Genomic DNA, 56,439 nt, shown 5'->3' with positions numbered 1-56,439 from the left:
GGGCATGACCAATTCGACCTTTGCCAACTCGAACGGTTGGCCACAGGCGGGTCACCTGATGTCGATGCGGGATCTGGCGCTGCTTTCAAATCACATCATCACCGATTTTCCGCAGTATTACCCACTGTTTGCAGAGAAAGAGTATCTCTTTGACCCCGAAGAGGCCTCGAACCGCTTCAACCGCAATCCGCTGCTGGGCCTGGGCATCGGCGCGGATGGGCTGAAAACCGGTCACACCCAGGAGGCAGGCTATGGTCTTGTGGGGTCCGCGGTGCAAGATGACCGTCGCATCATCTTTGTGCTCTCCGGCCTGCCCTCGGCCGAGGCCCGTGCCGAAGAGGCCGAAGCCGTTGTGAACTGGGCCTTCCGCCAGTTTGCCCAACGCCCTTTGGGCAAAGCCGGCCAGCGGATCGCGCAGGCCGACGTCTGGATGGGACAGGCCAAGACCGTCGGCCTGACACTGGGAGAAGATCTGAACGTGCTGCTACCGGTGCTGACCGGTGAAGACGTGACTGCCGAGGTTGTCTATACCGGCCCGATCAAGGCGCCCGTGGCCGCGGGTGACACACTGGCCGAATTGGTGATCCAGCCCGAAGGCCTGCCTGAAACACGCGTGCCGCTGGTGGCGGAAACCTCTGTCGCCCCCGCAGGCTTTGTGGCCAAGGTCAGCGCCGTTGCGCTGATCCTGCTGGACCGTCTGAACCGTGGCCCCGAAGAAGAAGCCGAGGCCGCCAGTTGAGCCAGCCGCAGGCCGGTCGCGGCACCTTTATCACGTTCGAAGGCATCGACGGGTCGGGCAAATCCACCCAGGCGCGTCTGCTGGCAGAGCACCTGCGCGCGCAAGGTCACGACGTGATCCTGACTCGCGAACCCGGCGGCTCTCCCGGTGCCGAGGAAATCCGTGCGCTGGTGCTGCAAGGCGATCCCGACCGTTGGTCCGCCGAAACCGAGATCCTGCTGTTCACCGCAGCGCGGCGCGACCATCTGGAACGCACGATCAACCCGGCCCTTGCCGTCGGCAAGATCGTGGTCTGCGACCGCTTTGCCGACAGCACCCGCATGTATCAGGGCCTGTCACGGGGCGACCTGCGTGCCACCGTCGACCAATTGCACAGTCTCATGATCGGACGTGAACCGGACCTGACCGTGCTGATCGACATGGACCCCGACACCGGCCACGCCCGCGCCAAGTCCCGGCAGACCGCGGAAGAACGCTTTGAGGATTTCGGTGCCAACCTGCAAGCGCAGATGCGCGCAGGATTTCTGTCGCTCGCGCAGGAATTCCCTGAACGGTTCCGGATCATCGACGGCGCACGCGCCATCGACTCGGTCGCCACGGATGTCGCCCAGACCGTCAGCACCCACCTGTCCTCTGTTGGCTAGACACCTCTTGGGGGCGATGTCTTGCGGCGACGTCGGCGCAGCGTTCCCCAAGGCCAGGACCCTAAATCAAGTGTCGTGACAAAGCCCCCATTCCAACCGCCGCAACTCGGTGCTAGACCTCGCGCATGGCCACACCCGCACCCGATACCCAAGCTGCCGATCAGGTCCCCGGCGCCCCGCATCCCAGCGCGGCACCCCGTCTGATCGGGCAAGACGCGGCACAACAGGCCTTTCTCGACGCCTTTGCCAGCGAACGGCTGCACCATGCCTGGATGATCACCGGCCCGCGCGGTGTCGGCAAGGCCACGCTGGCCTGGTCCATCGCCCGCTTTCTGCTGGCCACACCAGATCCCGGCGACGACGGCGGCATGTTCGGCGCACCGCCCCCGCCCATGTCACTGCACATTGACCCCGACCATCCCGTTGCGCACCGTATCGCCGCGCGGGCCGAACCGGGGCTGAAATCCATCACCCGCACCGTCAACGAGAAGACCGGACGGATGCGTGACCAGATTGTCGTGGACGACATCCGCCGTCTGGCCGGTTTTTTCCAGATGTCCGCGACAGACGGCGGCCGCCGCGTGGTCATTGTCGATGCCGCCGACGACATGAACACGCAGGCTGCGAATGCCCTGCTGAAGATGCTGGAAGAGCCGCCCGCCCGCGCCACGATCATGCTGATCTCGCACCAGCCCTCGCGGCTGTTGCCCACCATCCGTTCGCGCTGTCGCACGCTGCGGCTGGGGACGTTGGCCCCCGAACAGATGGCCGATGCCATGGCGCAGGCCGGCATCGACGCCGGTGACAATGCCGCAGCCCTGGCCGAACTTTCTGCGGGCTCAGTCGGTGAGGCGCTGCGCTTGTCGCTGTCGGGCGGCCTGCAAATCTATGCCGAGATCATCAGCCTGCTTGGCTCGTTGCCCAATCTCGACCGCGCGCGCGCCCTGAAACTGGCCGAAGCGGCAGCCCAGCGTGGGGTCGACGACAAGCTGGACCTGCTGTTCGTATTGCTGGACGTTGCCATGGGCCGCCTGGCGCGCACCGGTGCCACCGGCGCGCCCCCCGCCACCCAAGCCGCACCGCACGAATCCACCGTGCTGGCGCGCCTTGCCCCCAATGCCCACGCCGCGCGCGGCTGGGCCACCACCCAACAGCATGTCAGCGCACGCGCAGCCCACGGGCGGGCGGTCAACCTTGACCCCGCTGCGCTGGTGCTGGATACGTTTTTCAAGCTACAACAACAGGCGCTTGCCTGAAGGGCCCGATGCAGACACCGCAGATCACCGACAGCCATTGCCACCTGGATTTCCCCGACTTTGAAGGTCAGCGCGACCAGATCATCGCCGACGCGGTCGCGGCCGGCGTAACGCGCATGGTTACCATTTGCACCAAGCTGAAGAACGAGCCTCTGGTGCGCGCGATTGCCGAGCAATACGCGCCTGTCTTCTATGCCGCGGGGATTCACCCGATGAGCGCGGCCGACCAACCGCTGGTGTCGGTCGACGACCTGATCGCCCTGGCGCAGCATCCGAAATTCGTGGGCATCGGTGAAACTGGGCTTGATTACCATTACACCGCCGACAGCGCCGAGGTGCAGCAGCAAAGCCTGCGCATCCACATCGCCGCTGCGCGCCAGACCGGTTTGCCGCTGATCATCCATGCCCGCGCCGCCGATGACGACATGGCGCGCATTTTGACCGAAGAGCACGCAAACGGCGCATATTCCTGTGTCATGCACTGTTTTTCCTCCTCGGCCGAGCTTGCCCGTGCAGCGTTGGACCTGGGGTTCTACCTCAGCATGTCGGGCATCACCGCCTTTCCCAAAAGCCAGGAAATCCGCGACATCTTTGCCGCGGCACCCGTGGACCGTGTTCTGGTCGAAACCGACGCGCCCTATCTGGCGCCGCCGCCCCACCGCGGCAAACGCAACGAACCGGCCTATGTCGCGCACACCGCCCGCGTCGGAGCCGAGGTGTTCGGCATGGACTATGCCGATTTCGCAGCCCAGACCCAAGGCAACTTTGACCGCCTGTTCACCAAGGCCGCAGCTTACAAGGCTGCCGCCTGATGGCCGAGTTGCGTTTCACCATTCTCGGGTGCGGCTCCTCGGGCGGCGTGCCACGTCTGGGCGGCCACTGGGGCGCCTGCGACCCGACCAACCCCAAGAACAACCGCCGCCGCTGTTCCATGCTGGTCGAACGTACGACGGAGGCAGGCACCACAACCGTTCTGATCGACACCTCGCCCGACCTGCGCAGCCAACTGCTGGATGCCAATGTCGGCCGGCTGGACGCGGTGATCTACACCCACAGCCACGCCGACCATGTACACGGTATCGATGATTTGCGCATGATCGTGTTCAACATGCGCGCGCGCCTGCCCGTTTGGGCCGACCCCGAGACCCAGGCCGCGCTGCTCGAGCGGTTCGACTATGCCTTTGTCCAGCCCAAGGGATCGATGTACCCGCCCATTCTGGATATGAACACGATTGACGGCGACGTGACGGTGACGGGTGCGGGCGGCGACATCACCTTTACCCCCTTCTCGGTCAATCACGGCGCCATCGACGCATTGGGCTTTCGCGTCGCCGATGTGGCCTATCTGCCCGATGTGGCCAGCATCCACGACGCGTCGTGGGACCACCTGCGCGATCTGGACTGCTGGATCGTCGATGCACTGCGTCGCGAACCACACCCGACCCACAGCCATCTGGCCCAGACGCTGGAGTGGATCGAGCAGATGCAGCCCAAGCAGGCCGTGCTGACCAATATGCACATCGACCTCGACTATCAGACACTGGCAGACGAGACCCCCGACCACATCCAACCCGCCTATGACGGCCTGTCGCTGACCTTTCCCGACTGACCGCTTTCAAGGTTCCTTAACTCCTTCCCGAAGGGCCGCACGCTGACCCTCCCAAGGCTCTGAATATGCAAACCCTTCTCGACGTTATCCTGCCCGTTTTCCTGGTCATCGGCTTTGGCTATGTGGCGGTCTGGACCAAGACCTTTCCGATTTCCGGCATCGACGGTGTGATGAAGTTCACCCAGAACTTCGCGATCCCCTGCCTGTTGTTTCAGGCCATCGCGCGGATGGACCTGTCGGCCAATTTCGACCCCGGTATCCTGATCGCCTTTTACACCGGCGCCGCGGCCTGTTTCACCCTTGGTACGCTGGTGTCCTTCTACCTGCTGAAACGCGATCTCGAAGACAGTATCGTCATCGGCTTTTGCTGCCTGTTCTCGAACTCCCTGCTGCTGGGCCTTGCGATCACCGAACGCGCCTATGGCACGGCGGCTCTGACGGGCAACTTTGTCATTGTCGCGATCCACTCTCCGTTCTGCTATGGCCTTGGCATCACGGTGATGGAGATTGCACGCAACCGTGGCGCAAGCCCGCTTCAGACCGCACGTGCCGTAACCCGTGCCATGTTCCGCAACGCGCTGGTCATCGGGATCATGCTGGGCTTTGCCGTCAACCTGCTGCACATCCCGCTTCCGGGCGTGCTGAACGACGGGCTGGACCTGATCGTACGTGCAGCGCTGCCTGCGGCCCTGTTCGCCTTGGGCGGCGTGCTGATCCAGTACAAGCCCGAAGGCGACAAACTGGCCATCGCCATGGTCTGCCTGATGGCGCTGGTGGTGCATCCGGCAATTACGTGGAGCATTGGCAAAAGCCTGCAAATCTCGCCCGAGTTCTTCCGTTCGGCGGTGCTGACGGCGGCCATGGCGCCGGGCGTCAATGCCTATATCTTTGCCAACTTGTATGGCCGCGCACGACGGGTGGCCGCGTCATCGGTTCTGGTGGCAACAGGGGCGTCGGTTATCACGGCTTGGCTGTGGCTGGTCGCCCTGGGCACGCAGGTCTAGGCGCGCGGCGTCACACCGGGTCCTGCGCGCGGCGCCGCCAGCGTTCGCGTTCGAAATGCGCATTGATCGACCCGCCGAGCAGCACCAGAAAGGCGCTGATGAACAGCCACATCAACAGGGCGATCACCGCGCCGATCGAGCCGTAGATTTCGTTGTAATTGCCAAAATTCTGCAAATAGACCGAAAACCCGATCGAGGCTGCAGTCCAGCCCAGCGTCGCAAAGATCGCGCCGGGGGTGAACCATTTCATCCGTGCCTCGCGTTTGACCGGCCCCATGCGGTACAGCAATGAGATCCCCGCGTACAACACCACGATCATCACCACCCAGCGCGACAGCTCGATCAGGCCGCTGTTGGCGATGCCGAAGGGCACAAACCGGATCACAATCGGTGCCAGCACCACGCAGGCCAGCGCCACAAGCGCCACACCGACAAGCGTCAGTGTCAGCAGCATGGCCCGTATATAGTGTGACAGCCCGGCCCGGTTGGGCTGGCCGTAAATGGCGTTCAGCCCACGCATGACCGCCGCCACCCCTGCCCGCGAGGTCCACAGCGCCAGCGTCAGCGAGACCGCCGAGGCCCAGGTCAACGTGGTCCTGTCACCATTGACCAGCTGCGCGATCTGTTGGGAAATCAGGTCATAGACCTCTTGCGGCAAAACGGCCCGAAATTTGTCCACCTCGACCGCGACCACCTCGGGATCGGCGACGATGCCCCAGATGGCAATCACCGCCGCAATCGCGGGGAACACGGCCAGAATCGAATAGAACGCCACCCCGGCGGCGATCAGCATCATGTTCTTGTCGTCCAGATCGACCCAGACCCGGCGCAGGATGCGCCACCACTGACCCAGGTTGGACGGGGGGCCTGGCGGACGTGTGTCGGCGTTGGCTGTGGTGGTCTGGGACAACGGAATACCTACAACGATTGGACAAGAGCAACATGAACCCTTCCCGCCCCTCCCTCAACCCGTGGCGGGTGGCTTTCAAGGCAAGGGCGCGACTTTCATGACACAGGTATTGCGCGGCGCACCGATTGCCAGCGAAATATGTGGGATTGCGACCGATGCGGCCTGGCGTTTGGCAAGATGTGGTGCGGGCGGTGGGACTCGAACCCACACGGGGCTACGCCCCAACAGATTTTAAGTCTGGTATGTCTACCATTCCATCACGCCCGCAGCGCCCCTATCCCTAGGGTGTGCAGGCCGCCTGCTCAAGGGGTTTTCAAATGTCCTTGCCTGGATCTGCGGGTCGCTGTGGTCCCAGCGGCGCACCGGGCGCGATCAGGGCGCGTTCGGACAGCCATGGATTGTTGGCCAATGCTTCCAGCAATTGTGTGCGGGCATCCTCGCGCTGCCCCAGTTGCATCAGGGTCAGCGCCCGTCCCGATTGTGCGGGCACATGATCCGGCGTGCGTGCCAGTGCCTCGTCCAGATCGGCAAGTGCGCGTACGAAATCGCCCTGCAAGTAGTAGACAAAGGCCCGTTGGTTCCAGCCTTCGGCATAGTCGGGGCAATAGGCGATCAGCCGGTCAAAGTCCGTTTTGGCCCCCAGATAATCATAGCTGTCCCGCCGCGCCATGCCGCGATCCAGAACGGCCTGGGCCTCGGCGTCGGGTGCGCGCAAATAAACCTTCCAAAGCCCGTCAGTTGCTGCGCGTGCGGCCATTTCCGTCGGGGCAGCGCGCGCCTGTTCGAACAAGGCGGCCAGTTCGTCCGAGTGATCTGCGGGCGCGGGACAGTCGGCCGCCCAGACGGGCAGACCCAGACAGACAACAAAGACAGCACCGACCAAGCATTTCATGATCAAAAGCTTGCCGCAGATCGCCTTTTGGTCAAGTCACTTCTGCGAGAACCGCTTCCTTCACGGCCTCCATCGCGACATAGGTCGAGGTGGACGCCACATAGGGCAATTGCGAAATCGTCTCCCCCAGAAACTGCCGGTAGTCGGCCATATCGCGGGTCCGCACCTTGAGAAGGTAATCAAAGTTGCCAGCAATCATGTGGGCCTGCTCGATCTCGGGCACTTTGACCACGGCCTGATTAAAGGCAATCAGCGCGCCCTCGCGGGTGTCGGTCAGCCGCACCTCGACAAATGCGACATGATCCATGCCCAACCGGATGGGGTCCAGCATGGCGCGATAGCCCAGAATGACCCCGTCTTTTTCCAACTTGCGCAACCGCGCCTGCGTTGGTGATTTCGACAGGCCGATGCGCACGGCCAGGTCCGTCACGCTCATTCGCCCATCTCGTGCCAGTTCCGACAGAATCGCGCTGTCGAACCGGTCCAGCCCTACCCGATCATATTCCATGAGAAACCCTCGAATTTCGGTCTAAATTACCGACAAGTAAAATCATTATAGTCAAATCGCCTTCTGATCCAGCGATACAATGGTACATCTGCCAAAAGGATAAATCATGGCCCGCGACACTGAACAATCCCTGCGCCTTCACATCGATGCTGCGACCTATACCAACCAGAACAAGGTGCTGGCGGAACTTGTTTCCTTTGCCAGCCTGGACCAATCCGACCGCGCGGCCATCACCGCACGTGCCGCCGGATGGGTCCGCCAGATCCGCGCTGCCGCCGATCCCGGCCTGATGGAGAGTTTTCTGGCCGAATATGGTCTCAGCACCGACGAGGGCATTGCCCTGATGTGTCTGGCCGAGGCATTGCTGCGTGTGCCCGACGCGGACACCATCGACGCGCTGATCGAAGACAAGATCGCACCATCGGACTGGGGCACGCACCTTGGCAAATCGACATCCAGCCTTGTGAACGCCTCGACCTGGGCGCTGATGCTGACCGGTCGCGTGCTGGACACGCGCCGTCCGGGCCCCGTGAGCCACCTGCGCAGTGCCATCAAACGCCTGGGCGAGCCGGTGATCCGCACCGCCGTGGGCCGTGCCATGAAGGAAATGGGCCGCCAGTTCGTGCTGGGCGAAAACATCACTTCGGCGATGAAACGCGCGGCCGGTATGGAAAAAAAGGGCTATACCTATTCCTACGACATGCTTGGCGAGGCCGCCCGCACCGAGGCCGATGCCAAACGCTATCACCTGGCCTATTCCCGCGCGATTTCCGCCATTGCCACCGCGTGCAACCAGGGCGACATCCGCAAGAACCCCGGCATCTCGGTCAAGCTCAGCGCACTGCACCCCCGTTATGAGGTCGCGCAGGAAGAGGCGGTGATGAATGATCTGTTGCCGCGCCTGCGCAGCCTTGCATTGCTGGCGAAATCGGCGGGCATGGGTCTGAACATCGACGCCGAGGAAGCGGACCGGCTGTCGCTGTCGCTGGAACTGATCGACCGCGTGCTGGCCGAACCTGCGCTCAAAGGCTGGGACGGTCTGGGCGTTGTGGTGCAGGCCTATGGCCCCCGTGCGGGCCGTGTGATCGACACGCTTTACGACATGGCACAGACCCACGACCGCCGGATCATGGTGCGTCTGGTCAAGGGTGCCTATTGGGACACCGAGATCAAGAAAGCGCAGGTCGAAGGGCTGGACGGCTTTCCTGTCTACAGCCAGAAGGCCGCAACGGACGTGTCCTATATCGCCAACGCACGTCGCCTGCTGGGCATGACCGACCGCATTTATCCGCAATTCGCCACGCACAACGCGCATACGGTTGCCGCCGTGCTGCACATGGGCGCCGATCCCGAAACATTCGAGTTCCAGCGTCTGCATGGCATGGGCGAGGCGTTGCACAATATCGTCATGGCCGATGCGGGCACCAACTGCCGCATTTACGCGCCTGTGGGCGCGCACCGCGACCTGCTGGCTTATCTGGTGCGGCGCTTGCTGGAGAACGGGGCGAACTCGTCTTTCGTAAACCAAATTGTCGACGAAGACGTGTCGCCCGAACAGGTGGCAAGCGATCCGTTTGACGCCCTGCCCTTCCCCGGCCCGAAAATCCTGCGCGGCACCGAGCTGTTCCAGCCCGAGCGGCCGAACTCGCAAGGCTATGACCTGGCCCACGCCCCGACGCTGGCCGCCATCGACGCCGCGCGCAACCCGCTGCGGAACAAGACGTGGCAGGCGGGTCCGCTGCTGGCGACAGAGGTCGCCAAGGGGGCGACACAGGACGTGAGCAATCCCGCCGATCCGTCGGACGTGGTCGGCACGGTCCAGCACGCCACCCCTGCTGACGTGACCGCAGCCTTTGATGCAGCAAAACTGTGGGATGCTCCCACCGCCGAGCGCGCATCGATCCTGAACAAGGCCGCCGATGCGCTTGAGGCCAATTATGCACCGCTCTTTGCCCTTCTGGCACGCGAGGCGGGCAAGACCCTGCCCGACTGTGTGGCAGAGCTGCGCGAAGCGGTGGATTTCCTGCGCTATTACGCAGCCCAGGCACGCGCCGAGACCCGTCCCGCAGGCACCTATGTCTGCATCAGCCCGTGGAACTTTCCGCTGGCGATCTTCACCGGCCAGATTGCCGCCGCCCTGGCCGCAGGCAACGCGGTGCTGGCGAAACCTGCCGAGCAGACTCCGCTGATCGCCCATCTGGCCGTAACACTGATGCACGAGGCCGGTGTGCCCGAGGATGCCCTGCAACTGCTGCCGGGCGGGGGTGACATCGGTGCGGCGCTGACCTCGGACGGGCGCATCGGCGGCGTGGCCTTCACCGGTTCGACCGCGACGGCGCTGAAAATCCGTGCGAGCCTTGCGGAACATGCCGCCCCCGGCACACCGTTGATCGCCGAAACCGGTGGGCTGAACGCGATGATCGTGGACAGCACGGCATTGCCCGAGCAGGCGGTGACCGCCATCATCGAAAGCGCCTTCCAATCGGCCGGCCAACGCTGTTCGGCGCTGCGGTGCCTTTATGTACAGGAAGACATCGCCCCCGCATTCACCGCAATGCTGCGGGGCGCGATGGACGCGCTGGTGATGGGGGCACCGTGGGACCTCAGCACCGATGTCGGCCCCGTGATCGACGAGGCGGCCCGCCAAGGCATCGCCGATCACATCGACACCGCCCGCGCCGAGGGTCGGGTGCTGCACGCGCTGCCCACGCCGCAGACGGGAACATATATCGCCCCCACCCTGATCAGCGTGAATGGCATCGAAGACCTGACCCGCGAGATTTTCGGGCCGGTCCTGCACATCGCCACGTTCAGATCGGGCCAGATGCACCGGGTCATTCAGGACATCAACGCCACCGGCTACGGGCTGACCTTTGGCCTGCACACCCGCATCGACGACCGGGTGCAATTCGTGTCGGACCGCATCCTGGCGGGCAACGTCTATGTGAACCGCAACCAGATCGGCGCAATTGTCGGCAGCCAGCCCTTTGGCGGCACGGGTCTGAGCGGAACCGGCCCCAAGGCAGGCGGTCCCGACTACCTGCTGCGCTTCTCGGCGCCGGTTGCTGCGCAGGCACTGGACGACTGGAACGGTGACGCGCCACAGCCGCTGCCCGCGCTGCGTGAACAAGCGTCCGAAAAGGTCTCGGAACACACGATGCCCGGCCCCACCGGCGAGACCAACCGCCTGAGCACGTGGGCTGGCGCGCCGGTCCTCTGCGCCGGTCCCGGCCCAGAAACCGTGCAAGCACAGGTCAAGGCGGTGGAGGCGCTTGGCGGTCGCGCGCTGGCGGCCACCGGCCCTGTCGCGCCGCAGTCGCTGACCGTGGGCCCTGCCTATTGCGGTGTGCTGTGGTGGGGCGATGCGGATACCGCCGCCGCACTGAACCGCGCGCTTGCGGGCCGTGACGGCGCAATCATGCCGCTGATCACCGGCCAGCCCGACGCGGGCCATGTGCTGTGGGAACGCCATCTGTGCGTGGACACCACCGCTGCAGGCGGCAACGCGGCGCTCTTGGGGGAAGTCGCCAAGAACCCCGCGCCCTGACCGCTACGCGCGCGCAACCACCCGCACCGCGCCGTCGTGCAAAAAGACGGCGCGGTTGAACAAATCCAGATCCACCGGATTGGGCAGACGCACGTCGCCCCAATCCGGTGGCCCAGCCTCTGCGGCAAAGTCCCGGTCAATCTGCGCAATCAGCACAAGGATTACACCGCTGTGCTGCGCAAAGGCCGCCAAGGCGGCCACCTGCGTGGCCAAAGGCGGCAGGCGGCGGTCCTGATCCAGTATCTGCAAATAATCCACCACAGCCACGCTGCCGCGCGGCGCATCGCCCAGAGCGGCGATGATATGATCGGCGCAGATCGCATCCGACGTGTCCACCCGCAAGCCCTGCGCCTGTGCCACGTCCACGCCAACTTCGGCAAAGCGGTGTGTGACCTCGGCCTGCGTCCACTCCAGCGAGAGAAACACGGACCGACGGTCCGCCGACAGGGCCGCCCCGCACAGTTCCAGCCCCAGCATGGTCTTGCCCTGCCCCGGACGCGCGCCCAGCAAAACCAGATCGCCCGCCTGCATCTGCTGCAACACCCGCGCCGAGGGCCGCTGACGCGCATGTTCCGCCGCCAGCAGGCTCCAGTGGGCAAAGCTTGCTTGCCGTGCCACAAGGTCCAGCGTCGCGTGCAACGGCACACCCTTGTCCCGCGCCAACCGCCGCGCATCCCGTTTCAGTCGAAAAATAGGTATCGTCACGTTCATCACATTCTCCATATGTCCCGAGCTTGTGACACCATGCCCTCCTCATGTGCACGCTCGACCATAGGTGCGATGCAAATCTTAACCCTGCATGTTCATCTGCTTTCCCGGCGGAGGGGGGCGGCACGGGTCGTGCCATGCCCGATAATTGCCCCGCCACGCGCAAAACTCAATCCCCCGCTCTTCATCTTGCCAGATAAACTCCGGGGGAGGCGCACAGCGCCGGGGGGCAGCGCCCCCAAACCCGTCCGCGCCATATTGACCCCGCCCGCGTTTCAGACCAGCTTGCGCCCATGTTTCCCATTCGTGACCATAACCCATCCGGCCGCACGCCTTATGTCACCTACGGGTTGATGGCCGCGAACATCCTGATTTTCCTCAGCTATGCCGGGATGATGTCGGATGCGCGCGCGATCAATGCCTTCTACATCGAATGGGCGTTCATCCCCGCACGGATCAGCGCGGGCGAAGGCTATTACACGCTGGTGTCGTCAATGTTCCTGCACGGCGGGTGGATGCATCTGGCGGGCAACATGCTGTTTCTCTACATCTTTGGCGACAACATCGAGGACGAGATGGGGCATGGGCCCTACCTGGGCTTCTACCTGTTGACAGGCGTCGCAGCCGCACTTGCCCAATATGTGGTTGCCCCGTTTTCAGGCGTGCCGACCGTCGGCGCATCCGGTGCGATTGCGGGGGTGATGGGTGGATATCTGTTGATGTTCCCCAAGGCCAAAGTCGACATCCTGATCATCTTTATCGTGTTCTTCCGCATCTTTCCGATCCCCGCTTGGGTCATGCTGATGCTATGGTTCGGAATGCAGTTCATCGGCGGGTTGGGTGCCAACCCCGACGCGGGCGGCGTGGCCTACTGGGCACACGCGGGGGGCTTTGTCGCAGGGCTGGTGTTTGTGATTCCGCTGTGGCTGCGGCGCGGCGGGACCGTGTTCTGGTCGCGCACCCATGGCCACCCACCCCACCCAGAGGCGCAATACGTGCGCTCGCGCATTCCAAAGGTGCGGCGATGACTGCGCTGCGGGTCGATGCCCGCTGTCACTGTGGTGCGGTGCATATCCGCGCGACCCTGCCCGATGGGCTGCAGGACGTGGCGCGCTGCGATTGTTCGTTCTGCCGCAGACGTGGTGCAGCTGCGGTCACGGCGCTCGCCGCTGATCTTGAGGTGGTGAAGGGCGCGGATAACCTGACGCTCTACAGCTTTGGCACCCACACGGCGCAACATCACTTTTGCAAGACCTGCGGCATCTATACCCATCACCGGCGGCGGTCCGACCCGACGCAATGCGGGGTCAATCTGGGCTGTATCGACGGGGTCAACCCGCGCGATCACGAGCCGATCCGCTGGACGGACGGGGTGAATCACGTCTCGGATCAATAGAGACCTTGCCGCTGGCGGGTTTGGGGGCGCTGCCCCCGGCGCTGCGCGCCTCCCCCGGAGTTTATCTGGCAAGATAAAGAGGCTGGGCTGTCAAGGCGCCAGCCCGTAGTCTCAGGCGCGGATAATCTTGGCAAAGTGCGAGTACAGGGCTTCGTTGGCGCAGATCACGTTGCCGCTGTCCAGAAGATCGGCGCTGGGGTCCATCGGCTCAAGCAGCGCACCGGCTTCGCGGGCGATGATCACACCGGCGGCCATGTCCCACGGTTTCAGGCGGCGTTCCCAGAACCCGTCGTAGCGCCCTGCGGCCACATAGGCCAGATCAAGCGCGGCAGAGCCCCAGCGGCGCACACCGGCGCAGACGGGCAGCAAACGACCCAGGTCTTTCAGTGTATCGGGAAGATCGCCGCGCCCTGCAAATGGCAGACCGGTGGCAAAGATCGCCTCGATCATATGGCTGCGGCCCGACACGCGCATCCGGCTGTCGTTCATCCACGAGCCTGCGCCCTTTTCGGCAAAGAACATTTCGTCCTTGGCGGGGTCGAACACCACACCCGCCACAACCTGGCCCTTGTGTTCCAGCGCGATCGACACGGCCCAGTGCGGCAGGCCGTGCAAAAAGTTGGTGGTGCCGTCCAGCGGGTCGACGATCCAGCGGCGGGTGGGGTCAGTGCCCTCTTCCTCGGCGCTTTCTTCGGCGCACCAGCCATAGGTCGGACGCGCGCCCATCAGCTCGTCCTTGAGGATTTTCTCGGCGGCAATGTCGGCGCGGCTGACGAAATCGCCGGCGCCTTTCATCGACACTTGCAGCTGCTCGACCTCGCGGAAGTCCTTGACCAGCGAACGGCCCGCCTTGCGCGCGGCTTTGATCATGATGTTGAGGTTTGCACTGCCAACCATTGGGGACTCTCCTAGAGGGATCAGGCCGCGCGTATACGCGCACTGGTCCAAGATGCCAAGGGCCTGTGCGTATTGTGCCGCGCCGTGGCGTCACGGCTTGCCCCCGCGCGCGCGCAGGTCCACGCTGCGCGCAATCAATGGGAGAGAAATCAATGACCGACCAGATGCACCGCATTAACCTTGCCAGCCGCCCTGACGGCGCACCGACAATGGAAAATTTCAAGATGGAAACCGGCCCCGTGCCCACACCCGGCGAGGGCGAGGTTCTGGTGCGCGTCCACTACATGTCGCTGGACCCCTATATGCGCGGCCGCATGGACGATGCAAAATCCTATGCCGCACCCGTGCCCATCGGCGGCACCATGGAAGGCGGCGCCGTGGGCGAGGTGATTGCGTCGAACTCTGACGCGTTCAAACCCGGCGATTATGCCTTTGGCATGTTCGGATGGGCGACGCACGGCGTGCAACCCGCAAAAATGCTGCGCAAGGTCGATCCGGCGCACGGGCCGATCACCGCAAGCCTTGGCGTGTTGGGCATGCCGGGGTTCACCGGCTATCACGGTCTGACCGAGATTGGTCGCCCCAAGGCAGGCGAAACGCTGGTCGTCGCCGCCGCCACCGGGCCCGTCGGGTCGATGGTGGGTCAGGTCGCCAAAAGCATGGGCCTGCGCACCGTGGGCATCGCGGGGGGGGCGGACAAATGCAAGATGGCGGTCGAAACCTTTGGCTTTGACGCCTGTCTGGACCACCGCGCCTATGACGACGCCAAGGCCCTGCGCGAAGCCTTGAAAGCGGAATGCCCCAAGGGCATCGACATTTATTTCGAAAACGTCGGCGGCAAGGTGCTGGAGGCGGTCATGCCGCTGATGAACCCGCACGGGCGCATCCCGATCTGTGGCATGATCGCGTGGTACAACGCGGGTGGCTTGGGCGATGGGGCCAACGCGCCGCTGACGGCGCCGAAGCTGTGGCGGACGATCCTGGTGAATTTCCTGTCGGTTCAGGGCTTTATCATATCGAACCATTGGAACCAATTCCCCGCCTTCCTGTCCGAGATCGGCCCGAAGGTCGCCAGCGGCGAGATCAAGGTGGTCGAGGATGTGGCCGAAGGGTTGGAGAATGCACCGCAGGCGTTCATCGGCCTGCTGCAAGGCAAGAACATGGGCAAGCAGATCGTCAAGGTGATCTGACGCCCGTGCGGGGCGGTGCACGCCGCCCCAGATGTCGAATGCCGTGCAACTCTGACTCATGGCGGCGAATTTTCTGAAAAATGTCAGTGGGCCGTGCCAAGCTATTGCGACCTAAGTGCCAAGCATTTCTGACACAAACCAGACTTTGGGCATGGTATGGGTCAAGGTCTGGTGTGCGGGACAAAGCGCCCTTTCGCTGCGGGTGCAACAACGACGGCTTCAAAGCTTCAACGTTGTGGATGGTCCGAGGCGACATTACGCCTCAAAAAGCCTGCAAGTGCCTCAGGCGGCCTAATGATTTCACGTGTTTCATGGACTTTATGAACCTTGGAAAACACGACCTCAACCGTCACATCATTGAACGAAATCGTCCAAAAACGTGGCTCAAGAGCTTTCCACTCAATTGTGCGGTCGCTACCGAGAACTTCCGTGAAGTCCCAAGGCTTAGTCGGAAATAATGCATCTCTTAAGCCTTCGACATTAATAGGATTCTGTTCGAAGTGGATAACGTCAGAGAATCTAAGAATAGCGATGCCATCGCCTGCGGCCGGCGCAATCTCGTAGCTAAGAAAAAGGTCGCGTCCGTCGCTGAATAGGGCTGGGTTTTCGACTGTTCCGATCAGCGGAAAAGTCTCGGTTGGTTGAATGCCCTCCATGGTTTCCTCGCAAATGTAATAGTTGAGCGTTAGTTCAAGTTATTGAAGCTTCCCAAGCGTAACACGTTCGGATTACCGACATCCATGCACGATGCGGCTATCCGTCACTTTGGGCTCGTTCCCGCCCTTCGCTGCAAGTTTCACGAATGACTGCTTGGCCCCTGCCCCGCCCTGTGGGCCTAGCGCCGCGTTCTGGGTCAGCCATGTGACACAGAAGCCGGTTTTGCATGGCATTTGACACCTGCCCGTTTCTTGGCAATCCATCAGGCCTGCTGCAATTTGCGCGCCTCGATGCGTGCCAGCGAAATCAGCCGCTCCATATAGGGTTTGCCGCGCTCATCGCTGCGCACGGCCGCATACAGACGGCGCTTCAACCCCTTGGCGGTCAGCGGACGGGTTACATAATCGGACGAATATTTGACCTCGCGCACCACCCAGTCAGGCAACACCGACACACCCCGATTAGAGGCCACCAACAGCAGAATCACAGCCGTCAGTTCCGCCTGACGCACCGCGGCAGGTTCAACCTTGGCCGGGTTCAACAACTGGCTGAACACATCCAGACGGCTGCGTTCCACCGGATAGGTGATCAACGTCTGGTCGCGGAAATCCTCGGCTTCGATATAGGGTTTTGCGGCCAGTGGATTGTCCTTTGAGGCCACGAAAACCGGCGCGTAGTCGAAAAGCTCGATGAATTCGACGCCTGCGAGCTCTTCTGGGTCGGAGGAGACAACCAGATCGACCTCTTCTTTCAGCAGCGCAGGCAGCGCCTCGAAAGCCAGACCGGGGCGGATGTCCACGTCAACGTCGGGCCAATCCTTGCGGAATCGCTCCAGCACCGGAAACAGCCATTCAAAGCAGGCGTGACATTCGATGGCGATGTGCATCCGCCCCGAACGCCCGTCGCGCAGGCCGCTGAATTCATCCTGCATCGCCTGCACTTGCGGCAAAATCTGTTCGGCCAGTCGCAAAAGCCGCAATCCCGCCGCTGACAGCTTCATCGGCTTCGACCGGCGCACGAACAGCTCGACACCCGCCTGATCCTCCAACCCCTTGATCTGATGGGACAATGCCGATTGCGTGATGTGCAGCTGTTCGGCGGCCTTCGCCAAGCCTCCGGCCTCGTGGATGGCCTTGATCGTGCGCAGATGGCGGAATTCAATATGCATATGGAACTCATGTTCATGATGAGAGTTATGAATTTGTCTCACATCACAAAGCATGCGACAAGGCCTCAACACCGCACGCCTGTAAGGAATTTCAATATGACCGCCCTTTCGTTCGAAGTCTTCCCGCCCAAGTCCATCGACGCAGGGTTTCGCCTGTGGGACACGGTACAGGCGCTGACGCCGCTTGAGCCGCGTTTCTTCTCGGTTACTTACGGTGCCGGTGGCAGCACACAGGACCTGACCCACGAGGCAGCACAGACCCTGCGCCGGTCCTCGGGCCTGCCGGTGGCGGCGCATCTGACCTGTGTGGGTGCGACGCGCGAAAAGGTTCTGAAAACCGCTGCGAAGTTTGCCGATGCCGGAATCACCGACATCGTGGCCCTGCGCGGCGATCCGGTGGATGGCACCGATTTCCAACAGGTCGAGGGTGGCTTTGCCAACAGCATCGAACTGGTCGAAGCGCTGGCCGACACGGGCCGCTTTACCATTCGCGTGGGCGCCTATCCTGAAAGCCACGCCGACGCCGCAGACAGTGCGCAGAACATCGCATGGCTGAAGGCCAAGATCGACGCAGGTGCGTCCGAAGCGATCACGCAGTTCTTCTTTGAAGCCGAAACCTTCCTGCGTTTCCGCGACGCCTGTGTCAAAGCGGGCATCACCGCCCCCATCGTGCCCGGCATCCTGCCTGTGGGCAACTGGGCCAGCATCCAGAAATTCGCCAGCCAATGCGGCGCCGATGTGCCGGTGACCCTGGCGCAAGGGTTTGAAAATGCCGCCCGCGACGGCAACAGCGACCTGTTCGCCCTGGCCCACTGCACCGAGATGTGTGACGAGCTGCGCAGCGAGGGTGTGGATGCGCTGCATTTCTACACGCTGAACCGTCCCGACCTGACCCGCGAAGCCTGCCGTGCACTGGGACTGATCCCCGCGGCAGCGATGCGCAACGTCGCGTAAGGCTTGGCAAGGCGGGCGGGCGTTTCTAGCGTCGGGCAACCAACCGGAGAAACGCCCATGCCCCGCATCGCCAAACATCCCGAAGACCTTTTGAGCCTCGATGAGTTGAAAAAACTCTCGGGGCTCGAATTCATTCAGGGGATGATGGACGGCACCCTGCCCGGCCCGCCCATCGGCGAGACCCTGAATTATAGCCTGCACGCGGTCGAAAAAGGCCGGGTCGTGTTTCGCGGGTCACCCCAGTTCGGGGCCACCAATCCCTTGGGCACGGTGCACGGCGGCTGGTATGGCACATTGCTGGACAGCGCGATGGCCTGCGCGGTACAGACCTGCATTCCGCGTGGCTCGATCTATACGACATTGGAATACAAGATTAACATCACCCGCGCGATCCCGCTGGGCATGGTGATCGACTGTATCGGTACGGTGGATCACGTGGGACGCTCCACCGGTGTGTCCAAGGCGGAGATTCGCGGTGTCGAGGATGGCAAGCTCTATGCCACCGGATCAACGACCTGCATCATCATGAGTGCGGGGTAAACCAGAGGCCACCACAGAGGGCCGCGCGCCCCGGGCCTGATGGCTGGACCGGACGCCACGCCGCATCTTTTCCCTGCTTGCCCGCCCTTCGGGTATTTGCAAAAGAGTCCGCATGGATCACCTCCGCACCCTTGCAGACCAGACGCCCAGCCGCGCCGAACTGGAAAACATCCTTTCGCCAGGCGACCGCGCGTCCCTTGAAAACTGCGACCTCAGCGGGCTGGACCTGTCCGATCTTGACCTATCGGGATGGCAGTTCACGGGCTGCAAGCTGGCGCGCACCGCTTTCAATGGCGCGCGGCTTGACGAAGTGCGTTTCGCCAATTGCCGCGCGGCAGGGGCCAGTTTTGTCGGGGCCAATCGGCAAGAGGCCACGATTGAGGGCGGGGATTTCAGCAACACCAGCTTTCGCGCAGCGACGCTGAATGCGACCAGAATCCTGAACTGCAAGATGACCGGTTCGGATTTCACCGATGCGAAAACGCTGGGCTTTTCCATCCAAGGTGTTTTGCTGGTGCTTGCGGTCCTGCCACGCATGTCCTTTCGCAAGATGATCCTGAAAGAGGTGGATTTCACAGACGCCGACCTGCGGTCCTGCGACTTTCGGGAGGCGGAGTTCGAAAGCTGTTCGCTGCGGGACGCGCATCTGCCCGAGTGCCGGTTCGAGGGGGCGGATCTGCGGGGCGCGGATCTCGGCGGTATCAAGCTGACCGATGCGCGGCTGTTCAGGGGCGCGATCATTTCCAGGCATCAGGCGGCTGATCTGCTGGGGCAATTGGGGCTTAAGGTTCTTTGAGCCGATGCTAAGGCAGCTTCGCGCCTGTGGGAACAAAGACAACGTCACCGTCGTCCAGCGGCTGTGTCACGTCGGACAGCGTGACCGTCACGCCGTTTGACAGGGTGATCGTCAGGCCCTGATCGGTCACGGCTTGCGCCAACACAGACAGTTTTCCAGGGCTGTCCGTCGCGATCACGATGCAATCGGCATCCACGTCAAAACCGCCCAGCGTCACCGCGCCGGTGATGTGGCCCCCGGGCGCTTCGTTCGGGAACAGGGCCGCGTGCGTCCCTGTGGCGGCTTCGTTCGCATCCGTTTCGACAAATGTCACCGCGTCCTCGGGGATCATCGCGTCGAGCCCTTCCAGCAGCACCGCCTCGCCAGTTGAGAACGTGAGCCACAGGCCCGCGGGCGTGACCCGCTGGCCGGTGATGGTCGCATCGACGCCCGGCGGAACCTCGATCAGCAGCACGTCCTCGGCGGCGTCAAAACCAGTGATCGTGTTCGGTGCATTGGCCACGGCTGCACCAATCGACGGAATCCGCGCGTCAGTGTCTGTGCTATGATCTCTCATGTCGGCGATGCCTCTGGACGGGTCCGCGCCTGTGCGGTCGGACACAGCCTAGCGCGAAACGCGGGAAATTTCACCAGCGCAGCCACAGAAACAGCGTGTTTCCGCAAACAGACCTCAGGTGGCCAGCCTGCCTGCGTCCATCCGCACCACGCGGTCCATACGCGCCGCCAGCTCCATGTTGTGCGTGGCGATCAGCGCAGACAGGCCGGTGCCGCGCACCAGCTCCATCAGCGCACCAAAGACCTGATCGGATGTTTCGGGGTCGAGGTTTCCGGTGGGCTCATCCGCCAGCAACAGGCGCGGCGCATTGGCCAGCGCGCGGCAGAAGGCCACCCGCTGCTGTTCACCCCCCGACAGGGCCGCGGGGCGGTGATCGGCGCGCGGCGCTATGCCGACACGGTCCAGCAGGTCGCGCGCGCGCGCCTCGGCCGCGTTGCGCGCGGTGCCTGCAGCCAGTTGCGGCAGCACGATGTTTTCCAGCGCCGAGAACTCGGGCAGCAGGTGGTGAAACTGGTAGATGAAACCGATGTCGGACCGCCGCGCGGCGGTGCGTTTGCGGTCGGAAAGGCCAGTCATGTCCTGCCCTGCAAGGCTGACCGTGCCGTCGTCGGGCACATCCAGCAGGCCCGCGATGTGCAACATGGTGGATTTGCCCGCCCCCGAGGGTGCAACCAGCGCCACGACCTCGCCCGCGTTTACGGTCAGATCGACACCACGCAGCACCTGCACCTCGCCGGGCAGGCCAGTGTTATAGGTCTTGTGCAGTCCGTGCAGGTGCAAAACAGGATCACTCATAACGCAGCGCCTCAACAGGGTTCATCCGCGCGGCACGACGGGCGGGGAATATGGTAACGATGAACGACAGGCCCAGCGACAGCCCCACGGCCTTGAGCACGTCCGACAGGTTCAACTGCGCGGGCAGCGCGTAAATGCCGCGAATGGACGGGTCCCAGACGCCGCCGCCCATCACCACGTTCACAAAGGAAAAGATCGGGTCGATGTAGATGGCAAAGAGGCAGCCCAGGATCACGCCCATCGCGGTGCCGATCAGGCCGGTGAAGGCGCCGCAGATGAAAAACACCCGCAGAACCGACCCTTCGGACAGGCCGATGGTGCGCAGGATGCCGATGTCGCGGCCCTTGTTTTTCACCAGCATGATCAGCCCCGACACGATGTTCATCGCGGCGATCAGCACGAGGATCGACAGGATGATGAACATCACGTTGTCCTCGACCTCGAGCGCGCGCAGGAAACCGCCCGAGGCGTCGCGCCATGTCCATGTCTGGGCACGGTCCCCTGCGGCCTGTTGCAGGGCTTGTACCATCTGGTCGACCTGTTCGGGGTTTTTGACCATTACCTCGATCTCGGTGGCGACGCCCTCGCGGTTGAAGAAGCTTTGCGCCTCGGCCAGTGGCAGGTAGACGCGGGTGCGGTCGATGTCATAGCGGCCAGCGGAAAACACATAGACCACTTCGTAGGCGTTGACGCGCGGGCTGGTGCCGAAGGCGGTTTTCACGCCGTTGGGCGAGATCAGCTTGATCTTGTCGCCCACGGTCGCGCCCAGTTCACGTGCCACGCCCGAGCCGATGGCGATGCCCTGGTCAAAGTTGTCGATGTCGCCCAGGCTGGTGGTGGGGTCAGCGATGCGCGGCAAGCCCTTGAGGTCGGCCAGTTCAATCCCGAACACTTCGACGCCCGCGTTGGCCTGACGCATGTTGGCCATGACCTGCCCGCGCACCAGTGGGGCCGCGCGGATCACGTCGGGCACGCGGGTCAGACGCTGCGTCATTTCGGTGTAGTCGGGGATGGTGCTGTCAAGCTGGCCGGTGGCGGTGGTTTCGCCCAGGTTGTAGACGGTCACATGAGCGTTGGCGCCCAGGATCGTGTCGACGAATTCGGCGCGAAAGCCCGACCGGACGGCGAGCGTGGCGATCAGGGCGAACACAGCAAGGGTGATGCCGATCAGGCTGATCCATGTCATGACGCTGACGCCGCCTTCGGCGCGGCGGGCGCGCAGATAGCGCCAGGCGATCATCCATTCAAAGGGGGCAAAGGGGGTGGTGGAATTGGCCATTTCGGCTCCTGCTCGGGGTCGCGCGCACGTTGGTTTGTTTGCGCGTCAGGGTCAAGCCGCGCGGCGGCTGTTGGCCGCAACGGTCACATAGTTCCGCCTGCGGGGACGGGCAATGTGGTTTGTGAATGGTGCGCGGAATTGCGGTGTTGGGTTTGGTGTTTTGGGGGAGCGGTGTGTGTGGAGTTCCCGGATGTGGCCGTTTGGGTGGGGCGGAGCGAATGCTCATTTTGAGGTCAGAGTGACCTTGCCATAGAGGGCCGCGCGACCGCGGGTGGGCATTGGAACGTCAGTGGATGCCAGTTTATTTATCCGCTATGGCGTGGGGGCTTAGAGGCTCAAGACGGTGAGGAAGCGCCCGCCCATGGGGCGGTCGGGCGCTGCCCGGCGGCACTGCGTGCCTTGTTCCGGGCTTTGGTGGATTGAAACTTTGTCTCGCATAGCTGCTCTTTTCGCCGAAATTAGCAACTGCCAGGTTCGCGCCCTATCCGCTTTCCCCAAGCGCGCGGGACCAAGACCGCAGACCTATACCATGCTTCTACGGCCACTGGGCAACAATAGCCGCAATATGCCGATCAGCAGCAACATGGCGACAAAGCCGGTGGCGGCAAAAATGCCGCCCGCAAAGGTCAGCGGCACGGCGGGTTTGAAGGCGGCCCATGCAGCGCGGGCCACCTCTGGGTCGGTCATGCGGGTGGCGTGATAGGCGCGCATGAATGGGCCTGCACTGTCGAGGGCCACCAGATCAGCGCGCAGTTTGTCATAGCGGGCAAAGGTGCGGGTCATGTCGGCGCGGCGGCGGTCGATGAATGGCGTGCCCTGCATCTGTTCCAGAGCCTGCGTGCGGGTCAGCCCCTCGGCCTGGGCAGAAGCGTCGAAATCCGCCACGACCTCGGCCAGTGCATCGACGGCACCGCCCAGACGTTGCGCATATTGCTGAGAGAATTCAGGGAATTGCGAGGTAGCGGCCCCTGCGCTCAGGGCCGCCACCAATGTGAGAGTGCGCACAATCATGATCCGGTGCCGATGCTGTGGAGTTTGGTCGTGCGCATTGGTGGTGCCCCTTAAACGCCTGCGTAGATCTCCGCGATGCGGGCCACAGCGGCCTCGGCGGTCATCTCTTCGCTCTCGCCGGTGCGGCGCGAGGTCAGCTCGACCACACCGTTTTTCAGCCCGCGCGGGCCGACGGTGATGCGCCATGGCAGGCCGATCAGGTCCATCGCGGCAAACTTGCCGCCTGCCCGCTCATCGCGGTCGTCATAAAGCGGCTCGAACCCTTTGGCAGTCAACTCTTTGTACAGCGCCTCGCAGGCACCGTCAGTCGCCTCGTCACCTTGACGCAGATTGACGATACCGACGTGGAAGGGGGTCACGCCCTCGGGCCAGATGATGCCGTTTTCGTCGTGGTTCGCCTCGATGATCGCACCCAGCAGGCGGCTGACGCCGATGCCGTGGCTGCCCATGTGCACCGGCACCTGTTTGCCATCGGGTCCCTGGACCACTGCGCCCAGCGGTTCGGAATACTTGGTGCCGAAATAGAAGATCTGACCGACCTCGATGCCGCGCGCGATGCGGCGGCGGTCTTCGGGGACCTGTTCGAACAGGGCCGGGTCGTGGGTCTCGTCCGTGCGGGCGTATTTGGTGGTGAACTCTTCCATCACCGCGGCGCAATCTTCGACGCTGTCATAATCGATGTCGCGGTCACCGAATTTCAGGTCTGTCACGGCGCTGTCATAGAAGACCTCGCTCTCGCCGGTTTCGGCCAGCACCAGGAATTCATGGGTGTCGTCACCGCCGATGGGGCCACTGTCGGCGCGCATCGGGATCGCTTGCAGGCCCATGCGCTCATAGGTGCGCAGGTAGGTGACCAGGTGACGGTTGTAGGCGTGCAGCGCGTCCTCTTTGGTCAGGTCGAAGTTATAGCCGTCCTTCATCAGGAATTCACGGCCCCGCATCACGCCAAAGCGCGGGCGGATCTCATCGCGGAATTTCCACTGGATCTGGTACATGGTCAGCGGCAGATCCTTGTAGCTGCTGACGTTCGCGCGGAAGATGTCGGTGATCAGTTCTTCTGCGGTGGGCGTGAACAGCATGTCGCGGTCGTGCCGGTCCTTGAACCGCAGCATTTCCGCACCGTAAGCGTCATAGCGCCCACTTTCGCGCCACAGGTCGGCGGACTGGATCGTGGGCATCAGCATCGGCATGTGACCGGCGCGGGCCTGTTCCTCGTGCACGATGTTTTCGATCTTGCGCAGGACCTTGAAGCCCAGCGGCAGCCACGAATAGATCCCTGCGCTGGCTTGTTTGATCATGCCCGCCCGCAGCATCAGGCGGTGGCTGACGATCTGTGCCTCGCTGGGGGTTTCCTTGAGAACGGGCAGAAAATAACGGCTCAGACGCATCATGGCCTCCTTGGAACGGTGTTTGGGTCTGATTAGGGCATTGCTGGCGCTGTCGCAATTGGGAAAGCGGGGGGATGGGGGACAGCGGCGGGTTTGGGCAGCGCTTTGGGATATACGACGGCCTGCGGCCCCGTTTCTGCGCAGCGAACCGAGCGGAAAGAGCGCAATCTGGACTTTCACCCTGATATCCCCGCCTGACCGCCACCTGCATCGATGCCTACGGAGCAAGCGTCAGCAACCGCTTGCGAATGAACATGATTTTCATTCGCAAATACAAGTGCTTGCGAATTCAGCCTCACCTCTCTATCTGACGGGTCACACTGCACGGGACAGCCATCATGACCACGATCAAGCTTGCGATTGGCAGTATTTTCGTGGGGTTTGCGGTGCTCGGCCTGAAAACTCTGGCCTATTGGCTGACGGGATCGGTGGCCCTGCTTTCGGATGCGCTGGAAAGCACGGTGAACGTGGCGACGGCCTTTGCCGCGCTGATTGCCATTCGCGTGGCGGCGAAACCGGCGGATGCGGATCACCCCTGGGGCCATCACAAGGCCGAATTCTTCAGCGCGGTGCTGGAAGGCGTGATGATCATCGTCGCCGCCCTTTTGATCCTGCACGAGGCATATGACGGGTTCATGACCCCTGCCCCGCTGGACGCGCCGCTTGAGGGGCTGTTGATCAACATGGGTGCGACCGTGATCAACGGCATCTGGGCCTGGGTGCTGGTGTCGCGGGGACGTGAGCAGAAGTCGCCCGCGTTGGTGGCGGACGGCAAGCATCTGGTGACGGATGTGCTGACCTCGGTCGGGGTGGCCGCAGGCGTTTTGCTGGCGGTCGGCACCGGCTGGTGGATACTCGATCCGCTGCTGGCCGCGCTGGTGGCGGTCAATATCCTGTGGTCGGGCTGGAAGATCGTGCGGGATTCGCTCAGCGGGCTGATGGACGAGGCTGTGTCCGAGGCGACGCTTGCCCGCATCCGCGAGATCATCGCCACACAGGCCGACGGCGCGACCGAGGCTCACGACCTGCGCACGCGCCATGCAGGGTCTGCGATCTTCATCGACTTCCACCTGGTTGTTCCCGGCGACACCACGGTGTTCGAGGCGCATGAAATCTGCGACCGGATCGAGAACGCGCTGAAGGAAAAGCTGGAGGTGACGCATATCACCATCCACGTCGAACCCGAGCATAAATCCAAACAGACCGGCATCATCGTCCTGGACTGAACCGCCGCCGCACCGGCCGGCAATTCGGCGTTGCAGGCGGTGCCCCCCTTGCCAAGCCGGGCAATTCGGGGAAACATCTTTGCCAATCAAGCCGGTGCTGGTAAGGGCTGGGTAGCGAAAACATTTGAACCATCAAGGATCGCGGCATGGCAGGCGAGTTGCCCGACTATTACTTCAGGGTACGCGAAAACGGAGCGGCGGTGTTTCGCATCGACACCGAAAACCGGCAACGGCGGATCGAGATGGACCAGATTGCGGTCATCAACATCCGCAACGGCGAGGTAAAGCCGCACGGCGACCGTACGCTGAGCGACGAGGATATGGCCGAGATCAAATCGTGGATGGCTTCGCGCCAGGCGCTGCTGGCCGCGCGTGACATCGACGATATTCACCGGGCCGTGGACTATCTGAACTTGACGACACATTGGGCACAGTCCAAGGCCACCGACGAGCAACTGGATGATGTCACCGATGCGCTGTTGCTGGCCATGCATGATCTGCGCAGCGTGCTGGTGCGCAAGAAGGCCGACCGGCTGATGCAGGGCTAGTGCCGAATTTTCTGGCGCGCGCCAGGGTGAAAGGCCAAGCCATTTCGATCCAAATGCCAAGTCCTGCTGGCTTAAACCTGCCCTTGGACGTGGCATGGAGCAAGGTCCGCTTCGCGGACTTTGCTGCCGTTTGAATTGGAGTGCTAAGCCGCGCATCGTCGGGCCGAGGTGCGGCGATCGGACCTTGGTGTCTGGCACTTTATGGCAGCCAAACACATCCGAGCTATCGGTCAGGCGCAACAGAAACCAAATCGCCGCGCCGTGGGGCGGCCCGGCGATGCGCGGCGGCCTGCGGCCTTGATCCCGCGCAGGGGATTGCGGAAAGGGCTCAGACCAGACCTTCGCTGCATTTTTCACGAATGACCGCTTAACCCCTGCCCTGTCGTTCGGATGTGCCGCCGCGCTCTAGCTAAATGTCGCCTTTGCCTGGCATCTGACAGTCAGGCGCGCCCCACCTTGGGGAAGCTGACCCGCCAGAAACGCCAGGCCAGTGTCAGCGCCGCGGTGCCCAGGCCCACCACAAGGCCGAACCACACGCCCACCCCACCCATATCCAGCACAAAGCCGAACAGATAGGCCGTGGGCAGCCCCACCAGCCAATAGCTGATACCAGCCAGCACCATCGGCATCGATGTGTCCTGCAGCCCGCGCAGCAGGCCAAGTGCAATCACCTGCACCCCGTCGACCAGCTGGAACAGCGCCGCCACCGCCAGCAGGCCCACACCGATCAGCATGATCTGGTCGCGCGCAGGTTCGTCCCGCTGGACAAAGACCGAGATCAGCGTCTCGGGCCACAGCAGGAATACCGCCGTGGTGATCAGCGCCATGCACAGCGACAACACAAAGGCCGTGCGGGCGCCCCGTGCCATATGCAGCGCATCGCGGCGGCCCAGTGCATTGCCTGCGCGGATGGTGGCGACGTTGGACAGGCCAAGGTGCACCATGAAGGTCAGTCCCGCCATCTGGACGGCGATCCCGTGGGCGGCCAATGGTACGGTGCCAAGCCAGCCCATCATCACGGCAGATGCGGCGAACAGCCCTGCCTCGGACAGGCTGGTGATGCCGATGGGCAGGCCCAGCCGGAACACCCGCGCCATCATATGCCAGTCGGGCCGCCACAGGCGCACAAAAATCTGGTGCTGCGGCAGCGTGCGCAGGGCGTAGATGATCACGCCCACAAGGCTGACCGCCTGTGTTGTGATCGACGCAATGGCCGCCCCGCGCACGCCCAGTTCGGGCGCGCCCCAGTTGCCGAAGATCAACGCATAGTTGGCCAGCCCGTTGACCACCGCCGCCGCGATGGTGATCCACAGCACGATCTGCGTACGCCCCAGCGCAGCAAGATAGGATTTCATCACCATGACCAGCAGTGCCGGCACCATGCCCCAGCCCGCAATTCCAAGGTAAAGCGCCCCGTCGCGGGCGACCTGGTCGGTCTGGCCCAGCATCAGCAGCACCGGCTTGGCCCAGATGAACAGGGGGGCGACCACAGCGCCAAAGCCCACCGAAAGCCAAAGGCCCATGCGGGTGGCACGGCGCAGCGACACCTCGTCACCCTCGGCATCATAGGAGGCGACCATGGGCATCACGCCCCAGGCAAAGCCGCTGCCCAGCAGGAAGATCACGAAGAAATAGGTCGACGCCAGCGTCACGGCGGCCAGCGCCTCGACCCCGTACCAACCCAGCATCACGGTATCCGTCACACCGATGGCCATCTGGCCGATGTGCCCGCCGATCAACGGCAAGCCCAGCACCAGCATGGCGCGGACGTGGCCGGGATAGGTCATCCGCGGCATTTGGGGTTGGGTCATGTCTGTCATGCCCATCCCCTTAGCCGCGGATCGCTGCCTTTAAAAGAGGCGTTATGAAAACACGTCCAGGTGGGTGTCTTTAAAGCCGCTGGTGTGTTTCAGCCCATAGCCCATCGCCCTGTCCATGCCGATATGCGCGACCAGGATGGCGGTCAGCGGCAGGGCTGCAGGACTGTCCAGCGCGTAAAGGATCGCGCCGATCGCGAGAACGGGGGTGTAGCTGTGGATCAGGTTGTAGCAGATCGCGCCGATGCGGGGGCCTGCAAGGTATCCCAGCATGGCCAGATCAGGGGCGAGGATCAGGGCGGCGAACAGCCACCAGGAAGCGCCGGACAAATGGAAAGCCCATAGGGCTGCAACAAAGATCGCGGCGCCTTCGGCGCGCAGGGTGCGGGACATTGAGGGGGTCATGGTGTGTGTCATGTTTTGGCTCCTATGCAACAGATGTGGCGCAGGGATTAGATGAACACCATTGTTCAAATACGCATATTCACCTAGAAAGAAGTTATGAGCATACCGCTGACATCGCTGGACCTGATCCCCGCCTTTTGCGCCGTCATGGAGCGTGGATCGCTGTCTGCGGCCGCGCGTCTGTTGGGGCTGTCGCAGCCCACCGTGCGGCGGCAGATCGAGACGCTGGAGGCCGAGTTGGGCGCGCGGTTGTTCACGCGGGCGCAGAACGGGCTGACCGCGACACCTTTGGCCGAACGGTTGCATGGCCCCGCGCAAGCGGTGCTGAACGGGGCCTATGGTCTGCGGCGGCTGGTGGATCAGGGACACGAGGTTGCAGGCGTCGTGCGCCTGACCTGTCCACGCGTGATGGCCGTGCATGTGGTGCCGCCGCTGCTGGCAGCGTTGCGTGCCCGATATCCGCGCCTCTTGATCGAACTGGCGGCCACCGACAGCACCGAAGACCTACTGCACCGTGCCGCCGACGTGGCCATACGCACCGCGCCGCTGACACAAAAGGCGCTGGTCGCACGCAACCTGCCTGCGGTGGACTTGGGCCTATTTGCCGCGCCGGAACTGGATGTAGGGCGGGATGTGCCCTTGGAGACCTGCCCGTTCATCAGCGACGACCGTGCGGGTCGGATCGCGGCGGGACTGGCAGCACGCGGACTGCCCGAGCCGCATAACGTGGTGCTGCGCAGCGACGATGCGCTGGTGCAGATCGCGGCGATAGCGGCGGGTATGGGCGTCGGCCTGTGCCAGTCGGGGATCGCCAGACGGTTGGGCTTTGTGCGGGTTCTGCCCGACCTGTCTGTGCCGATGCCCTGCGCGGTGACGATGCACGAGGACCAGCGGGACAGCCCGGCGGTGCGGGCGGTGTTTGACGGGTTGGTTGCAGGGTTGCCTGCGGTTCTGGCCGGCTAAGGTGCACGGCGGATGTGATGCAGGCGCCCCTTGCGCCCACCAGACACGCCAACGGCCCCCAACCGGGGGCCGCTTGCCTGTTTGCCAGACCTGTCTGCTCAGGTCGCCTTCGCGTCGGCCAACCCGCCCAGTTCGTGGTCGTCGAGGTTCATCACATCCTCGTCCGATTTTTCCCAATCGCGGCGGTCCTGTTCCGTGGCCTTGGGCGAAAACAGCCCTGTGACCGCATAAAGGATGCCGATCACCGGTGCGGTCCAACAGGCAAAGGCCAACGGGATGTAGAGCAGGTTTTGCAGATTGCCGCTCATCACGCCAAGGCCCAGCGCGCTGATGACGAAAGCACCACCGGCGTTCCACGGGATCAGCGGGCTCATCAATGTGCCGCCCTCTTCCACGGCGCGGCTGAGGTTCAGTGTGGAATAGCCCATGCCGCGGTACAGCGGCGCATACATCCGCCCCGGCAATGCAATCGAGATATAGGGATCGCCTGCAACGAGGTTGGTCGCAAATGCGGTTCCGATGGCCGAGCTTTGCACGGCACCAAAGCTTTTGACCCGCGCGATGATGGCGTGAATGATTGCTTCGAGACATCCCGTCCGTTCAAGCGCGCCGCCAAAGCCCAGGGCGATCAGCATCAGTGAAATGGTCCACATCATCGACTGGATGCCACCGGCATTCAACAAGGTGTCAATATCCGCAACGCCGGTTTCAATGGCATAGCCCGATTGCGCGTAGGCAAAGACCGAATGCAGCCCCTCGCCCTGCCAGAACACGGCCACCAGCCCACCTGCGACCACACCGGCAAACAGCGACGGAAGCGGCGGTTGGCGCAGCAGCGCCAGACAGATCACCAGCAGCGCGGGCAGCAGCGGCACAAGGCCAAGGGCAAAGGTCTCGTCAAGTTGCGTGGTGATCTGGGAAATGCCGCTGACGTCACCTGTGGCCCCCTCTTCGATCATCACAAAGCCCACGACAACATAGATCGTCAGCGCGATCAGCATCGCAGGCACGGTGGTGGGCATCATGTTGCGAATGTGGTCAAAGACATTTGTGCCCGTCACCGCAGGTGCGAGGTTCGTGGTGTCGGACAGGGGCGAAATCTTGTCCCCGAAGAAGGCGCCAGAAACGATCGCGCCCGCAGTCCAATAGGCCGGTATCCCAAACCCCGCGCCGATCCCCATCAGGGCCAGCCCGACGGTGCCCACGGTGCCCCAACTGGTCCCGAGGGACAAAGACACCACGGCACACAGGATCATCGCCGCAGCCAGGAAGACCGAAGGGGTGAGAAGTGTCAGCCCGTAATAAATCAGTGTCGGCACGGTGCCGGCCGCAATCCATGTACCGATGATCATCCCGACCACGATCAGAACGGCAAGCGATGGCATCGAGACGTGAATGACGTGGAAAATACCTTCGCGGATATCAAGCCATGTCTGGCCTCGCAGAACACCAAGCAGCGAGGTGATGGCAAGGCCGATGGCAAGCGGAATATGCGGTGTGAAATCACCGTAGTAAAACAATTGCAGGGCCAATAGCCCCAGCGTGAGCAATACAGGCAGAAGAGCAAGCGATAGGCTGGGCAATTCCTTTTTCATGAATGGCGTCCCTCGTTTTTACGTTTTTTGACGTTATCGTCCCTTGGCCCAACACATCGCGAATGCGTTGAGTTCCGAAATCCGTGCCGATGCCCGCTGAGGCGCGGTGCGGACCGCAGGACAATAATCAAGGTCGCGGATTGCCCGCGCCTGCGGTTACGTGGGGATCGGTGCCTTGAAGACAAAGAACGCACCGGCGCAGATCAGTGCGAAACCAACCATATGGTTGATCGTAAAGCGTTCGCCCAGATAGAGCACCGAAAAGCCTGCAAAGACGCACAGGGTGATGACCTCTTGCATGACCTTGAGCTCGGCGGTGGCATAGACCGCATGGCCGATCCGGTTGGCCGGAACCGCGAGGCAATATTCAAACAGCGCGATGGCCCAGCTGAGCAGAATGACCATCAAAAGCGGCCGGTCGGGGTATTTCAGATGCCCGTACCAGGCGAAAGTCATGAAGACGTTTGACCCGATCAGCAACAGGATCGGCGCAACGGAGGGAGAGATGAATGACACGGTGTCCTCGGAGGGTGTTTGATCTGGTTACTGGCTTGGGTCGGGCGGAGTGCCGCGGTTCGGCATGATCGTATGCATGGCAGTATGAGGATGACCCGCCCCCATGCACTGGGCAATGCGTGAAGGGCCGCGCCCGACGCACTGCCATCCCGAACGCGTACGAATTGTAATCGGCGCACTTTGGGTAAGACGTGCGGGCGCAGCCTTGAGTGGTCAACCGGCGGGCGCGTCCAGTTCCGCCACGCTGCTTGCGAGGTTTAGCGCCACCAGCGTCGCCTTGGCCATGTCCTGCACCGACACCCATTCCAGCGGGCCGTGCACGTTCTGCATGCCGCAAAAGATATTGGGACAGGGGGTCCCGAACTCGGTCAGGCGTGACCCGTCTGTGCCGCCGCGGATTGCGCCCGACACCGGTTCCATCCCCGCTTTGCGCACGGCGGCAAGCGCCATATCCACGGGCGTCATGTCCTTTTCCAGCCAATAGCGCATGTTGCGGTACTGGTGGGTGATATCACAGGTGATCCGCGCGCGCGGCTCGGTCGCCGCAACGGTTTCGCAGACCTGACGCAAGAGCGCGCCCTTGGCCTCCAGCCCTTCCATTTCAAAGTCGCGCAGGATGAAGTGCATCTCGACCTCGGCCGCGCTGCCGGTCATCGACACCGCGTGGATGAACCCCTCGCGGCCCTCAGTCGTTTCGGGGGTCATGGTGACATGCGGCAATGTCATCAGCACCTTGGCCCCCAGATGCAGGGCGTTGACCAACTCGTCCTTGGCCCAGCCGGGGTGGATCGACACGCCGGTGATTTTGACAACGCCCGCGTCCGCCGAAAAGCTCTCGTATTCCACGTCACCGGGCGTCGAGCCGTCGAATGTATAGGCAAAATCGGCCCCCAGATCGGCGGGCAGGTTCGGCGTGACGCCGCGCCCGATTTCCTCGTCGGGGACAAAGGCCAGACGGATCTTGCCATGCGCGATGTCAGGATTGTCCAGCAAGTGCCGCGCGGCGGTCATCACGACGGCCACGCCGGCCTTGTCGTCGGCACCCAACAGGGTGGTGCCGCTGGCGGTGATGATATCCTCGCCCACCTTCTCGGACAGGAACGGGTATTCCTCGGGCGACAGCCGCAGGTCGGGCGCGTCGGCAAAGCTGATGTCGCCGCCGTTATAGCCGCGATGCACCACGGGTTTCACGCCGGTGGCATTGAACTGGGGCGCCGTGTCGACATGGGCGAGCCATCCCATCACGGGGGCATCAACGCTCTGGGTTGCGGGGATGGTGGCCAGAACGACGCTGTCCTGGCTAAGGGTCACATCCTGCGCGCCCATCGCTTTCAGTTCGTCCATCAGCAGGCGCGACATATCCAGCTGGATTTTCGTGCTGGGGACCGATGCGCTGTGGCCGTCGCTTTGGCTGTCGATTTTGGCGTAGCGGACGAGGCGGTCTTCCAGTTCGGTGTCGAAATCGGTGCGCATGGCGGTTCTCCTGGATCCGGGGGTTGGGCGCATGTGGAAGCGGGCGCGCGTGCGTGTCAAGGGATTGACGCCGTGGGACACGGGCGCAATGTAACAGCTCTGTAACAGGAGCCTGCCCCATGAACACGATCCTTGAACCCGCCCGCGAAACGCCCGTGATCCATGACACCGAGGTGCTGGTCGTGGGCTCGGGCCCCGGTGGTCTGGCGGCGGCGATTGCAGCGGCGCGGGCGGGGGCGAAGGTGGCCTTGCTGGACCGGTTCGGCTGTTTTGGCGGCAACATCACGGCGGTGGGTGTCGAAGGTTTCGCGTGGTATCGCCACGAAGCCACCATCGAGGCCGGTGGACTAGGCACCGAATTCGAGGAGCGCGCCAAGGCGATGGGTGCCGCCACGCCCGAAAGCCAGTCGCTGAGCTATGAGTTGGACAGCGAGGGGTTCAAGCTGGTCGCGGATCGGATGGTCGAAGAGGCGGGCATTACGCCCATGCTTCACCGCCAGTTCGTCGCGCCGATCATGGAGGGCGACCGGATCACCGGCGTGATCGTGGAATCGAAAGCGGGCCGCGAGGCGATCACCGCGCGGGTGGTCATTGACGCCACGGGCGACGCCGACGTGGCGCACCGGGCGGGGGCTGCCACGGTGAAAACGCCCGTGGAAGAGATGCAGGCGGCCAGCGTGATGTTTCACATCGCGGGCGTGGACAAGGAGGCGTTTCTGGCGGGGGTCAAGGCCGATCCGCAGACCTACAAGGACTGGTCGACCGGCGAATGGGTGGTCGAGACCGACGGAAAGGAGGACGATATGTATTCGCCGTTCCTTGGCAAGCCGTTCGAGCGGGCGATCAAGGAGGGGCTGATCCCGGCGCATCTGAACACGATTGGCGGCACATGGGGCGCGGTGCATGACAGTGGCGAGATGACCTATATGAACCTGGTGCATCTGGCGGGCTGTGATGGCACAGACCCCGACAGCATGACCCGGTTCGAGATGGAGGGCCGCACGCAGGCGATGGTGGCGATTGATGTGCTGCGCGCCTACACCCCCGGCTGTGCTGCGGCACGGTTGCGCAATTTCGGGATGACCATCGGCATCCGCGATACCCGCAAGATCGACGCGGTCTACAACATGACCGAGGACGACGTGCGCCACGAGGCGCGCTTCGACGACAGCATCGGGATTTACCCCGAGTTCATCGATGGCTACGGCGTGCTGATCCTGCCGACCACTGGACGGTACATGCATATCCCCTATCGCTGCATGTTGCCCAAGGGGGTTTCGGGCCTGTTGGTGACGGGCCGCGCCATTGGCGGCGACAAGATCGCCCATGCGGCCACGCGCAACATGGCGTGCTGTGCGGTGGCCGGCCAAGGCGCCGGCGTGGCGGCCGCGCAGGCAGTGGCGCGGGGCGTGGCGCTGGATGCGGTGGACATTGCGGCGGTGCAGGAGGTGCTGCGGGATCAGGGCGTCCGAGTGCAGTGACGCGATTTTGGTGTGAGATGGCTGTGACGGTCGCATGAGAGACCTGATCTGGACGAAAAGGCGGGTCTTCCGACACGGGGCGGCGCGGGTCTGATTTGAACCCTTTCTGCTTGTTGAAGCGATATCGCCAGAGTTAGATTTATGCGGTTCATTTGAGGTGTAAACTAGATGGATTTGGTTTGGAAATGCATAGACTGGGAATGGTCTGATAATCAGACACCAGATGATACCGCGATATTACATGCGACCGAACTACTGAAGGCCACGAAGGCCGCCAACCTTTTCCCAGAGTCGGCTGTATCGGGTTACTCCCCTACCGTACGCTTTTTTTGGAGAGGCGGTACTGTCGAAGTTGAAGTCTTTCAGAATAGCTTTGAACTCTATTTTCTGCCGAGTCATGAAGACAAGCGAAGTTTTTCGATCACTGAGTTCGATGCAACATCACCTGATGCGCTTCCAAGACTTATCATGCATTTAACCACTACACTGTCACAACTCTGAGGCTGAATCCAACGGCAACTTAGTCCCGCGTTAAGGACATTGATCGGCCCGCCCGGCGAAACGGCTTCGCGGTTCACGGCGAAGGTCGCAAAATCACTCCCGCGCCCAGAAAGATAGGCGACCTGCCATTCCCCCTGCCCCCTTGAAACCAAACGCCCTATGGGCGATGTGTAAAACTGACTTTTGCAGGAGCGTCACATGGGTTTGCCCGTCCGCGATCAAATGAGATACTGGGGCGTTGCCGCGGTGATCTTTTTCGTCCTGCTCTGGGCGCTTGGCAACGTGCTTGTGCCTTTCCTGCTGGGCGGGGCGATTGCCTATTTCCTGGACCCGGTTGCGGACAAGCTGGAACGGCTGGGGGCCAGCCGGGTACTGGCGACCGCGATCATCACGCTGGTGGCGCTGCTGCTGTTCGTGCTGATGGCACTGCTGGTGATCCCGACGCTGGTCAACCAGTCGGTGCAACTGTTCAACACCGCGCCTGATCTGGCCAAGAATTTCGGCACCTTCCTGACCGAGCGGTTCCCGTCGCTGCTGGATGCCGACAGCACCCTGCGCCAGTCGCTGGACAGCCTGGCCGCCACCGTACAGGAACGCGGCGGTGAACTGGTCACCACCGCACTGAGCAGTGCCGCGTCGCTGATCAACATCGCGGTTCTGTTCGTGATCGTGCCGGTGGTGTCGGTCTACCTGCTGCTGGACTGGGACAACATGGTGGCGCGCATTGACGAGCTGCTGCCCCGTGACCATGCACCCACGATCCGCAAGTTGGCAGGCCAGATCGACAAGACGCTGGCGTCCTTCATTCGCGGCATGGGCACGGTTTGTCTGATCCTGGGCGCCTATTACGCGATTGCGCTGATGCTGGTGGGGCTGCAATTCGGGCTGGTCGTGGGGTTCGTCGCCGGGCTGATCACGTTCATCCCCTATCTGGGCGCACTGATCGGCGGGGCGCTGGCGATCGGGCTGGGGCTGTTCCAGTTCTGGGGCGACTGGGTGTCGCTGGGGCTGGTCGCGGGTATCTTTATCGTCGGTCAGGTGATCGAGGGCAATTTCCTGACGCCCAAGCTGGTTGGCAACTCGGTGGGATTGCACCCCGTCTGGCTGATCCTTGCCCTGTCCGTCTTTGGCACGCTCTTTGGCTTTGTGGGCATGCTGGTGGCCGTGCCGGTGGCGGCGGCTCTGGGCGTGGTGACACGTTTCGCCGTCCAGCAATACCAGCAAAGCCTGCTCTACCGCGGCCTGTCGGATCACCACCTTACGGACGAGGGCCATGTCGTTCCCGACCGGACCGACGCGGACTGAACCATGTCACAACAACTCAGTTTTGACCTGCCGGTGCGCACCGCACTGGGACGCGACGATTTCATGGTTTCCCCCGGCAATGCGGTGGCGGTCAGCCTGATCGAGGCATGGGACAACTGGCCCGGGGGCAAGCTGGTGCTGACCGGCCCGCCCGGTGCGGGCAAGACCCACCTGACCCACGTCTGGGCGGGTATGGCGGGCGCACGGATCGTGGCAGCCCGCGACCTGGCCGAAGCCGACATTCCCGACCTGGCAGGCGGGCCGATCGCGGTCGAGGATGTGCCACAGATCGCAGCGGATGCCGATGCGATGACCGCGTTGTTTCACCTGCACAATCTGGCGCTGGCCAATGGTCATCCGCTGCTGATGACCGGACGCGGTGCGCCGGTGCATTGGGGGCTGGGCCTGCCCGACCTGCAAAGCCGCGTGGGCGGCACCCCGGCGGCGATCCTCGAGTTGCCCGACGACAGTCTGCTCACGGCGGTGCTGGCCAAGCTGTTCGCGGACCGCCAACTGAAACCCCGTATCGATGTGATCCCCTATCTGGCGATGCATATGGAACGGTCGTTCGACGCCGCGCGGCGTATGGTGGCGGTGCTGGATGCAGAATCGCTGAGTGCGCAAAAGCCGCTGACCCGCGCCATGGCAGCCAAGGTTCTGGGCCGCGAAGCCGAGTGATCCGGCAGATAAGCGCCGGACCGCCATCTTAAAATGGTTTCAAGGGCTTAAAGCTGGACATTTAAGGTACAAACGCGCCAAGCTTGTTATCAATCCGTTACAATCCCGGTTTATCAGCGCGCCATGTCACAGGCAGATTTCCTCACCCACCCGTTCCCCGAGCCGCAGGCCCTCGATGATCTCGATTTGTCGGGCCCCGGTCGCTTTGTAAACCGCGAGCTGAGTTGGCTGGCCTTCAACTGGCGGGTGCTGGAAGAGGCAGAGAACCGGCGTGTGCCGCTGTTGGAGCGCCTGCGGTTTCTATCGATCAGCGCGGGCAACCTGGACGAGTTTTACACCGTGCGTGTCGCGGGCCTGCGTGAGCTTGCCATCGCGGGCAACACCATGCCCGCTGCCGACGGGCTGACCCCCGCCGAGCAACTGGTTCTGATCAATGACAACGCCCGCGCGCTGATGCTGTCGCAGCAACGGGTGTTGTCGGACCTGTTGGCCGAAATGGAAGCCGAGGGCATCGACGTGCTGAAGCGCGAGGAACTGACGCCCAGCGACAAGGCATTTCTGAGTGATTATTTCCTGAACCATGTCTTTGCGGTTCTGTCGCCGCTGGCGATTGATCCGGCACACCCGTTCCCGTTTATCCCGAACACCGGCTACGCGCTGGCCTTGCAGCTGGAACGCAAGTCGGACAAGCGCCCGTTGCAGGCGCTGCTGCCGATCCCCGCACAGATCGACCGCTTTGTTGCCCTGCCCGGTCAGGACACGCGGTTCCTGCCGCTTGAAGAGTTGCTGGTCGAACAGATCGGCACCCTGTTCCCCGGTTACAAGCTGACCGCGCACTTCGAATTTCAGGTGCTGCGTGACAGCGATCTCGAGGTCGAGGACGAAGCCGAGGACCTGGTGCGCGAATTCGAAGTGGCACTCAAACGCCGCCGCCGTGGCGAAGTGGTGCGGATGCTGCATTCGGCCGGCGCGCCCGAGCGGTTGAAATCGGTGATCATGCGCGAACTGAACGTCATGCACTCCGAAGTGATCGAGATTGACGGAATGATCGGACTTGCCGATCTGGGCAAGCTGGTGCTGGACAGCCGTCCCGACCTGTTGTGGCCCACCTTCACCCCGCGCGTGCCCGAACGGGTCACCGACTTTGACGGGGACATGTTCGCGGCGATCCGTCAAAAGGACATGCTGCTGCACCACCCCTATGAAACCTTCGAGATGGTGATCCGCTTTCTGCAACAGGCAGCGCGCGATCCCAATGTGGTGGCGATCAAACAGACGCTGTACCGGACTTCGAAACGCTCGCCGATTGTCGAAGCCCTGTGCGAGGCGGCCGAGGACGGCAAGTCGGTCACTGCGCTGGTCGAGTTGAAAGCCCGCTTTGACGAAGCGGCAAACATTCACCAGTCGCGGCGTCTGGAGCGCGCGGGCGCGCATGTGGTCTATGGGTTTCTGGACCTGAAAACCCACGCCAAGATCAGCACGGTGGTGCGCCGCGAGGGTGACGAACTGGTGACTTACACCCATTACGGCACCGGCAACTATCACCCGATCACCGCCCGGATTTATACCGACCTGTCGCTGTTCACCTGTGACCCCAAGCTGGGCCGGGATGCCACCAAGGTCTTTAACTTCCTGTCCGGCTATGCCGAGCCGGAAGAGTTGGACAACCTGGCGATCTCGCCCACCACGCTGAAGCCGCGCCTGCTGGAAATGATCGCCAACGAGGCCGAACATGCGGCCGCCGGACGGCCTGCGGAAATCTGGGCCAAGATGAACGCGCTGATCGACGCCGAGGTGATTGATGCGCTTTATGCAGCCTCGCAGGCCGGCGTGAAAATCAGCCTTGTGATCCGCGGCATCTGTGGCCTACGCCCCGGTGTAAAGGGGCTGAGCGAGAACATCCGCGTCAAATCCATCATCGGACGGTTCCTGGAACATTCGCGGATCGTCTGCTTTGGCAACGGCAAAGGGCTGCCCCACAAGAAAGCGCGGGTGTTTATTTCCTCTGCCGACTGGATGGGCCGCAACCTGAATCGCAGGGTGGAAACGCTGGTCGAGATCGAGAACCCGACGGTGAAATCGCAAATCACCAGCCAGGTCATGGCGGCAAACCTTGCGGATGTGGCGCAAAGCTGGGTGATGGCACCGGATGGAAAATTCGTGCGTCCCGAGGTGCCCGAAGGCGATTTCGCGTTCAACTGCCACAGGTTCTTCATGGAAAACCCGTCCTTGTCGGGCCGCGGTTCAGCCGGCGCATCCGATGTGCCACAATTGACTCACGCCGAGGACTGATTGACCCCGCGCCCCCCGTGGGCCATGTTCGGAAACGACACTGCGGCGGCCACAGGGAACCGAATGACCGATCAGACCGAACAGGCCAGCACTCCGGCAACCGACCCTGTTGCACCGCATGACTGGGGCCCGTTCGGGCGGCCCCTGTTCGAAGATCCCGGCGCGCGGGCGTTGGCCCGTGTGGGGGTGGTCGACATCGGATCGAACTCGGTCCGCTTGGTTGTTTTCGACGGAGCAGCGCGCAGTCCGGCCTATTTCTACAACGAAAAGATCATGTGCGCGCTGGGTGCGGGGCTGAGCGAGAGCGGCACCTTGAACCCCTCGGGGCGCAAGCGGGCGCTGGCGGCGCTGATCCGTTTCAAACATCTGGCCGACGGGATGAACCTGCCCGAACTGACGCTGGTGGCGACAGCGGCTGTGCGCGACGCCTCGGACGGGGCGGATTTCTGCGCCGATGTGCTGCGCGAGACAGGCCTGCGCATCTGGGTGATCGACGGGCGCGAAGAGGCGCGGCTGTCGGCGCAGGGTGTTTTGCTGGGCTGGCCCGGTGCCTACGGGCTGGTTTGTGACATTGGCGGCTCGTCGATGGAACTGGCCGAGATTTCCGGCGGCCGTGTCGGACGGCGCGAGACATCGCAACTTGGCCCGCTCAAGCTGGTGGACGTCAAGGGCGGCAAGAAGGGCCGCCGCGAGCATATCGCCGCCGTGATGGACCAGTTGCAAGAAGCCATGGGCATACAGCGCGACCGGCTGTTTCTGGTGGGTGGCTCGTGGCGGGCGATTGCACGCATCGACATGTACCGCCGCAATTACCCGCTGCACGTGCTGCACGAATACCGCATGACGCCCAAGGGCGTGGCCAAAACCGTGGCCTTTATCGCCAAGAGCGACCCCGAGGAGCTGCGCAATGCCTGTGGCATCTCTGCGCAACGGATGGGGCTGGTGCCGCTGGCCGCCGAAGTGCTGTCGCGGCTGGTGCGCACGTTCAAGCCCAAGGACATTGCGGTGTCGTCCTATGGCATCCGCGAGGGGTTGCTGTACGAACAGATGCCCCAGCGCCTGCGCGACCGCGATCCGCTGATCGAATCCTGCCGCTTTGCCGAAGCCAAGGATGCCCGCCTGCCCGGTTTTGGCCGCACGCTTTATGAATTCATCATGCCCCTGTTCAAATCCGCACCAGTGCAGCGCAAGCGGCTGATCAAGGCGGCCTGCCTGCTGCACGACGTCAGCTGGCGCGCCCACCCAGATTACCGCGCCGAGGTCTGTTTCGACAACGCAACGCGGGCGAACCTGGGCGGGCTGAAACATTCGGAGCGGATTTTCCTGGGGCTGGCGCTGTTGCACCGCTATTCCAACAAAAGCGAAGGCACGCCCTTCGAAAACCTGTACGAAATGCTGGATGAAAAGACCCGTTTGCAGGCCGAGATACTGGGCAAAGCAATGCGGTTCGGGGCGATGTTCTGGATGCAGAAGGATGCGGATCGGGGCGAATTCCGGTGGTACCCGCAAAAGAAACAGCTCGAGCTGCATCTGTCCCCTGCCGTGGTGCCGCTTTACGGCGAAGTGGCCGAGGCGCGGCTGGCATCGCTGGCGGGCAGCCTGGGCGCCGAACTGACGGTCAAGACGCGGCGGCGTACGCCACGGGCGTCAGAAGATACCGGAGCGAGCGAGGGCAACACCTGACCGGCGTCCGTGCGCAACCGGCTCAGATTTCGACTTCACCCTCTTTCGGCAGGTATTCTGGTGCCTCGGGCTTGCGGCGGATGATGATGTCGCCGTTGGGCAGGACCTCGGGCGCGTCGTAGACGCTCCAGTCTTCGACCTGCCCCATCAGATCGCGCAGCGCGGGTCCCATCGTTTCGGCAAAACTGCGCATGGCGGGGCCAAACTCTTCGGCCAGCTCACCCAGATTGTCGATGGCTGGCTCCATTTCCTTCATGATGCCTTCCATGAACATCCTGGCCCCCCGCTCCATCAGCGACAGGCCTTCGCCGTCGTCCTGCGCATAGGACGGCGTGGCCAGCGCGGCCACCAGCGTTACGGGAATGAACAAACGTTTCATGCCATCCAATATGGGGACAAACCATGACAATTCAAAGTGGCTTCAGATGTCGATGTCCAGGGTCACCGGAAAATGGTCCGAAGCCGTCACCAGCGCATCGCGCAATTCGGGCACATGCCAGCAATCGGGATCGTCCAACGGATGCCAGATGCGCCAATCGACGGCGCGTGGCCGCAAGTCGGGCGAGACCATGATATAGTCCAGCAACGCCTGCAGATACCGTTTCTCGGGGCGTATCCAGAACCGCGCGCTGGTGGGCATCACGCCCAGACGCCGCCCCAATGCCAGGCGCGCGTGGGGGTCGTAAAGCTGTGGCTGGCCTTCGGCCCCCAGCAGGATTTCCACCGACGAGCGACCAAAAAGGTGTTCATATTCATCCAGCCCCGGCCCGTCGTTCATGTCCCCCATCACGATCAGCGGCGTGCCCTCCTCCAGATGCGCGGTGATGCGGGCGCGAAGCCAGATCGCCTGGGCCAGTTGCTTGCGGCGGTTGGCGATGGAATGGCGCATGATCTCGGCTTCGGTGACTGCGCCGTGCGGGGCCTTGGATTTCAGGTGCGCACCGATCATGCGGAATTCGAACCCGGTGGCCCGCGCGCGCATCGCCAATTCCAGCGGTGGCTTGGAAAAGCGGATCAGATCCTCGGTGTCGTCCACGTCCAGGTCAATGCGAAAGGTGCCGTCGAAACGCGGCGCATCGCGGGCGCCTTTTTTCCCGGTGTCATGGCCGATGGGGTCGTGGGTGGCCTCCAGCACATCAGGATCGTACAGCAAGGCAATCTCTTGCTGGGTGTCATTGGCAAAGCCGATCACGGCGCGGCGGGCGCGCAGGTCGAACAGTTGGGCAAAGGCTTCAAGCGCGCGCACCGTGTCGCGGTGACGGTTCTGGTCGGGGGCTTCGATCACCATGACCGCGTCCGCATCCAGCGCGGTGAAAACGATCCCCAACGCCTCAAGCTGCTGTGCGCGGGTGATGTTGTAACGTGCCGACCAGCCGTCGTCGGACAGCGGTGTGCCTACATCGTCGAACAGCGCGTTGAACCATTCGACGTTGTAAGTGGCCAGCCGCATCAGGCCGCGCCGGAGGTGGTCGTTTCCTGAATTTCTTCCCACGCGCGGTTGATCTCGATCAGCCGTTTCTGGGCCATGCCGATGGCCTCTTCGGGCAGGCCGCGCGACATCAGCACATCGGGATGATTCTCGCGCACCAGCTTTCGCCATGCGGAACGGGTGGTCTCCAGATCGGCACCGCATTCGACGCCCAGAACCGTGTAGGGGTCACATTTCTGATTGGGCACCGCGCGGGCGCGCAGGGCAGCGAAACGCGCGGGGGCCAGTTCGAATATCTCGGCGACCTGTTCCAGAAAGGCGGCCTCGGCCTCGTGATACAGACCATCGGCCATGGCGATGTGAAACAGCCCTTCCATCAGGTCGTACAGCGTCTCAGGCTGGTCGCGGAACATCGACTGGATGCGGCGGGCGTAGACGTCAAAGCCTGCGACGTCCTGCCGGGCCAGATTGAACACGCGGGCCGCACCCGCCTCGTCCTCGGGGGCGATGTGGAACACCTCGCGGAAGGCCATGACCTCGGAGCGGGTCACGCGCCCGTCAGCCTTGGCCATCTTGGCAGACAGCGCAATCACCGCGATGGCAAAACCCACCGAGCGTTCGGGGGGCGTGCGCAAACGGTCAAAAACTGCGGACAGGCCTTCGCCAGCGGTCAGGGCGCTGAGGGCTTCGGTTATGCGGGTCCAGATCGACATGGGGCGCACCATAAAGAAATCACGGGATGGAGTCAGGATGGGATCGGAGGTAAATCCAATAAATCTGACTAAATCACTTTGTGCATTAAAATCAGGTCGAACCACTGACCGAACTTGTAGCCCGCCTGCGGGATGCGGCCCGAATGCGCAAATCCAAGGCGATTGTGAAAAGCGACGGCGTCGGGATTGCCGCCGCTGATCCCTGCCACCAGCACGTGGATGTCCGCTGCTTTGGCATCTGATTCCAGCGCGTCCATCAACGCACGACCCAGCCCCCGCCCCCGCGCCTGAGGTCCCAGCATGATCGAATGTTCTGCAGTGTGACGATAGCCCGGGCCGCTGCGAAAGCTGCCGAAGGTGGCAAAGCCTGCGACGGTGCCATCCGTCTCGGCCACGCGAAAGGCCCCGGCCCGCTCGACGATCATCTGCGCAACGGCCGCGTCGCTTTTGGTGTCAGTGGTGAATGTGACGTGCGGCTGGGCGATCACCGCGTTCCAGATGGCGGCGATTGCAGGCGCATCGTTGGAGCGTGCCGCGCGGATCACAGGGTGCGCGGTCCGTGGGGGGTGTCAAACTCGGCCCGCAAGGCGGCGGGGCCGGTGTCGAACACCACGCGGGCGTCGTGCAGAATGTGGGCAAGTGCGGCGCGCAGGTCATCGGCCTGCGGATGGCTGACGATCAGGCGTTTCAGGCGCACGCCGCTGGTCGCCAGACGGTCGGCGGGGTGCTGTGTGGTTTGCCACTGGATCAGCGCAGGCCAGCAGTTGTCATAGGGCAGCACGCCGCTGGCCGGTACCGCCATGCGCCAGCGCAGGTCGCCGCGTTGCAGGTCCACCGGTTGGCCTGCCCCGTCAGGCGGCAGGTCCGGCATCTGCATCAGCACCGCATCCATGTCGGCACAGCGGCAAATCCAGTTGGTCAACCGCGCAGGGCCCTCGAACCGATCCAGATCGAACCAGCGTGGGCGGTCGGGTCGCGGGGCGGCGGGGTTGATCGCGATGGCCTCGAGATACAGCCCCTCCTCCAGCCCTAACAAGGTGTTGTGGGTGTGGAACACGGCATGCTCTCCGCCCGACTGCATCTTTACACCAAGCGCGGATTCTACATGCTCTGTCGCCTCGGCCAGCGTGGCAGCGGCAACGGCAATATGGTCGAACTGCATCATACCCGGTTTCCTGTGTCAAAAACTGATGGGCTGCGCCCGTCCATCGCACCTTGGTACATCGCGGCAAAACTGAAAACAGCGATCTGTGTGTCGCGCAAACAAACCCTTGGGGAACTCACCCTTACTTCTTCGCGTGTCCGACTGTTCCAATGGGCTTTAAACACACGCTTCAGGGGAAATTTGTTGACAATAAGGCGATGCCCCCTGCAATCTAGGGTAGTAGTACGAGTTTCGTTTTGTTGAATTTTTGACATTGCAGAGCGTTACGCTTGAATATTTGAAACCGGTTTCGCCTGCATAACAGGGACACACTTCATGATAAAATCAATCAAATCGCCCACGCTGCGCATGGGGGCTGGCCTTGCCACGGCTGCGGCCTTGCTTTTCCCGGCGGTCGAAGCGCGGGCGCAGGAATTTTATATAGGCACCATCCAGGCCTATGGCTTCAATTTCTGCCCGCGCGGAACCTTGCCCGCTGCTGGCCAACTGCTTCCGATTTCGCAATATCAGACCTTGTTTTCATTGCTGGGCGTTCAATACGGCGGCGACGGGCGCACGACCTTTGGATTGCCCGACCTGCGAGGCCGCAGCATGGTGGGCTTTGGCACCCAACCGGGGCTGGACCCGATCAGCATGGGGCAGAAGGTGGGCCAGCGCAGTTTTACACTGACCCCCCAGCAAATGCCGCAGCACAACCACATGATCGCGGTGACCAGTTCTGTCGCCAACGAGAAGGGTCCGGCCAACGACATTCTGGGCGCGTCCAGCACGGATATGACCAAGCGGGACGTCTACACCTATTCCAACGCTCAGCCGAATTCCTTCCTGCGCCCCGATTCAGTCAGCACCGCAGGCAACAGCGCACCGGTGAACCATCGCAGCCCCGCACAGGGGGTGAACTTCTGTATCGTCAGTGATGGCATTTACCCCTCGCGTCCGTAAACAAGGGGCAATGGAAACAAGGCGCGGGCCGCTCCGTCACTGGGGCGGCCCGTTTTCCGTTCAGCCGCGGGTTTCGCGGATCAGGCGCAGGATGTCCTGAGCTGCGGCGGGGATGTTCGTGCCGGGGCCAAAGATCGCCTTGACGCCCGCGTCATAGAGGAACTGGTAGTCCTGTTGCGGGATGACACCGCCGCAGATCACCAGAATGTCGCCCGCACCTGCGTCTTTCAGCGCCTGCACCAATTGCGGGGCCAGTGTCTTGTGACCTGCGGCCTGCGAGCTGATGCCGATGACGTGCACGTCGTTGTCGACCGCGTCCTGCGCGGCCTCTGCGGGTGTCTGGAACAGCGGGCCCACGTCCACGTCAAAGCCGATGTCGGCAAAGGCGGTGGCGATAACCTTGGCACCGCGGTCGTGACCGTCCTGCCCCATCTTGACCACCAGCATACGCGGGCGGCGGCCTTCTTCCTCGGCAAAATCCTCGACCGATTTCTGGATCGCGGCAAAGCCTTCGTCGCCCTCGTAGGCGGCGCCATAGACGCCCGCCAAGGTTTTGACTTCGGCGCGGTGGCGGCCGAATACTTTTTCCATCGCCATGCTGATTTCTCCCACAGAGGCGCGGGCGCGCGCGGCTTCTACCGCTGCGTCCAACAGGTTGCCACCCTCGCGCGCGCGGCGGCTGAGTTCATCCAGAGCCGCCGTACAGGCCGCGTCGTCGCGGGTGGCGCGGATTTTTTCAAGCCGTGCAATCTGGCTGAGGCGCACAGCCACGTTGTCGACGTCAAGGATGTCGATCGGCTCTTCCTTGTCGCGGCGGTATTTGTTGACGCCCACGATCACCTCGTCGCCGCGGTCGATGTTGGCCTGACGGGTCGCGGCGGCCTCTTCGATGCGCAGCTTGGGCATGCCGGAGGCGACCGCCTTGGTCATGCCGCCCAGTTCCTCGACCTCTTCGATCAAGGTCCACGCGGCCTCGGCCAGATCATGGGTCAGCTTTTCGACATAGTAAGACCCGGCCAGCGGATCGACGACATTGGTCACGCCGGTTTCTTCTTGCAGGATCAACTGGGTGTTGCGCGCGATGCGGGCGGAATGTTCGGTAGGCAGGCCAATCGCCTCGTCAAGAGAGTTGGTGTGCAGCGACTGGGTGCCACCCAGAACCGCGCTCATCGCCTCGTAGGCGGTCCGCACCACGTTGTTGTAGGGGTCCTGTTCCGCAAGGCTGACACCGGATGTCTGGCAATGGGTGCGCAGCATCGAGGATTTGGCGTCCTTGGGTTCGAACTCTTCCATGATCCGCGACCACAGCAGGCGCGCGGCGCGCAGCTTGGCGGCCTCCATGAAAAAGTTCATTCCGATGGCGAAGAAGAACGACAAGCGCGGGGCGAAACGGTCGACGTCCATACCGGCGGCGATGGCGGTGCGCACGTATTCGCGCCCGTCGGCCAGCGTGAACGCCAGTTCCTGCACAAGGTTCGCCCCCGCCTCTTGCATGTGATAGCCCGAGATCGAGATCGAGTTGAACTTCGGCATGAAATCCGAGGTGTATTCGATAATGTCCCCGATGATCCGCATCGACGGTTCCGGCGGGTAAATATAGGTGTTGCGCACCATGAACTCTTTGAGAATGTCGTTCTGGATGGTGCCTGCCAGAACCTTGCGGTCGTGCCCCTGTTCTTCGCCCGCGACGATAAAGCTGGCCAAGATCGGGATGACCGCGCCGTTCATCGTCATCGACACGCTGACCTTGTCCAGCGGGATGCCGTCAAAGAGGATTTTCATGTCCTCGACGCTGTCGATGGCCACGCCGGCCTTGCCCACGTCACCGACAACACGTTCGTGGTCGCTGTCATAGCCACGGTGCGTCGCAAGATCGAAGGCGACCGACACGCCCTGTTGACCGGCGGCCAGGTTTCGGCGGTAGAAGGCGTTGGATTCCTCGGCGGTGGAGAAACCGGCGTATTGCCGGATGGTCCACGGGCGGCCTGCATACATCGTCGCCTTCACGCCACGGGTATAGGGTGCGGCACCGGGGATGGTGCCCAGATGTTTGACGCCCTTCAGGTCGTCCTCTGTATAGAGCGGCTGTACGTCGATGCCTTCGAGGGTTTTCCACGTCAGGTCGTCCACAGGGCGACCCCGCAGTTCAGCCTCGGCCAGAGTGCGCCAGTCTGCCTTTTTATCGGTCATGGGTATGTCCTTGTGTCTGTGGGGCGCACGGCAGGATATGTCCCGCTCTTGTACGTCCCGGATGCTGTGTCTGTGTTGCAAGCGCGTAAGCGGTCGGAGTGATCGGTGGTGAAGGGCATCCAACGGTCTGATCCGCCGTCAGATATGATTTGGATCGGATGAAGCCGGGCGGTCTGCCCCCTGCGGATCAAGGACCCTGCCCGCGTTGATGCCGGTTTAATCGCCCCTGCGCGCATTTTGCCCATCGAAATTGCCCCACGACCCCTTATCTTAGGTAAGACAGGAGAGACCATGAAAAGACTTATCGCGTTTGTTTTCATAGCTATGGGGGCGTTCCCGGCCTTTGCCGAAGACACCACCCTGACCCCGGCGGACGAGTTGTTTGCAACGGCGGATGCGGAAGATTTGGCGCAATTCATCTGGACCAACCGGCCCATCGTGGTCTTTGCCGACAGCCCCGCCGACCCGCGATATGTGGAACAGGTCGCGCTCTTGCGCGCGCGGGCTGCTGATCTTCTGGAATATGACGTTGTCGTGCTGCTGGACACCGATCCCGCCGCCGCATCGCCGCTGCGCAAGAAGCTGCGGCCACGGGGATACATGATGGCAGTCGTGGACAAGAACGGCGATGTGCTGTTGCGCAAACCGTCGCCTTGGGATGTGCGCGAGATCACCCGCAGCATCGACAAGACACCGCTGCGCCAGCAGGAACTGCGCGGCGCGGTCCAGTCCGAAGGCTGAACCCGCCCCCGGACACAGGCCCGTGCGCGGGCGTTATGCGACGCAACACGGGCCATGTCGGTTTATTCGAACTCCATGATGACGTCGTCCACCGCAAGGCTGTCACCCTCGCTGGCGTTGACCTTGGCCACGGTGCCCGCCTTTTCCGCGCGCAGGATGTTTTCCATCTTCATCGCCTCGATGGTGCACAGGGCCTGACCCTCTTGCACCTGATCGCCTTCGGCCACGTTCAGCTTCACCACCAGACCCGGCATCGGGCACAGCAGCAGCTTTGACGTGTCAGCGGGCACTTTTTCGGGCATCAGACGGGCCAGTTCGGCCTGACGGGGCGTGCGCACATGCACCTTGAGGTCCGCGCCACGGGTGCGGATGCGGAAACCGCCACTGATCTTGCCGACCTTCAGCACCAAGGGCGCGTCGCCCACGGTCATCTTGGCCAGTTGGTCGCCGGGGGTCCAGTCGCCCTGAACCCGCAGACTGTCACCGCCGTCGAATGTCACGGTCGCACCGGTGCTGTCGGCGGCGCTGATGGTCACGTCAAAAGACGCGCCTTGCAGCGCCACGTTCCAGTCGGTGCCGACTTTTCGTTCGTGGTTGTCCATGCGGCCCGACACGCGCGCGCGCCGGATCTCGCTGATGCGGTTCATCGCGGCGGTGGCGGCGGCGATGCGTTTCAGGTCGTCCTCGGACAGTTCCACACCCTCGAAGCCTTCGGGATATTCCTCGGCGATAAAGGCGGTGGTCATCTCGCCCTTGATAAAGATCGGGTGGTCCATCACCGCAGAGAGGAACGGCAGGTTGTGCCCAATGCCTTCGACCTCGAAGCTGTCCAGCGCCACGCGCATGGCCTCGATTGCCTCGCCGCGGGTGGGGGCCCATGTGCACAGTTTGGCGATCATGGGGTCGTAATACATGCTGATCTCGCCGCCCTCGAAGACGCCGGTGTCGTTGCGCACGGCGACGGGGCCGGAGTCTGCATCACCCTGCCATTTGTCGTTGTCCAGCAGCGGGCCTGCGGCCACCTCGGCGGGCGGACGGTAGCGGGTCAGACGGCCAATCGACGGCAGGAAGCCGCGATAGGGGTCTTCGGCGTACAGGCGGTTTTCGATGGCCCAGCCGTTTAACTTCACGTCGTCCTGCGTGATCGTCAGCTTCTCGCCGTTGGCGACGCGGATCATCTGTTCGACCAGATCAACACCGGTGATCAGCTCGGTTACAGGGTGTTCCACCTGCAAGCGGGTGTTCATTTCGAGGAAATAGAAATTCTTGTCGCCATCAACGATGAATTCCACGGTGCCTGCGCTTGCGTAATTCACAGCCTGCGCCAGTGCCACGGCCTGTTCGCCCATCGCGCGGCGGGTTTTTTCGTCCAGGAAGGGGCTGGGCGCCTCTTCGACAACCTTCTGATTGCGGCGCTGGATCGAGCATTCGCGTTCGCCCAGATAGATGCCGTTGCCGTGGCTGTCGCACAGCACCTGGATTTCGATGTGGCGCGGTTGGGTTACGAATTTCTCGATGAAAATCCGGTCGTCGCCAAAGCTGTTGGCGGCCTCGTTCTTGGAGGACTGAAAGCCTTCGCGGGCCTCGTCGTCATTCCACGCGATGCGCATCCCCTTGCCACCGCCGCCCGCGCTGGCCTTGATCATCACCGGATAGCCGACGTCCGAGGCGATCTTGACCGCATGCTCCGCGTCGTCGATCAGCCCCATGTAGCCGGGAACCGTGCTGACGCCGGCCTCTTGGGCGATTTTCTTCGAGGTGATCTTGTCACCCATCTTTTCAATTGCCCCGACGGGGGGACCGACAAAGGCGACACCGGCCGCATCCAGCGCCTCGGCGAATTTGGAGTTCTCGGACAGGAAACCGTAACCGGGATGGACCGCCTCGGCGCCCGAGGACTTGATTGCCTCCATCACCTTGTCGATGACGATATAGGACTGGTTTGCAGGGGGCGGGCCGATGTGCACCGCCTCGTCCGCCATTTTCACATGCAGCGCGTTGCGGTCGGCGTCGGAATAGATGGCAACCGTCTGAATACCCATCTTGCGCGCAGTCTTGATGACGCGACAGGCGATTTCTCCGCGGTTGGCGATCAGGATCTTTTTGAACATTGCGGGTCCCTTAAGTTGTTTATGCCGAACGCAAAAAAACCGCCGTGCGAAAGCAGGGCGGTTGCAGCATTGGTTTGATTGTCAGATTGGATCAGGCGTGTGCGTGCAGAGGCATCGGAAACCCCTGCCCGCGCGCGCCGATCAGTTACATTTGTGCGGGTAGACTTGGCAATATGCGACGTTGCCCGCCACGCCGACAGCGGCACCCGTGAGTACGCTGCCCGATGTGACCGCAGCCGCGCCTGCGCCGACAGCGCCGCCGACCAAAGCCTGTTCACCGAGGGTATCGCCGCAAGCGGCCAGTCCTGCGCAAGCGATGCCTGCGATGATAATGGATTTAAGGGGCATGGTTTTTGTCCTTTTACTGCCAGATATGCCGACACAACGCATGACAGATTGATCGGTTCCGGCAATGTAAAAAGACATGAGGCCCCGACATGCGCCGGTTTCCGCCAATTTTGGCGCGCCGCGGAAAAGGCGGGCGGCGTCTGAAACTGTTCAGACCGCCGCCCGTAAGGGGAAGGGGTATGGAGATGGTGTTCAAGTGCTGCAAAAGAACGGGCTGCAGCACCCTGAGGTTGAACCTGACACAGGGCACGCACTGTCGCCAAGCGCCACGTTTGCGCGTCGGCCAATGCTTGCCGCAAGTTGGTCACCGACAGCAAAATCATGCCGAAGACCCGTCGAATGCTTCAGGAAAAGACGCCCGCGCGACAGCTTCGTCGATGATCAGCAGCGCCTCGTAGGATTCAGGGTCGAAATCATCGACCGCCGGGATCACCTCGCGGCCGAACAGCCACGACAGCCGCCCCGCGTCCAGGTTGCCACGTTCGAACGGGTCGTTTCCGAACTGCTCCCACAGCGCTTTCATAAAGCCCAGGTCGGCGCGACGGTCCGCAGGCTTGCGGTCACGCTTGCGCTCGCGGCGGATCAGCGGCGTGGCCCCCTTTGGGTTGGCACGACGCAGGGTGAACTGGAAATCGGTGCTGGCCAGACGACCGGGGAAACCGCGATGTTTCAGCATGGAACACCTCCATGTGACATCTGCGTGGCCAAGGTAGGGGCCAGAGCAGGCCCAAAGGCCTGCCCTGAATTGGTATTACTTGTATTTGCCGGTGTATGTAGGCTCGACCGAGATGGGCTCGGGATCGACCACGACAAATTCTTCGGCCTGCTGCTCGCGCGCACAGGCGGCAACAACGGCGGTAAGGCCGAACATTGCCAAAAGTATGATGTTCTTCGACATCTGTAGCTCCTGTTTGGTTGCACAAGGCGTTGCCCGCACGGATGCGCGGACCCTGCCTCAATAGAGGTAAGGGACCCAAAGGGTTTCCTTGGCGCAATCATATGAGATTCCACAGGTGAAAGATATCCGGTCTGCGACAAGCTGCCGCGCTGTGACTCCAAAGACGCAATTTTCCGCTCACATGAGGGGTGCGCCGCAAGATGTTGTGCAGGCATCAAAAAGCCTCCCAGATGCAGGTGTCATTTTCGATACGGAATGCATCAAAGAACTGGGTCGCGTCAGGATCGGGCTGTCCGAATTCGACCGCGCGATCGGCCAGCGAGATCACCACGATCTCTGGCGTCAACTCATATTCGGCGATGTAAGGAATGGCGGTCTTGGCGCACAGATCCTCGATGTCGGAGGCGCTGTCCGCATAGGTCATGGTCCCGCCCTCGCGCGCGATGGCAGGGGCCAGAAACCGGAAACGCAGGATGTTCGTGCCACTGGTGTCGTCGATCAACACCTCTTGCAGCTCGATCTTTTGCCCGGACGGCACGTCAAAGGCCCACAAGGGGCTGGCGGCCATCAACGCGGCGAATATGGCGGCACACCGCATCACGCCGCCCGTCCGTTCAGTGTTGGCGCAGCGCCTTGATCAGCTCGTCCTTGGTCATATCCGAACGCCCGTCGATCTCCAGTTCCTGCGCACGCGCGTACAAATCGTCCTTGGTCCAGTCCTCGTAGGGTGGCTGCTTGCCCCCCTTTTCGGACGGATGCTGTTCGCTGTTGGCCTGCGCATTTGCAATACGCGCGGCTTTTTCCTTCGACGCGCCGTCCTCGCGCAGCGCCTCGTAGGTGTCGTCGTCCTTGATGGACGGCCCGTGGTCCTTGGTCATGGCTTGCTCCTTTCGGAGCCAACGCGAACTGGTGCATCTGCGTTCCCTCGACGATCATAGCGGAATGTTGTCGTGTTTCTTCCACGGGTTCGTCAGCTTTTTCGTGCGCAGCGACGCGAACGCCTTGCTGATCCGCCGCCGGGTCGAATGAGGCATGATAACCTCGTCGATGAATCCGCGTTCGGCGGCGACAAAGGGGTTGGCAAAGCGTTCTTCGTAATCGGCGGTGTGTTTCGCGATTTTCTCGGCATTGCCCAGATCGCCGCGGTGGATGATCTCGGTCGCGCCCTTGGCCCCCATCACCGCAATCTCAGCTGTCGGCCAGGCATAGTTGAAATCACCCCGCAGGTGTTTGGACGCCATCACGTCATAGGCGCCACCGTAGGCCTTGCGGGTGATCACGGTAACCTTGGGCACGGTCGCTTCGCCATAGGCGAACAACAGTTTCGCGCCGTGCTTGATGACGCCGCCATATTCCTGGCCGGTGCCGGGCAGGAATCCGGGCACGTCAACCAGCGTCAGGATCGGAATTTCGAACGCATCGCAGAACCGCACGAACCGCGCGGCCTTGCGGCTGCTGTCGATGTCCAGACATCCCGCCAGCACCATCGGCTGGTTGGCGACCACGCCTACAGTCTGACCTTCAAGACGGATAAAGCCGGTGATGATGTTCTTGGCGAAATCTTCCTGAATCTCGAAAAAGTCGCCCTCGTCTGCGACTTTGTGGATCAGTTCCTTCATGTCGTAGGGGGTGTTGGCGTTTTCGGGGATCAGCGTATCAAGGCTGTCCTCGACACGGCCCGGCTCGTCAAAGAAGGGGCGCACGGGCGGTTTTTCGCGGTTGTTCAGGGGCAGGAAATCGACAAGGCGGCGAACTTCGGCCAGCGCCTCGACGTCGTTTTCAAAAGCGCCGTCCGCAACGCTGGATTTCTTGGTGTGGGTGGATGCCCCCCCCAGTTCCTCGGCGGTGACCTGTTCGTTGGTCACGGTTTTCACCACGTCGGGGCCGGTCACGAACATATAGGAGGTGTCGCGCACCATGAAGATAAAGTCGGTCATCGCAGGGGAATAGACAGCGCCACCGGCGCAAGGCCCCATGATCAGACTGATCTGCGGCACCACGCCCGAGGCCATGATGTTGCGCTGGAACACTTCGGCGTAGCCAGCCAGCGAAGCAACCCCTTCCTGAATGCGCGCGCCGCCGGAATCGTTGATGCCAATGACCGGCGCGCCGTTCTGGATCGCCATGTCCTGAATTTTGCAGATCTTCTGGGCGTGGGTTTCGGACAGCGAGCCGCCAAAGACGGTAAAGTCCTGACTGAACACATAGACCATACGACCGTTGATCGTGCCCCAGCCGGTGATGACACCGTCACCCGCAGGCTTTTGCTTTTCCATGCCAAAATCGGTGCAGCGGTGGGCCACGAACATGTCGAACTCTTCAAAGCTGTCTTCGTCCAGCAGCAATTCGATGCGCTCGCGGGCGGTCAGTTTGCCACGGCCGTGCTGTGCGTCGATGCGGGCTTGCCCGCCGCCCAGCCGCGCCTGTGCGCGACGGTCTTCCAGTTCGGTCAGAATGTCTTTCATGTCAGGCCCCTGTTTCGATTTGACACAGGGTATCAGGCCAAGGACGCGCGCAAAAGCATCTTGTGGAATATTTGCAAATTCTTTGCGATGTGACCTTTGCTAATTGCAAATCTGCAAAAACATACGCAAACGCATGGCAGCTATGCGCCAAACGCAATGGACACCGGTAGGGCCTCAATCTACCTTCCACCAATGCAACATATACCATCTGTGCGCTTTCTCAATCGCTCTACCCCGCCCCACCTTATGACCTTGATTATGCTTGCGGGCATGTCTGCGATGGTCATGAACATGTTCCTGCCGTCGCTGCCGAACATGACCGAGTATTTTCATACCGAATACAGGTTGATGCAGCTTTCGGTGGCCTTGTTCCTGGGGGTCAGCGCCATCCTGCAAATCTTGATCGGACCGATCTCGGACAGCATCGGACGCAGGCCTGTGCTGCTGGGCGGGCTGTCGTTGTTCCTGCTGGCGACGCTGGGCTGCATCTTTGCCCCCACCGCCCATGTCTTCCTGTTCTTTCGCATGTGCCAGGCGGTCAGCGCAGTGGCCATGGTGCTAAGCCGTGCGGTGATCCGCGATTTGTACGACCAGAACGAAAGCGCATCGATGATCGGCATCGTTACGATGTTCATGTCGGTCGTGCCGATGATCAGCCCGGCAATCGGTGGCCTGTTGGATGAACTGTTCGGCTGGCGTGCAAACTTCTGGGCATTTTTCATCATCGGCGGCATCACGCTGTGGGTCGTCTGGGCCGATCTGGGCGAGACAGCCACCAGCACGGGCAAATCGCTGGGCGCGCAGTTCCGGGAATATCCCGAACTGCTGCGCAGCCCGCGGTTCTGGGGCTATTCGCTGGCCTCTGCCTGCTGCTCGGGCTCCTTCTTTGCCTATCTGGGCGGCGCGCCCTTTGTCGGGTCTGTGTTGTTTCATATGTCGCCCTCCATGTTGGGGCTGGTTTTTGGCGCACCTGCGATCGGCTATATGACGGGCAACGCCATCACCGGCGCCTTTGCCACGCGGCTGGGCGTGAACCGGCTGGTATTGTACGGCTGCCTGTCCAATCTTTTCGGAGTTGCCGGATCTCTTGCGCTGTTCCTGATGGGCTATGGCAACCCGTGGTCGTTCTTTGGCATGATGATGTTCGTGGGTGTTGGCAACGGCCTGACGATCCCCAACGCCACTGCAGGCATGCTGTCGGTGCGCCCGCATCTGGCAGGCACAGCATCCGGTCTGGGCGGCGCAATCCAGATCGGTGGCGGGGCGATGCTGTCAGGGTTGGTGGGCACGCTGCTGACGCCCGAGTCTGGTGCCTTCCCACTGCTCTACATGATGTGCATCACGTCGGTCCTGGCCCTCGCGGCAATTTGCACGGTCTATTGGCGCGAACGCCAGCTTGCACCTCAGGTCTTGCCGGACTGACTTTGCAAAGCTAACGTAACTTTGTGCAAATTTGCAAAGGTACGCGTCCATGGCTCAACAGAAACTCTATGCCGGTGCCAAGCTGCGCGAAGTCCGCACGCGCATCGGCATGACGCAAAAGGACTTTGCCGCCAAACTGGGCGTGTCCCTGCCCTATTTGAACCAGATGGAGAACAACAACCGCCCCGTCAGCACGACGGTGGTTCTGGCGCTGGCACAGGAATTCGGGCTGGATGTCACCGAACTGAGCACAGGCGACAGCGAACGGTTGGTGTCCGACATGCGCGAGGCGCTGGCCGATCCGGTGTTTTCCGGCGATATGCCCCCCTTGGCCGACCTGCGGTTGGCCGCATCCAACGCGCCCGCGCTGGCCCATGCGTTTATCGCATTGCACCGCAGCTATCGGCAGACCCACGAGCGGCTGGCCTCGCTGGACGAAGCATTGGGCCGCGAGGATGCCCGTGCGCGACCAAGCCCGTGGGAAGAAGTGCGCGATTTCTTTCACTATTGTGACAACTACATAGACGCAGTCGACCGGGCAGCCGAGCATTTCGCCACCGCAAAGGGACGCCCCGGCAACATCCGTGTCTCGGTCGTGGCCGAGCTGGACCATGCGGGGGTAACGGTGCGCTTTGACGATATGGACCTGATCCGGTCCTATGATGCCAATACCAAGACCCTGCGCGTTTCGTCACGGCTCTCGCCCGAAACGCAGACCTTCCAGATGCTGCTGCAACTGGCGCTGGTGCGGCAGGATGCGCTGTTGGAGGCGACGCTGGATCTGGCGCGGTTCCAGTCGTCCGAGGCGCGGGCCATCGCCAAGATCGGGCTGGCCAACTATTTCGCCGGTGCCACGCTGATGCCCTATGGCCCGTTCCTGCAAGCGGCGCAGGACTGTCGCCACGATGTCGAAGTTCTGGCCAGCCGCTTTGGCGCATCCATCGAACAGGTGGTGCATCGCCTGTCCACGATGCAGCGGCCCGGCGCGAAAGGCATTCCGTTCTTTTTCGTGCGCGTCGATCAGGCGGGCACGATCACCAAACGCCATTCCGCCACGCGGTTGCAATTCGCGCGGTTCGGCGGGGCCT

56 protein-coding genes and 1 tRNA gene (2 of these 57 running past the window's edge) are annotated in these 56,439 nt (G+C 62.4%); 26 read left to right on the top strand and 31 right to left on the bottom strand.

Features of this window, described 5'->3' with window-relative positions; genetic code table 11:
* From BUC08_RS00515 to BUC08_RS00490, 6 genes are all read left to right on the top strand, one after another.
* Positions 1–739: the 3' portion of a D-alanyl-D-alanine carboxypeptidase family protein gene (locus BUC08_RS00515; RefSeq protein WP_037922181.1), read on the top strand. Its footprint begins 431 nt before the window's first position; 739 of the gene's 1,170 nt are visible here — the last part of the coding sequence; its start codon lies off the left edge, out of view; its stop codon occupies positions 737–739.
* Positions 736–1,383 (top strand): dTMP kinase, encoded by a 648-nt coding sequence (gene tmk, locus BUC08_RS00510; RefSeq protein WP_037921704.1) that lies wholly within the window; start codon positions 736–738, stop codon positions 1,381–1,383. The genes BUC08_RS00515 and tmk overlap by 4 nt, the downstream gene beginning before the upstream one ends.
* A gap of 125 nt (positions 1,384–1,508) precedes the next feature.
* Entirely contained in the window at positions 1,509–2,639 is a 1,131-nt protein-coding gene (locus tag BUC08_RS00505) for a DNA polymerase III subunit delta' (protein WP_037921706.1), read from the top strand.
* An 8-nt stretch (positions 2,640–2,647) separates the two neighbouring features.
* Positions 2,648–3,451 carry a TatD family hydrolase gene (locus BUC08_RS00500; RefSeq protein ID WP_037921708.1) on the top strand — a complete coding sequence of 268 codons (804 nt, stop codon included), beginning with the start codon at positions 2,648–2,650 and terminating at the stop codon, positions 3,449–3,451.
* Positions 3,451–4,248, top strand: a complete 798-nt coding sequence (locus BUC08_RS00495; RefSeq protein WP_037921710.1) for an MBL fold metallo-hydrolase — start codon at positions 3,451–3,453, stop codon at positions 4,246–4,248. The genes BUC08_RS00500 and BUC08_RS00495 overlap by 1 nt, the downstream gene beginning before the upstream one ends.
* Before the next feature lie 65 nt (positions 4,249–4,313).
* Positions 4,314–5,252, top strand: coding sequence for an AEC family transporter (locus tag BUC08_RS00490; protein ID WP_037921712.1), 939 nt, complete (start codon positions 4,314–4,316; stop codon positions 5,250–5,252).
* A 10-nt stretch (positions 5,253–5,262) separates the two neighbouring features.
* On the opposite strand, the gene BUC08_RS00485 is transcribed toward BUC08_RS00490, so the two are convergent.
* From BUC08_RS00485 to BUC08_RS00470, 4 genes are all read right to left on the bottom strand, one after another.
* The gene (locus BUC08_RS00485) at positions 5,263–6,162 is read right to left on the bottom strand and encodes a YihY/virulence factor BrkB family protein (protein ID WP_051693910.1); all 900 of its coding nucleotides are present in this window, start codon (positions 6,160–6,162) and stop codon (positions 5,263–5,265) included.
* Between the two features lie 180 nt (positions 6,163–6,342).
* Positions 6,343–6,429, bottom strand: a tRNA-Leu gene (locus tag BUC08_RS00480).
* 46 nt (positions 6,430–6,475) lie between these two features.
* Positions 6,476–7,054, bottom strand: coding sequence for a tetratricopeptide repeat protein (locus BUC08_RS00475; RefSeq protein WP_051693912.1), 579 nt, complete (start codon positions 7,052–7,054; stop codon positions 6,476–6,478).
* 31 nt (positions 7,055–7,085) lie between these two features.
* Positions 7,086–7,562: an Lrp/AsnC family transcriptional regulator gene (locus BUC08_RS00470; protein WP_037921714.1), complete on the bottom strand. Its 477-nt coding sequence runs from the start codon at positions 7,560–7,562 to the stop codon at positions 7,086–7,088.
* 106 nt (positions 7,563–7,668) lie between these two features.
* Between BUC08_RS00470 and putA the strand changes: the two genes are divergently transcribed.
* Complete coding sequence (gene putA, locus BUC08_RS00465) at positions 7,669–11,109, top strand: bifunctional proline dehydrogenase/L-glutamate gamma-semialdehyde dehydrogenase PutA (protein ID WP_037921716.1); 3,441 nt, start codon at positions 7,669–7,671, stop codon at positions 11,107–11,109.
* 3 nt (positions 11,110–11,112) lie between these two features.
* Here the strand turns inward: putA and BUC08_RS00460 are convergent, their stop codons facing one another.
* Entirely contained in the window at positions 11,113–11,820 is a 708-nt protein-coding gene (locus BUC08_RS00460) for a DNA helicase (RefSeq protein ID WP_037922185.1), read from the bottom strand.
* Between the two features lie 290 nt (positions 11,821–12,110).
* Here BUC08_RS00460 and BUC08_RS00455 point away from each other — a divergent pair, with 290 nt between their 5' ends.
* Entirely contained in the window at positions 12,111–12,845 is a 735-nt protein-coding gene (locus BUC08_RS00455) for a rhomboid family intramembrane serine protease (RefSeq protein ID WP_037921719.1), read from the top strand.
* Positions 12,842–13,213: a GFA family protein gene (locus BUC08_RS00450; RefSeq protein WP_037921721.1), complete on the top strand. Its 372-nt coding sequence runs from the start codon at positions 12,842–12,844 to the stop codon at positions 13,211–13,213. Before BUC08_RS00455 ends, BUC08_RS00450 begins: the two co-directional genes overlap by 4 nt.
* 111 nt (positions 13,214–13,324) lie before the next feature.
* Here the strand turns inward: BUC08_RS00450 and BUC08_RS00445 are convergent, their stop codons facing one another.
* Positions 13,325–14,110, bottom strand: a complete 786-nt coding sequence (locus tag BUC08_RS00445) for an inositol monophosphatase family protein (RefSeq protein WP_037921723.1) — start codon at positions 14,108–14,110, stop codon at positions 13,325–13,327.
* Between the two features lie 152 nt (positions 14,111–14,262).
* Between BUC08_RS00445 and BUC08_RS00440 the strand changes: the two genes are divergently transcribed.
* Entirely contained in the window at positions 14,263–15,300 is a 1,038-nt protein-coding gene (locus BUC08_RS00440; protein WP_037921725.1) for an NADP-dependent oxidoreductase, read from the top strand.
* 227 nt (positions 15,301–15,527) lie between these two features.
* On the opposite strand, the gene BUC08_RS00435 is transcribed toward BUC08_RS00440, so the two are convergent.
* Both BUC08_RS00435 and BUC08_RS00430 read right to left on the bottom strand, forming a co-directional pair.
* Entirely contained in the window at positions 15,528–15,956 is a 429-nt protein-coding gene (locus tag BUC08_RS00435; RefSeq protein WP_051693915.1) for a hypothetical protein, read from the bottom strand.
* Positions 15,957–16,219: 263 nt separating this feature from the next.
* A complete protein-coding gene (locus tag BUC08_RS00430) occupies positions 16,220–17,125 on the bottom strand; it encodes a LysR family transcriptional regulator (RefSeq protein WP_037921727.1) in 906 nt (301 codons plus the stop codon).
* A gap of 96 nt (positions 17,126–17,221) precedes the next feature.
* On the opposite strand from BUC08_RS00430, the gene metF reads away from it, so the two are divergent.
* The 3 genes from metF (at position 17,222) to BUC08_RS00415 (ending at position 19,415) form a co-directional block, all read left to right on the top strand.
* A complete protein-coding gene (gene metF / locus BUC08_RS00425) occupies positions 17,222–18,079 on the top strand; it encodes a methylenetetrahydrofolate reductase [NAD(P)H] (protein ID WP_037921729.1) in 858 nt (285 codons plus the stop codon).
* Positions 18,080–18,136: 57 nt separating this feature from the next.
* A complete protein-coding gene (locus BUC08_RS00420) occupies positions 18,137–18,619 on the top strand; it encodes a PaaI family thioesterase (protein WP_037921731.1) in 483 nt (160 codons plus the stop codon).
* A gap of 112 nt (positions 18,620–18,731) precedes the next feature.
* Positions 18,732–19,415, top strand: coding sequence for a pentapeptide repeat-containing protein (locus BUC08_RS00415; protein WP_037921733.1), 684 nt, complete (start codon positions 18,732–18,734; stop codon positions 19,413–19,415).
* 7 nt (positions 19,416–19,422) lie between these two features.
* Here BUC08_RS00415 and BUC08_RS00410 read toward each other — a convergent pair whose 3' ends face one another.
* From BUC08_RS00410 to proS, 5 genes are all read right to left on the bottom strand, one after another.
* Positions 19,423–19,971, bottom strand: a complete 549-nt coding sequence (locus BUC08_RS00410; RefSeq protein WP_037921735.1) for a hypothetical protein — start codon at positions 19,969–19,971, stop codon at positions 19,423–19,425.
* Between the two features lie 114 nt (positions 19,972–20,085).
* Positions 20,086–20,766, bottom strand: coding sequence for an ABC transporter ATP-binding protein (locus tag BUC08_RS00405; RefSeq protein ID WP_037921737.1), 681 nt, complete (start codon positions 20,764–20,766; stop codon positions 20,086–20,088).
* Positions 20,759–22,045 (bottom strand): lipoprotein-releasing ABC transporter permease subunit, encoded by a 1,287-nt coding sequence (locus BUC08_RS00400; RefSeq protein WP_037921740.1) that lies wholly within the window; start codon positions 22,043–22,045, stop codon positions 20,759–20,761. The genes BUC08_RS00405 and BUC08_RS00400 overlap by 8 nt, the downstream gene beginning before the upstream one ends.
* Positions 22,046–22,567: 522 nt before the next feature.
* Entirely contained in the window at positions 22,568–23,056 is a 489-nt protein-coding gene (locus BUC08_RS00395; protein WP_037921742.1) for a DUF2937 family protein, read from the bottom strand.
* 50 nt (positions 23,057–23,106) lie between these two features.
* Positions 23,107–24,444 (bottom strand): proline--tRNA ligase, encoded by a 1,338-nt coding sequence (gene proS, locus BUC08_RS00390; protein WP_037921745.1) that lies wholly within the window; start codon positions 24,442–24,444, stop codon positions 23,107–23,109.
* Between the two features lie 335 nt (positions 24,445–24,779).
* On the opposite strand from proS, the gene BUC08_RS00385 reads away from it, so the two are divergent.
* Positions 24,780–25,670, top strand: coding sequence for a cation diffusion facilitator family transporter (locus BUC08_RS00385; RefSeq protein WP_162179360.1), 891 nt, complete (start codon positions 24,780–24,782; stop codon positions 25,668–25,670).
* 146 nt (positions 25,671–25,816) lie between these two features.
* On the top strand, positions 25,817–26,218 hold the full coding sequence (locus BUC08_RS00380; protein WP_037921750.1) for a hypothetical protein: 402 nt from the start codon (positions 25,817–25,819) through the stop codon (positions 26,216–26,218).
* 440 nt (positions 26,219–26,658) lie between these two features.
* Here BUC08_RS00380 and BUC08_RS00375 read toward each other — a convergent pair whose 3' ends face one another.
* Together BUC08_RS00375 and BUC08_RS00370 are read right to left on the bottom strand one after the other, a co-directional pair.
* On the bottom strand, positions 26,659–28,038 hold the full coding sequence (locus BUC08_RS00375) for an MATE family efflux transporter (RefSeq protein WP_397467021.1): 1,380 nt from the start codon (positions 28,036–28,038) through the stop codon (positions 26,659–26,661).
* A gap of 42 nt (positions 28,039–28,080) precedes the next feature.
* On the bottom strand, positions 28,081–28,452 hold the full coding sequence (locus BUC08_RS00370) for a DUF4260 domain-containing protein (protein ID WP_051693917.1): 372 nt from the start codon (positions 28,450–28,452) through the stop codon (positions 28,081–28,083).
* 84 nt (positions 28,453–28,536) lie between these two features.
* On the opposite strand from BUC08_RS00370, the gene BUC08_RS00365 reads away from it, so the two are divergent.
* Positions 28,537–29,403, top strand: a complete 867-nt coding sequence (locus BUC08_RS00365) for a LysR family transcriptional regulator (protein WP_037921752.1) — start codon at positions 28,537–28,539, stop codon at positions 29,401–29,403.
* 98 nt (positions 29,404–29,501) lie between these two features.
* On the opposite strand, the gene nhaC is transcribed toward BUC08_RS00365, so the two are convergent.
* The 3 genes from nhaC to pepT all read right to left on the bottom strand — a co-directional run bounded on the left by nhaC (position 29,502) and on the right by pepT (position 32,987).
* On the bottom strand, positions 29,502–30,998 hold the full coding sequence (nhaC, locus tag BUC08_RS00360) for a Na+/H+ antiporter NhaC (protein ID WP_037921754.1): 1,497 nt from the start codon (positions 30,996–30,998) through the stop codon (positions 29,502–29,504).
* A gap of 156 nt (positions 30,999–31,154) precedes the next feature.
* Entirely contained in the window at positions 31,155–31,514 is a 360-nt protein-coding gene (locus BUC08_RS00355) for a DMT family protein (RefSeq protein WP_211254176.1), read from the bottom strand.
* 213 nt (positions 31,515–31,727) lie between these two features.
* Positions 31,728–32,987: a peptidase T gene (gene pepT, locus BUC08_RS00350; RefSeq protein ID WP_037921757.1), complete on the bottom strand. Its 1,260-nt coding sequence runs from the start codon at positions 32,985–32,987 to the stop codon at positions 31,728–31,730.
* Between the two features lie 119 nt (positions 32,988–33,106).
* Here pepT and BUC08_RS00345 point away from each other — a divergent pair, with 119 nt between their 5' ends.
* The 6 genes from BUC08_RS00345 to BUC08_RS00325 all read left to right on the top strand — a co-directional run bounded on the left by BUC08_RS00345 (position 33,107) and on the right by BUC08_RS00325 (position 40,927).
* Entirely contained in the window at positions 33,107–34,468 is a 1,362-nt protein-coding gene (locus BUC08_RS00345; RefSeq protein ID WP_037921759.1) for an FAD-dependent oxidoreductase, read from the top strand.
* Positions 34,469–34,636: 168 nt separating this feature from the next.
* Complete coding sequence (locus BUC08_RS24255; protein WP_143186650.1) at positions 34,637–34,969, top strand: hypothetical protein; 333 nt, start codon at positions 34,637–34,639, stop codon at positions 34,967–34,969.
* 198 nt (positions 34,970–35,167) lie between these two features.
* A complete protein-coding gene (locus BUC08_RS00340; protein WP_051693919.1) occupies positions 35,168–36,274 on the top strand; it encodes an AI-2E family transporter in 1,107 nt (368 codons plus the stop codon).
* Between the two features lie 3 nt (positions 36,275–36,277).
* The gene (locus tag BUC08_RS00335) at positions 36,278–36,952 is read left to right on the top strand and encodes a P-loop NTPase family protein (RefSeq protein WP_037921762.1); all 675 of its coding nucleotides are present in this window, start codon (positions 36,278–36,280) and stop codon (positions 36,950–36,952) included.
* 123 nt (positions 36,953–37,075) lie between these two features.
* Positions 37,076–39,244 (top strand): RNA degradosome polyphosphate kinase, encoded by a 2,169-nt coding sequence (locus BUC08_RS00330; RefSeq protein WP_037921764.1) that lies wholly within the window; start codon positions 37,076–37,078, stop codon positions 39,242–39,244.
* A 63-nt stretch (positions 39,245–39,307) separates the two neighbouring features.
* Positions 39,308–40,927 carry a Ppx/GppA family phosphatase gene (locus tag BUC08_RS00325; RefSeq protein WP_051693922.1) on the top strand — a complete coding sequence of 540 codons (1,620 nt, stop codon included), beginning with the start codon at positions 39,308–39,310 and terminating at the stop codon, positions 40,925–40,927.
* Between the two features lie 22 nt (positions 40,928–40,949).
* Here the strand turns inward: BUC08_RS00325 and BUC08_RS00320 are convergent, their stop codons facing one another.
* From BUC08_RS00320 to BUC08_RS00300, 5 genes are all read right to left on the bottom strand, one after another.
* A complete protein-coding gene (locus BUC08_RS00320) occupies positions 40,950–41,306 on the bottom strand; it encodes a hypothetical protein (RefSeq protein WP_051693924.1) in 357 nt (118 codons plus the stop codon).
* A 42-nt stretch (positions 41,307–41,348) separates the two neighbouring features.
* Complete coding sequence (locus BUC08_RS00315) at positions 41,349–42,377, bottom strand: endonuclease/exonuclease/phosphatase family protein (protein WP_037921767.1); 1,029 nt, start codon at positions 42,375–42,377, stop codon at positions 41,349–41,351.
* Positions 42,377–43,069: a molecular chaperone DjiA gene (locus BUC08_RS00310; RefSeq protein ID WP_037922208.1), complete on the bottom strand. Its 693-nt coding sequence runs from the start codon at positions 43,067–43,069 to the stop codon at positions 42,377–42,379. The genes BUC08_RS00315 and BUC08_RS00310 overlap by 1 nt, the downstream gene beginning before the upstream one ends.
* Positions 43,070–43,137: 68 nt before the next feature.
* Complete coding sequence (locus BUC08_RS00305) at positions 43,138–43,614, bottom strand: GNAT family N-acetyltransferase (protein ID WP_037921769.1); 477 nt, start codon at positions 43,612–43,614, stop codon at positions 43,138–43,140.
* Complete coding sequence (locus BUC08_RS00300) at positions 43,611–44,234, bottom strand: VOC family protein (RefSeq protein WP_073194078.1); 624 nt, start codon at positions 44,232–44,234, stop codon at positions 43,611–43,613. The genes BUC08_RS00305 and BUC08_RS00300 overlap by 4 nt, the downstream gene beginning before the upstream one ends.
* Positions 44,235–44,549: 315 nt before the next feature.
* Here BUC08_RS00300 and BUC08_RS00295 point away from each other — a divergent pair, with 315 nt between their 5' ends.
* Positions 44,550–45,176, top strand: coding sequence for a phage tail protein (locus BUC08_RS00295; protein ID WP_037921771.1), 627 nt, complete (start codon positions 44,550–44,552; stop codon positions 45,174–45,176).
* Positions 45,177–45,236: 60 nt separating this feature from the next.
* Here the strand turns inward: BUC08_RS00295 and scpA are convergent, their stop codons facing one another.
* Positions 45,237–47,366: a methylmalonyl-CoA mutase gene (gene scpA, locus BUC08_RS00290; protein WP_037921773.1), complete on the bottom strand. Its 2,130-nt coding sequence runs from the start codon at positions 47,364–47,366 to the stop codon at positions 45,237–45,239.
* Positions 47,367–47,657: 291 nt separating this feature from the next.
* Here scpA and BUC08_RS00285 point away from each other — a divergent pair, with 291 nt between their 5' ends.
* Positions 47,658–48,107, top strand: a complete 450-nt coding sequence (locus BUC08_RS00285) for a DUF4174 domain-containing protein (protein WP_037921775.1) — start codon at positions 47,658–47,660, stop codon at positions 48,105–48,107.
* A gap of 62 nt (positions 48,108–48,169) precedes the next feature.
* Here BUC08_RS00285 and BUC08_RS00280 read toward each other — a convergent pair whose 3' ends face one another.
* The 7 genes from BUC08_RS00280 to BUC08_RS00255 form a co-directional block, all read right to left on the bottom strand.
* A complete protein-coding gene (locus tag BUC08_RS00280) occupies positions 48,170–50,218 on the bottom strand; it encodes an acetyl-CoA carboxylase biotin carboxylase subunit (RefSeq protein ID WP_037921777.1) in 2,049 nt (682 codons plus the stop codon).
* 141 nt (positions 50,219–50,359) lie between these two features.
* Positions 50,360–50,566 carry a hypothetical protein gene (locus tag BUC08_RS00275; RefSeq protein ID WP_028955850.1) on the bottom strand — a complete coding sequence of 69 codons (207 nt, stop codon included), beginning with the start codon at positions 50,564–50,566 and terminating at the stop codon, positions 50,360–50,362.
* Between the two features lie 319 nt (positions 50,567–50,885).
* The gene (locus tag BUC08_RS00270) at positions 50,886–51,242 is read right to left on the bottom strand and encodes a hypothetical protein (protein ID WP_037921779.1); all 357 of its coding nucleotides are present in this window, start codon (positions 51,240–51,242) and stop codon (positions 50,886–50,888) included.
* A gap of 75 nt (positions 51,243–51,317) precedes the next feature.
* Entirely contained in the window at positions 51,318–51,464 is a 147-nt protein-coding gene (locus BUC08_RS24730; protein WP_169741844.1) for a hypothetical protein, read from the bottom strand.
* A 214-nt stretch (positions 51,465–51,678) separates the two neighbouring features.
* A complete protein-coding gene (locus BUC08_RS00265) occupies positions 51,679–52,062 on the bottom strand; it encodes a DUF6497 family protein (RefSeq protein ID WP_037921783.1) in 384 nt (127 codons plus the stop codon).
* A gap of 16 nt (positions 52,063–52,078) precedes the next feature.
* Positions 52,079–52,342 (bottom strand): DUF7218 family protein, encoded by a 264-nt coding sequence (locus BUC08_RS00260; RefSeq protein ID WP_037921785.1) that lies wholly within the window; start codon positions 52,340–52,342, stop codon positions 52,079–52,081.
* A 54-nt stretch (positions 52,343–52,396) separates the two neighbouring features.
* Positions 52,397–53,929 (bottom strand): acyl-CoA carboxylase subunit beta, encoded by a 1,533-nt coding sequence (locus tag BUC08_RS00255; protein WP_037921787.1) that lies wholly within the window; start codon positions 53,927–53,929, stop codon positions 52,397–52,399.
* 192 nt (positions 53,930–54,121) lie between these two features.
* On the opposite strand from BUC08_RS00255, the gene BUC08_RS00250 reads away from it, so the two are divergent.
* Positions 54,122–55,351, top strand: coding sequence for a multidrug effflux MFS transporter (locus tag BUC08_RS00250; RefSeq protein ID WP_037921789.1), 1,230 nt, complete (start codon positions 54,122–54,124; stop codon positions 55,349–55,351).
* A 49-nt stretch (positions 55,352–55,400) separates the two neighbouring features.
* Positions 55,401–56,439: the 5' portion of a helix-turn-helix domain-containing protein gene (locus tag BUC08_RS00245; protein WP_037921792.1), read on the top strand. Its footprint extends 362 nt past the window's final position; 1,039 of the gene's 1,401 nt are visible here — the first part of the coding sequence; its start codon is at positions 55,401–55,403; the stop codon falls past the right edge of the window.

Origin of the sequence: Pseudosulfitobacter pseudonitzschiae (genome assembly GCF_900129395.1) — a bacterium.
GTDB lineage: Bacteria > Pseudomonadota > Alphaproteobacteria > Rhodobacterales > Rhodobacteraceae > Pseudosulfitobacter > Pseudosulfitobacter pseudonitzschiae.
This window is presented reverse-complemented; position numbering and strand designations above follow the sequence as displayed.

Bases quoted from the DNA above. Each gene is read 5' to 3' on its own strand.
- BUC08_RS00330 (WP_037921764.1), top strand. From the start codon at position 37,076: ATGTCACAGGCAGATTTCCTCACCCACCCGTTCCCCGAGCCGCAGGCC.
- BUC08_RS00370 (WP_051693917.1), bottom strand. From the start codon at position 28,452: ATGACACACACCATGACCCCCTCAATGTCCCGCACCCTGCGCGCCGAA.
- BUC08_RS00285 (WP_037921775.1), top strand. From the start codon at position 47,658: ATGAAAAGACTTATCGCGTTTGTTTTCATAGCTATGGGGGCGTTCCCG.
- BUC08_RS00255 (WP_037921787.1), bottom strand. From the start codon at position 53,929: ATGAAAGACATTCTGACCGAACTGGAAGACCGTCGCGCACAGGCGCGG.
- BUC08_RS00405 (WP_037921737.1), bottom strand. From the start codon at position 20,766: ATGAGTGATCCTGTTTTGCACCTGCACGGACTGCACAAGACCTATAAC.
- nhaC (WP_037921754.1), bottom strand. From the start codon at position 30,998: ATGAAAAAGGAATTGCCCAGCCTATCGCTTGCTCTTCTGCCTGTATTG.
- BUC08_RS00375 (WP_397467021.1), bottom strand. From the start codon at position 28,038: ATGACAGACATGACCCAACCCCAAATGCCGCGGATGACCTATCCCGGC.
- putA (WP_037921716.1), top strand. From the start codon at position 7,669: ATGGCCCGCGACACTGAACAATCCCTGCGCCTTCACATCGATGCTGCG.
- pepT (WP_037921757.1), bottom strand. From the start codon at position 32,987: ATGCGCACCGATTTCGACACCGAACTGGAAGACCGCCTCGTCCGCTAC.
- BUC08_RS00325 (WP_051693922.1), top strand. From the start codon at position 39,308: ATGACCGATCAGACCGAACAGGCCAGCACTCCGGCAACCGACCCTGTT.
- BUC08_RS00445 (WP_037921723.1), bottom strand. From the start codon at position 14,110: ATGGTTGGCAGTGCAAACCTCAACATCATGATCAAAGCCGCGCGCAAG.
- BUC08_RS00365 (WP_037921752.1), top strand. From the start codon at position 28,537: ATGAGCATACCGCTGACATCGCTGGACCTGATCCCCGCCTTTTGCGCC.
- BUC08_RS00300 (WP_073194078.1), bottom strand. From the start codon at position 44,234: ATGATGCAGTTCGACCATATTGCCGTTGCCGCTGCCACGCTGGCCGAG.
- BUC08_RS00500 (WP_037921708.1), top strand. From the start codon at position 2,648: ATGCAGACACCGCAGATCACCGACAGCCATTGCCACCTGGATTTCCCC.
- BUC08_RS00400 (WP_037921740.1), bottom strand. From the start codon at position 22,045: ATGGCCAATTCCACCACCCCCTTTGCCCCCTTTGAATGGATGATCGCC.
- BUC08_RS00435 (WP_051693915.1), bottom strand. From the start codon at position 15,956: ATGGAGGGCATTCAACCAACCGAGACTTTTCCGCTGATCGGAACAGTC.
- BUC08_RS00345 (WP_037921759.1), top strand. From the start codon at position 33,107: ATGAACACGATCCTTGAACCCGCCCGCGAAACGCCCGTGATCCATGAC.
- BUC08_RS00270 (WP_037921779.1), bottom strand. From the start codon at position 51,242: ATGCTGAAACATCGCGGTTTCCCCGGTCGTCTGGCCAGCACCGATTTC.
- BUC08_RS24255 (WP_143186650.1), top strand. From the start codon at position 34,637: ATGGATTTGGTTTGGAAATGCATAGACTGGGAATGGTCTGATAATCAG.
- BUC08_RS00420 (WP_037921731.1), top strand. From the start codon at position 18,137: ATGCCCCGCATCGCCAAACATCCCGAAGACCTTTTGAGCCTCGATGAG.
- BUC08_RS00265 (WP_037921783.1), bottom strand. From the start codon at position 52,062: ATGCGGTGTGCCGCCATATTCGCCGCGTTGATGGCCGCCAGCCCCTTG.
- BUC08_RS00320 (WP_051693924.1), bottom strand. From the start codon at position 41,306: ATGAAACGTTTGTTCATTCCCGTAACGCTGGTGGCCGCGCTGGCCACG.
- BUC08_RS00260 (WP_037921785.1), bottom strand. From the start codon at position 52,342: ATGACCAAGGACCACGGGCCGTCCATCAAGGACGACGACACCTACGAG.
- BUC08_RS00490 (WP_037921712.1), top strand. From the start codon at position 4,314: ATGCAAACCCTTCTCGACGTTATCCTGCCCGTTTTCCTGGTCATCGGC.
- BUC08_RS00280 (WP_037921777.1), bottom strand. From the start codon at position 50,218: ATGTTCAAAAAGATCCTGATCGCCAACCGCGGAGAAATCGCCTGTCGC.
- BUC08_RS00340 (WP_051693919.1), top strand. From the start codon at position 35,168: ATGGGTTTGCCCGTCCGCGATCAAATGAGATACTGGGGCGTTGCCGCG.
- BUC08_RS00505 (WP_037921706.1), top strand. From the start codon at position 1,509: ATGGCCACACCCGCACCCGATACCCAAGCTGCCGATCAGGTCCCCGGC.
- BUC08_RS00380 (WP_037921750.1), top strand. From the start codon at position 25,817: ATGGCAGGCGAGTTGCCCGACTATTACTTCAGGGTACGCGAAAACGGA.
- BUC08_RS24730 (WP_169741844.1), bottom strand. From the start codon at position 51,464: ATGTCGAAGAACATCATACTTTTGGCAATGTTCGGCCTTACCGCCGTT.
- BUC08_RS00455 (WP_037921719.1), top strand. From the start codon at position 12,111: ATGTTTCCCATTCGTGACCATAACCCATCCGGCCGCACGCCTTATGTC.
- BUC08_RS00470 (WP_037921714.1), bottom strand. From the start codon at position 7,562: ATGGAATATGATCGGGTAGGGCTGGACCGGTTCGACAGCGCGATTCTG.
- BUC08_RS00275 (WP_028955850.1), bottom strand. From the start codon at position 50,566: ATGCCCCTTAAATCCATTATCATCGCAGGCATCGCTTGCGCAGGACTG.
- BUC08_RS00250 (WP_037921789.1), top strand. From the start codon at position 54,122: ATGCAACATATACCATCTGTGCGCTTTCTCAATCGCTCTACCCCGCCC.
- proS (WP_037921745.1), bottom strand. From the start codon at position 24,444: ATGCGTCTGAGCCGTTATTTTCTGCCCGTTCTCAAGGAAACCCCCAGC.
- metF (WP_037921729.1), top strand. From the start codon at position 17,222: ATGACCGCCCTTTCGTTCGAAGTCTTCCCGCCCAAGTCCATCGACGCA.
- scpA (WP_037921773.1), bottom strand. From the start codon at position 47,366: ATGACCGATAAAAAGGCAGACTGGCGCACTCTGGCCGAGGCTGAACTG.
- BUC08_RS00415 (WP_037921733.1), top strand. From the start codon at position 18,732: ATGGATCACCTCCGCACCCTTGCAGACCAGACGCCCAGCCGCGCCGAA.
- BUC08_RS00450 (WP_037921721.1), top strand. From the start codon at position 12,842: ATGACTGCGCTGCGGGTCGATGCCCGCTGTCACTGTGGTGCGGTGCAT.
- BUC08_RS00295 (WP_037921771.1), top strand. From the start codon at position 44,550: ATGATAAAATCAATCAAATCGCCCACGCTGCGCATGGGGGCTGGCCTT.
- BUC08_RS00475 (WP_051693912.1), bottom strand. From the start codon at position 7,054: ATGAAATGCTTGGTCGGTGCTGTCTTTGTTGTCTGTCTGGGTCTGCCC.
- BUC08_RS00395 (WP_037921742.1), bottom strand. From the start codon at position 23,056: ATGATTGTGCGCACTCTCACATTGGTGGCGGCCCTGAGCGCAGGGGCC.
- BUC08_RS00430 (WP_037921727.1), bottom strand. From the start codon at position 17,125: ATGCATATTGAATTCCGCCATCTGCGCACGATCAAGGCCATCCACGAG.
- BUC08_RS00335 (WP_037921762.1), top strand. From the start codon at position 36,278: ATGTCACAACAACTCAGTTTTGACCTGCCGGTGCGCACCGCACTGGGA.
- BUC08_RS00310 (WP_037922208.1), bottom strand. From the start codon at position 43,069: ATGTCGATCTGGACCCGCATAACCGAAGCCCTCAGCGCCCTGACCGCT.
- BUC08_RS00495 (WP_037921710.1), top strand. From the start codon at position 3,451: ATGGCCGAGTTGCGTTTCACCATTCTCGGGTGCGGCTCCTCGGGCGGC.
- BUC08_RS00460 (WP_037922185.1), bottom strand. From the start codon at position 11,820: ATGAACGTGACGATACCTATTTTTCGACTGAAACGGGATGCGCGGCGG.
- BUC08_RS00315 (WP_037921767.1), bottom strand. From the start codon at position 42,377: ATGCGGCTGGCCACTTACAACGTCGAATGGTTCAACGCGCTGTTCGAC.
- BUC08_RS00440 (WP_037921725.1), top strand. From the start codon at position 14,263: ATGACCGACCAGATGCACCGCATTAACCTTGCCAGCCGCCCTGACGGC.
- BUC08_RS00410 (WP_037921735.1), bottom strand. From the start codon at position 19,971: ATGAGAGATCATAGCACAGACACTGACGCGCGGATTCCGTCGATTGGT.